The following is a 57,671-nucleotide window of genomic DNA, read 5'->3' on the forward strand; positions in this document are numbered from 1 at the left end:
TGCAAAGTCTTGTTGTCCACATCAGGAACAACAGGATCACCAAAATTTGTAAAGCTATCCGAGAGCAATCTTTTGGAGAATGCCAAATCCATTTGCGCATATCTACCGATCACCAGAGAGGACATAACCCCCCTTAATCTCCCTTTGTTCTATTCGTATGGGCTCTCCGTACTGCACACCAATGCTATTTCGGGTGGGACCATGGTCTGTGGCCTTCCTGATATCTTGCAAAAGGATTTTTGGAATCTAATGGACAAACATGGATTCACTTCCATTGCCGGGGTTCCGTTTATCTATGAAATGCTCAATAGAATAGGATTCTTAAAAAAGCAATATCCTTCACTTCGATATATTTCCCAGGCAGGAGGCAATCTAAGCCACAATATTAAGGAGAAATTCAACCACTACTGTCTACAAAACAAAATGGACTTTTATGTGATGTATGGACAAACAGAAGCCTCCGCCAGAATTTCGTATGTGCCGCCGGAATCTTTGGAAAGCAAAATCACATCCATTGGAATCCCCATTAAAAATGGCAAGCTTAGCTTAGACCCTGAAACAGGCGAATTACTTTATAGTGGGCCCAATGTTTTTGGTGGCTATAGCGAAAAGAAACAAGACCTCTCAAATTGGGAGGACATTGAAGTATTAAGGACCGGCGATTTGGCCAAAATGGATGAAGATGGCTTCTATTTTATCATAGGTAGGTTGAAAAGGTTTGTGAAGATTTTTGGAAATCGTGTTAATTTGGACGAGATTGAGCGATTCTTAAAAACCACCTTGGATATAGGCCTAGTAGCTTGTATTGGCATTGAAGATCAGTTCATACTGGTTTCGCACTGTGAAAACCAAGTGGATGATACAGAAATCAAGAAAGCCCTTTTCGAGAAGTTCAAAATCCACCAAACATCGGTTAAAGTACAGCTACTCAATGAAATGCCCCTCACAAGCAATGGCAAAGTCGATTACAAAAAAATAACTGCTGACAAAGACTGATTTAACGGACAATTTGTCCCAATACAACTATAAATAAATGGGCCCGATCTAAATAGATCGGGCCCATTTATTATAGAGCTGTTTTATCTTCTAAAATTTCGTGATCAAAAACTCCGATCTTCTATTCTTGGAGTGTTTATCCTCGGTACAGTAAACGCCATCCCCGCACTCGTTCACCAATTGGGTCTCTCCAAAAGCTTCATGCCTTATCCTTTCTGTAGCGATACCCTTGGATACCACATATTCCACCGTCCGTTCTGCCCTACGCTCCGATAGCCATTGGTTATATTGGTTCGTTCCTCGAGAGTCCGTGTGTGCTGTTATCTTGATGGCAATACTGGGTTCGCTTTCCATAATGGCCACCAGTTGGTCCAACAGTTCCTTGTCCTTGGTGGTAAGATATGAGGAGTTCAACTTGAAATAGACATTGCCCAAGTTGTTGATCTTGTTCTGAAGTGCAGCACGCCTAGCGTCTTCTGCATCTTTTTTGGCTTTTTCAGCAGCGGCCAGCTCAGCAGCTTCTTTTTCTTTTTGCAAGCGTTCAGCCAGTAAACGGGCTTCTTCGTCTGCCTTGGCTATGGAATCCTGCACCCTTTGTTGCTCTTTCTCCATTTCTTCCAAAAGCGCCAATTTCTCCTCCCCTTTTCTGGAAAGCCCTTTTTCCACCTCGAACCTATAGGCCACTCCCAATGCATGCTGGATATGGTTGGTGGCGTTTTCGGTACTCATGGCCCACTTTCCAGTAGAGTTGAAATCCAATCCCCAATGATCGGAAAACCAAGTCCTGAAACCGACCACGGCATTGTAAGTTCCCCTTCCTTGGTTATTGGCATCCGTATAACCTGCTCCAATACCAATATAGGGATCAAAGAAGCCAGTCTCCCCCAAAATCATGTTCAAATCGTAGCTCACCCTAAAATCCAGACCAAAATAGTCCACATCTTCAGGGTTCACCACCTTATCAATAATCTTTCCTTCCTTATATTTATTATAGGTTCCGATAGCTTCCAAGCCCAAACCATTCTTAAAATAACGTCCGACACTGATTCTGGAAGGGTAAGGAACCATGTTCCAAGCATCATCCACATCAAATAGTCTACTGAACTCGTGGCCGGAATCGTCCACAATGTTGGTTCCTAAAGATACCAACCAAAAACTCTGGACAATACTGTCCTTTTTGGTAAGTTGAAGGTCTTGCGCAAAGGCAGATAGGGCAAAACAAAATGCCACGGCCACTAGGGCAGGTCTAGAAATATTCATACTGCTCGATTTGAGGGTTTATCGACTACAAATCTACTTTGACTCTGTACTAAGCTAAATTTTGCACTTTTAAGTGCGCTTATATTCGATAAGAAGTAAAAAAGGTCTTTTCTGGACCATTAATCGCTTGTTTGAAAAATGACCGTTTTGTCGACAAGAGGCATTTTATATAGGTAAAAGGGTGTTTGGGTGGCCAATGGCCCCTGTGGCTTGGCTTCCAATACCACTCCTATGAAGATTTCGGTGTCGGTTTCTTTAATTTTGGACAGCCGTACCGATGGCTTTCCTTGCTGTGCACCCAAGCATACCAAGAGGACCATTTCTTTAGAAAAATCGATCATAGGCACGGGAAGTCCCGGCTTTCGGGTCTTGTTGATCTGGGAATAAAATCTATGGAGTGATTTGGTCTCCCGTATTTCCCTGGCCTCAAAGACCTCTACCCCTGAATAGCCATCCTGTTCCACCAAGACCAAGCCTTGAATCTCCTCACCCATATTTTTCTGGGCATTGCAGGAGAGCAGACATATGCAGGCAAGGAACAGAAAACGTTTCATGGTCAAAAGGTATTCTTGAAACGTGACTTGTATGCTTTTTCGTAGATTTCTTCGTAGAGGGGCAAAATATGGACAATGTCAAACTTGGAGGCCACTTTGTAAGCATTTTGCTTGAACTTTTCCAGGACTGCATCGTCTCTTAATATCTGCAAGGCCTTTGCCGCCATGTCCTCCACATCGCCCACATTGGAAAGGAATCCGGATACTCCATCCACATTCACTTCGGGAATACCCCCGGTGTTGCTGGAAACTACGGCCACCTTGTTGATCATGGCCTCCAAAGCGGCCAACCCGAAACTCTCCGTCTCCGAAGGCAAAAGGAAGAGATCGGAAAAACAAAGAATACGGTCGATTTCGGTACTATTTCCCAAAAACAGCACCTTGTCCTTGAGTCCAAGCTTATCGCACAACTGCTCTGCTTTTTCCTTTTCAGGTCCTTCGCCCACCATGATCAGCTTTGCTGGAATTTCTTTCTGGATGCGATGGAATACATGGATCACATCGGGAATACGCTTTACCTTCCTAAAATTACTGATATGGGTTATGATGCGCTCATTTTCCTTGGCCATCAAAGTGCGTTGGCAATCGGAATAGTTGGGACTGTATTTGGAAGCCTCGATAAAATTCGGCACCACTTCTATTTCCCTTTCAATATCGAACAGTTCCAAGGTACTTTTTTTAAGGGCCTCTGAAACCGAGGTCACCACATCGGACTTATTGATGCTGAACGTTACCGCTGGCTTATAGAATGGGTGCTTGCCCACCAAAGTGATGTCGGTACCGTGCAAGGTGGTGATCATCGGGATAAAAATGCCATATTCCTGGAGCATCTTTTTGGCCATATACCCTGCATAGGCATGTGGAATGGCATAATGCACATGCAACAGCTCTATATCATATTGTTTGATGGTATCCACCAACTTACTGGACAGTGCCAGTTCATAGGGTTGGTAATGGAACAATGGATATTCCGGTACGTGCACTTCATGAAAATGGATATTGTTGTCCAAAAGCCCCAAACGGACCGGTTGTTTATAGGTCACAAAGTGTACTTCGTGCCCCCTTTCCGCCAAGGCGATGCCCAATTCCGTGGCAACCACTCCACTACCTCCGAAGGTAGGGTAACAAACAATCGCAATTTTCATTTGTCAGTATCTATTTTTGGTTTGGCCATTGCCGTGTCATTGTCCATTATGAACAGGCCATTCCATCAGGAAGGCTTATATCGAAACAAATCTAAGGCAATATTTATTGTCTAATTGATAATGGAATCATAAATAGCCTTCTGTACTCGTGTGCGCAACGCAGAACTTATCAGTAATGTATTGGTCGCGGACGGATAGGTCCTGTTCGATAAAAACACATAGACCAGTTCCGCATCGGGGTCTGCCCACGTGAACGTACCCGTAAAGCCACTATGCCCAAAACTTTTTCTGGATACACAGCCACAGGTTGGGCCACTACTACCCAATTGGGGCTTATCAAAGCCCACTCCCCTTCTCACATCATTGTTGCAGAAGTAGCAGGTGTTGAATTTTTTGATGGTCCGCTCGTTCAAAAAGCGTTCCCCTCCATAATAACCACCCTGCAGGTACATCTGCATGATCTTCGCTACTTCATTGGCCGTGCTGAAAAGTCCTGCATGTCCGCCTACCCCGCCCTGCATGGCAGCTCCCATATCATGGACATAGCCCTGCACGGTCTGATATCTGTAATAGTCGTCCTCTTCGGAGGGAACTATCTCATCTTTTGGAATTTTTTTTAGGGGGTTGAAAGTGGTCCGCTGTAGACCCATGGGCTTGTAGAAAAATTCATCCGCCAATTCGTTTATCGGCCTTTGATAGGTATCCTCAATATATTCCTTAAAGACATAATAGGCTAGATCACTGTATCGATAACGATTGGACTTCAAACTTTGCCTGCCTATGCGGTTATGGATGGAGTCCTTGTAGGACCTAGTGAGGTACAAATGTTCCGCAACCTTGTATGGGAAGGCCTCCGAAGGATTGTTGCTGTAAAACTCCGGGGAAGGTTTTCTGTCCTTGGTCAAGGTGTCGATATAAAAAGCGATCCATGCCGGAAGTCGACCGTAATGCGACAGTGCTTTCAAAACAGTGACATCCTTCAGCTCGGTGTCCGCATATCCGGGAATCAAATCTTTAAAGGTATCGTTGAGCGCAATTTTCCCTTCTTCCTCCATCTTCATGATGATGGGCAGCGTAGACAAGATCTTGGTCAATGAGGCCAGGTCATAAACGGATTTTTCCGTAATATCCAAATCTGAATTGTACGCAGGCTTGCCAAAGCTCTTGTTGTAGATGACCTTTCCCTTTCTGGCCACCAATACCTGTGCCCCGGGATACATCAGTGAGTCCAGGCCTTGTTGTAGCAAGGTATCCACTTGGGCCAGTTTCTCCGAGCTCATGCCCACCCGCTCGGGAATACTATATCCCAACCGTTGGATGGCCTCCAACTTGGTCCCTGTGCCCACTGGAAATTCGGCATGGGCGGAAACGGGCAGCTTACCTGTGGAACCTATGGCACCAAAAATAACCTCGGCGGCCTTTTCCTGTGCAATTTTACTGTTCTGATAAGCGACCACAACTCCATCCATGGCATCAAAGTTGACCACATCCAAAAGTGCGTAGGGCTTTGCGAACAAAGCCAATATGGTATTGCTGGTACGGAGTCTGGATATTTCCTCCATCCAGAAAAGTTCGTTTTTGGAGAACTTATAGCCCTTCCATGGGCTTTCATTGTTTTTGTGCAGACCGATGATGACCAAATTGTAATCGGCCAGTTCATTTTTGTAGGCCGCAATATCCTTTGCCTTGATTTGGGTGACCTTGTAATACTTGTTCATGGTTTCCAAAAAAGTGGAACCGGAGTCGTCCCCAAACTGGACATAGGCAATCTTTTTATTGTCCAATTTTCTAATGGGCATCAGGGAAAAATTGTTCTTGGCCACGGTCATGGCCCCCTCGATGGCCTCTTCGTAGATCACATCGTTTTCAAGGGTATTCAGGTCTTCATACAGGTTTTCCAAGGGCACGGGCTGGTAATTGTTTAAGCCTACCTTGTACTTGGCCATCAATATTTTCTTCACGGTCAGGGCCAATCTTTCTTCGGTGATGACACCTTCATTGTACGCCAAAATGAGTCTATTCTTTGCCTTGGAGACATTTTCGGGCATCAACAACATATCGTTCCCCGCCAAAAAGGCTTCCAGTTCCACCTCACCTTCATCCGCAAATTGGGAAACCGCTTTCATGTTCAAGGCATCGGTGAATATCAAACCCCGGAAACCCATTTCTTCTTGCAGCAATCCCGTAATGATTTCCTTGGAGAGTGAGGAAGGATGGCCTTCCCTGCTTTCCAGACTGGGTACGTCCAAATGGGCGATCATCACAGAACTCAATCCATGCTGCAGCACTTTTTGGAATGGGCGAAGCTCGATGGAATCCAGTACTTCCCTAGATGAATTGATGATCGGGAGTGCCTTGTGCGAATCCGTGGCGGTGTCCCCATGACCCGGAAAATGCTTGCCGCAGGAAAGTACCCCGGCCGCTTCCATTCCCTTCACAAAGGCAGCACCCTTTTTTGCCACATTCACAGGGTCTTCACCAAAGGAACGATTGCCAATGATCGGGTTCTGCGGATTGTTGTTCACATCCAGGTCGGGCGCAAAATTGATGTGTACCCCAAGACGTTTGGCATGTTTACCAATCTGATGCCCCACTTTTTCCACCAAAGTACTGTCTTGAACGGCTCCCAAGGTCATGTTCCAAGGAAAAGCATAAGTAGAATCCAGCCGCATGGCCAAGCCCCACTCCGCATCCATGCCGATCAACAATGGAATCTTGGATTTTGATTGGTATGCATTGGTCAATTTGGCCTGACGTACGGGTGTTCCGGTCAAAAAAATAACCCCGCCAATACCCTCTTCGGCCACAAGTTTCTGTATGTTGTCCGTAGAGGCCTTGTCCTGGTTGGACGCCACACTCACCATGAACAACTGGCCAATACGCTCTTGAAGGGACATGCTATTGTACCTGTTCTCCACCCATGCCATTTGGGCAATGGAATCTTGCGTCACAAGAGGATTCTCTTGACCAAAGACTTGGAAACTAAGTAATATGAAAAGGGGGAAATATAGGTTTGACCGCATAAATATCTTGTCTAGGACATGAACTTATAGCTGATAAAAATATTGCATTTGGTCGAGAAATGCACAGAAATTAAGATACTTTAAGATTGTCCTAAACAAACCTGGAATGCCAACTTTCACTGGCGGGCACTTCCCAATGTTCCAAATATTCCTGTTTGGTGGCCACCAAATTGTTGAACACTATCGTATTGGGGGAAACGGACTTGTCCTTGGCCATCTTCTTGAAATCCGTCAGCGGCTTGTACGCGATGTACTCACCCTGTTTGAAGGAAACGTTCATCCGGTCCATGAGTTCCACGTTGTATCTTTTTTCCAAAGTCTGTATAAAATGGACCGAGGCATCAATGGAACACCCGGATGCACTGGCACTGGTCTGGTCCAACCCTATCACGATAAATCGTTTGTACTTCATCTCAAACCCGGCATGGAGTTCACTGCCATGGGCCGTCCATTCCTTTAGGAAGCTGTCCAACTCTTCCTTGATTTCCTCTTGCTCAGCATCCGTGAAACTACGATTGGATTGATAGATCCAAATCCTTGAGTGCTCCGGTAATTCATTAAAATCTACCAACATATCAAATAGAGTTTGCTAAAAGTTCGGCTACGTCCAAGACCGTAACCCTTTCTTCTTTTTCATGGGCCTTGATACCATCTGTCATCATCGTGTTGCAGTACGGGCAACCCGTTGCAATAATATCGGGATTGGTTTCCAAGGCATCCTTGGTGCGTAAAACATTGATGTCCATATCCCCTTTTTCGGGTTCCTTGAACATTTGGGCCCCTCCTGCCCCACAACACAATGCAGTTTTCTTGTGGCGTTTCATTTCCACCAATGCGGCATTGGTCTTGGTAAGCACCTCCCTGGGGGCCTCGTAAACGGAATTGGCCCTGCCCAGATAACATGGATCGTGGAAGGTAATGCGTTTTCCTTTATAGGTTTCCCCTTTCAGGGTCAAACGGCCCTGATCCAAAAGTTCTTTCAGGTATTGAGTATGGTGGACGACCTCGTAGGTACCCCCCAAGCCAGGATATTCGTTTTTAAGGGTATTGAAGGAATGTGGATCGCAGGTCACAATGCGTTTGATCTCATAACCGTTCAACAGTTCGATGTTCATCATGGCCTGCATTTGGAACAAGAACTCATTGCCTGCCCGTTTGGCCACATCTCCGGTTGAACTCTCCTCCTGTCCCAACACGGCAAAATCGACATTGGCCCGGTTCAACAACTTCACAAAGGCCCTGGATATTTTTTTTGCCCTATCGTCATAACTTCCGGCCGAACCTACCCAAAACAATATCTCGGGCTGTTTGCCTTCCGCCATAAACTCCTGCATGGTCTTCACCTTCAATTGTTCGTCCATAGTGCTCGTTTTATTCGTTTACCCAGTTCAAACGGTCCATCTGGTTGTATGGCCAAGGTGCCCCGTTGTTTTCGATATTGGACATCATGTTGTTCAGTTCCATGGGCGCAGCGGATTGCTCCATCACCAAATACCTACGCATTTCCACAATGATGGACAGGGGATCTATGCTCACAGGGCATGCCTGTACGCAGGCGTTGCAAGTGGTGCACGCCCAAAGTTCTTCCCGACTGATGTAATCGTCGAGCAATTGTTTTCCGTCGGACACAAATTCTCCCTTGTTGGCCTCCATATTCTTGCCCACTTCCTCCAAACGGTCGCGGGTGTCCATCATAATCTTTCTGGGGGACAATTTTTTCCCTGTCTGGTTGGCAGGGCACTCGGAGGTACAGCGGCCACACTCGGTACAGGTATATGCATTGAGCAATTGCACCCAATTCAGGTCCATCACATCGGAAGCCCCAAACTTTTCCGGTGCAGCGGCGTTTGGATCGGCAGGTGCCGCAAAGGGGTCTGCATTGGGATCCATCATCAATTTCACCTCATTGGTCACCGATTCCAGATTGTTGAACTGCCCTTGGGGCCTCAGTTTTCCATAATAGGTGTTCGGAAAGGCCAATAGGATATGGAGATGCTTGGAATAGTAGAGGTAGTTCAAAAAGGTCAATATCCCCAAGATGTGTAACCACCAAGCCGTCCTTTCGATAAATATCAGCGTAGGGACCGAGAGACCCTCAAATAAAGGGGTTATGAATTGACTGATGGGGAAAGCCCCTGCCTGTACGTAATGATCGGCACCCATCTGCTGCAATTGGAAATCTGCGGCATTCATGGTCAGGAAAAGGACCATCAATACAAATTCTATGTAAAGGATCATGTTGCCATCTTTTTTGGGCCAACCCTTCATCTCTGGTTTGATGAACCGTTGGAGCTTGATGATGTTCCTTCGTACCCAAAAAACGGTCACGGCGACTATGACGAGAAAGGCCAATATTTCAAAAGAACCTATCAAAACATCATACAATTGCCCGATTGGGGAAAACAACCTGTGGGTACCCAAAATACCGTCCAAAATAATCTCCAACACTTCTATGTTGATGATGATAAAGCCCACATAAACAATGATGTGCATAAGACCCGCAATGGGACGCACCACCATTTTGGTCTGTCCCAAGGCAATCTTTGCCATGTTCTTCCATCGCTGGGGCTTGTTGTCCCCCACATCGACCTTTTTGCCCAACTTGATGTTTCTGATGAGCTTCTTCACATTGCGCACAAAGAACCCAATGCCCAGAGCAAGGGCTATGGCGAACACTATGTTTGGGAGGTATTCCATTTAATTCTCTTGATTTTCTTCTGCCGGATCGTCCTCGGGGAGTGTATATTCCTTTTGCTTTTTCCCGAATACGGACACGTTCACGTATCGCTTGGGATTAAGCCTGAAATCCTGCAACAAAAGGTCCAATTCCCTGGATGCTGCGGCCAAATTATTGTAGAGTGCATCATCCTTGTGCAATTTGCCCAACGAGCCTTCCCCCTGCTCTATCTTCGCCAAGATGCCGTTCAGCTTGTCCACTGTGGTCTGGAAGTTGGTCAGGGTGCCGGCAAGGTCCACATTGGCCAAGGAATCGGAAAGTTTTGAAAAGTTGGAGGTGATGTTGTCCACATTCTTCAATGAATTGTCCAACTGCTCCTTGTTGTTTTCCAAAAGCACGTTCAGCTTGTCCGCACTGCCTTTGAAGGCCCCTATCAATTGGTTGAGGGATACTATGGTTTCCTTGAGCTCCCTTTTGGTGGGGTCGTCCAATATATCGTTGACGTTCATCAAGAGTGAATCGGCGTGCGATACCGCTCCTTCCACTTTTTGCTGCAAGGGGGTCAGTTTTTGCTGCACCAGATCGGTGAGTCCCGGTTTGATCTTGGATTGTAGAGTATCCCCAGACTTGGCATTGGGTGCTTGGTCAAAAACAGGAATGATCTGTATGCCCTTGCCCCCGATGATGCCCGTATCAAATAGTTCGGCGACACTGTTCTGGGAAAAATCGAACTCATTGCTCACGGTAAAAGTGACCAATAATTTTCCTGAACTGTCCTTAAAATTGATTCCGGTGACGTTACCAACGCCATAGCCATTGATGGAAACCTGTGTTCCAGCTTGCAGCCCGCCCACGTTCTCATAAACAGCGTAAAATGTTTTGTTATTTTCGAAAAGTGGGGAGGATTTTAGATAGCTCAGCCCAAAAATAAAGGCCACAATCCCAGCAATCACGATAATCCCAGTTTTAATTTCCCTGGATAGCTTCAAAAGATTCGGTTTATGGTTTAAAACAAAATTAGGAATATTTTTTACAAGGTACCCACAGATATTTTTTCTCTTACTCCTGGACTTGGGCCAAGGGCACCCGCTCACCGTTCTTGTAGGCCACAATGTAGGAGGTGGTATAGCCTTTGGCATCAGCCTTGGCCTTCAAGCGCTTGGCCTCTTCCAAGGTGCTGGCATTGCCATAAAGATAACGGTACAGGTTCTTATACGGTTCCTTGGACAATTGGTCCAATCCATTGAAATTTTCTCCATTTAGCGGTATGTTCTTCGCGCTGGCCATAAGTTGCACCTTGAACACCACGCCAGATTTGGCGGCAGGTGCCACATCCTCCTTCTCTTTGACCGGCACGGTGGCCACTTCCGGTTCCTTCTCTTTCTGTACTTCCTTAGTCGTGGTCTCTTTCTTCTCTTCAACCTCCTCGGGAACATTTACAGGGACTTTGGTATCTTCCACCACGGGGGTATCAATGGTCAAACCACCTCCTGTTCCCCCTTCATTTTTATAAGCCAATATGGCATCGGCAATGGCAGCGCCCATTTCATCCTGTCCTTTTTTGGAATTGAGATACCCTCCTTCACTCTTATTGGTCAAGAACCCTGCTTCGACCAGAACACTGGGCATAAAGGTCTGGTGCAGTACAATAAAGCCTGCCTGTTTTACCTTTCGGTCCTTTCTGCTGAGTTTTTTGGTGAAATTGTCCTGAAGTTTTTTTCCCAACTGTATGCTCTGGTCCAAAAATTCCTCTTGCATGATGGTCAACCCGATAACGGATTCCGGGGAATTGATGTCATATTCCGCATAGCGCTGCGCGTAGTCGTCCTCCAAATAGATTACGGAGTTCTCCTTTTTGGCCACCTCAAAATTCTGTCGGTTGGCATGCAGACCCAGCACATAGGTTTCCGCACCAAAGGCGTCAGAACTGTGTGCATTGCAATGTACCGATACAAAAAGGTCGGCTCCTGCCTCATTGGCAATCTTTCCCCGAACAAAAAGGTCAATGAAGGTGTCATCATCCCTGGTATAGACCACTTTAATGCCCGGATGCTTTTTGAGTTCCTCCCCGATTTTGAGCACAATGGCGAGAGAAATATCCTTTTCGAGGTAACCATTTCCTATGTTTCCTGGATCATGTCCACCATGGCCAGCGTCCAATACCACCACAAATTCATCCTGCGGGGGCTCATCGTTTTCATTTTTGGAAAAAGAGGCCAACGGAAGGACCATAAGGATGAAAACTAGAAATGCTGACCGACTTTTATTCATAAGAACTGAGTAATTATAGTGTCCCGATAAGGTTAAAAATATTCTAATCCGCCGTAAGTAGACCAAAAAATATATGTAAGTTTGAGGCCAAAAACTGGGCCAAACTAGCACAAAAATAGGATTTATCACGTTGCAAGCAAATAAACATCTTTTAGTTTTCCTATTTGTTCTTCTATGTGGCAAGGCAACGCTAATAGCTCAGGAGAACCCCATTGTCCCTTTGCCCATCAAGGCCGTGGGCGACACCCTGACCGCTCCCCTCATCCCTGCAGATTTCCTCAAAAAGACGGTTGCCACCGATTCTGTTGAAACCGATACCGTCCCCGAAAAACAGCCGTTGTTGCTGGACAAGATTAAGTACAAGGCGAAGGATTATGTAAAGCTCAGCCAAAAGGACAACAAAATTTACCTTTACGATGAAGCTGAGATCTATTACCAAGACACTGAACTAAAGGCCGGGGTCATTGTGATGGATTATGTGAAAAATGAGGTCTATGCCGGACGGATGAAGGACTCTTTGGGAAATTATTCCCAGCTACCCTATTTCAAACAAGGGGAAAACGAGGTGAGACCAGATTCCATTCGTTTTAATTTTGATACCCAAAAGGCACTCATCTGGAACTCCAGGACCGAGCAGGAAGCGGGCTTGGGGCAACTGGGAAGTGATGCCATGAAGGTCTATGCGGAGATCACCAAAAAGGAGAACGATTCCGTGTACTTTTTATACGAAGGAAAACTCACCACCTCCAAGGACACTGTGGACCCCGATTATTACATCAGGGTGCGGAAGGCCAAGTTTGTGCCCAAAAAGAAGATCATTGCCGGATACAGCAACATGTACATCGTGGACGTGCCCACGCCCATTGCGTTGCCATTCGCCTATTTTCCCCTGACCACGGGACGTGCGCCGGGTCTGATATTCCCTACTTTCGGAAACGATCCCCAAAGGGGATATTTCATCCAGAACGGGGGGTACTACCTACCCATCAGTGATTATGTGGACCTCAGTGTGACCGGGGATTTCTACACCAATGGAAGTTATGGTTTCAGGGGGCAGTCCATCTACTCCAAACGCTACAAGTTCAGGGGCAATGTCAATGTGAGCTACGAAAACCTGATCCAGAGTCAACTTGGTTTCAGCGACTACAGCCGGACGAGCAACTATAACATCCGAATATCGCACACCCAAGACCCAAAGGCCAGTCCAAATTCGAGGTTTTCAGCCTCTGTGAACCTTGGGAGTAGCCAATTTTACACAAACTCGCTCAACCAGATCAACCGAAACAATACGCAGACGAACACCTTTGCCTCGTCCATCAGTTATTCCAAGACTTTTCCAGCCTATCCTTCGGTCAATACCAGTTTGACGTTGAGCCATACCCAAAACTCCAGGACGCAACAAATCAATATGTCATTGCCTACCTTCCAGGCGAGCATGGAACGTATTTTTCCATTTGCCAAACGGGACGGTATCAAAAAGGGAATCATCCAAAACGTGAACTTTCAATACGATGTGAACGCCCAGAACAGCATCACCACTACGGAAGAGGACTTTTTTACCAGTAAGATGTTCGATGACGCAAGGGTCGGTGCCCGGCACAGGATTCCCATCGGTACCAACTTCAAAGTGGCCAAATATTTCAGTGTGAGCTTGAACGGAAGCTATGAGGACGTTTGGACCTTGGAGACCATCCGCAGGCAATATAATATGGAAGAGGAACGGGTGGTAACGGATACCATCCCAGGATTTGACCGTTTCAACAGGTATAACCTTGGAGCCAGTATAGGTACCACTATGTATGGTACCTGGAATTTTGGGGAGGGAAAAAAAATACAGGCCCTTCGCCACGTTATGAGGCCTTCTGTGAGCTATAGCTATGCACCCTCCTTTGAGCAATTCTATGACACCTATGTGGATGAGGATGGCGACCATGTACAGTATACGCCCTTTGAGACAAGTATCTATGGAAGACCTTCCTTGAGCAGGGGAAGTTCCCTTAGCTTCTCTTTGCAGAACTCTTTGGAGGCCAAGGTCCGGGATAAGGATTCAACCGCAACGGAACCCAAAAAGGTCAGCATCTTGAGCAACCTCACGTTTTCCGCAAGTTATAACCTTGAAGCTGATTCCTTGAAATTAAGTCCCATCAGCATGAGCGGTGCAACAGAGATCATCAAAAATGTCCCCATCAACTTTGCAGCCACTTTTGACCCCTATGCCATTGACAATAGTGGACGAAGGATAAACACCCTGAACATCAAAAATGGTGGTGGTCTAGCCCGATTGACCTCGGCCCGGTTCAACACCGGTTTTTCCCTGGACAGCGAGATGTTCCAAAAGGGAGGAGCAAAGAAAAAAGACCCCAATGAGCAAGAGGAACCCGATTATGGGGCCAACCCTTTTGAACTGGACGGGTCACGCACAGGTGAACCCCATTTCAACAAAGGGGAAGGTGAAAATACGGAAAATCCCATATACAACACCAGACTACCTTGGGATGCACGGTTTACTTATGTGGCCACTTACAACAACAATAACAGACAAGGGGAAATCACCAACCACTCCCTTATGTTTTCAGGGAATATCCAATTGTCCCCTAAATGGGAGATGGGCTTCAATTCAGGGTACGATCTTAAAAATCAAGGTTTTGCCGATACCCGATTCAATTTCAAGCGAGATTTGGGAAGTTTTAGGCTAAGCTTTGACTGGACCCCTTTCGGACGGTATGAAAGATGGTATTTCTTTGTAGGTATAAAAAGCTCCATACTCCAAGACCTCAAATGGGAAAACAGGAGTCAACCCTTCAGGAACAACAGATAGTTTTTTTGTATAATTTTCAGCACCTAAATTCAGTACAGACCATGAAAAAAATCATCAACACCTCCAAGGCTCCGGCCCCAATAGGCCCGTACAACCAAGCCATACTCGTAAACGGTATCCTATATGTCTCCGGTCAGGTTCCGATGGATCCCACATCAGGAAAGTTAGTGGAAGGTGACATCAAGAAAGAGACCCAACAGTGCATGGAAAACCTGAAAGCGATTCTGGAAGAGGCCGAAATGGGTTTTGAGGATGTGGTAAAGGCATCCATCTTCATCAAGGACATGCATCAATTTTCCCAGATAAACGAGGTGTATGGCAGCTATTTTGATGCCGATACGGCACCTGCCAGGGAAACTGTCGAAGTAGCCAATCTCCCAAGATTTGTCAATGTCGAAATATCAATGATAGCGATCAAATAGTCTTTCGGTGGAACTCCACCAAACCTTCTATGGGTCTTCTGCGGATAACCCCCAAGATCAAATCATTTCGTTCCATACAGGCTGTCAATTCATCTTGTAAAAAGTGTGCTATGCTCCCAACGAAGCTCACAGGCACTTTCGTGGCCAGCTCAAACTGCATGATGTAGTTGTTCACAAACTGCTGTAGCCCTTTTTCGATGACCCCTTTGCAATAGGGATGCTCTTTGTTCTCTATGATGAAACGGGCAAAAGTGGCCAAATAGGTGTTGGGGTTGGGTTGCTTGTATAGGTTTTCTTTGATCACATCCGCGTCAAGGTCGTACTCCTTGGCAAATTTCATCCCAAGATCTTGTGGCATTTTATGGAAGTAGTAATCCCGTAGCAGTTTTCTTCCGAAAAAGTTGCCGCTGCCATCGTCCATCAAAATATAGCCCAAAGAAGTCACTTTTTGGATCAATTGGTGGCCGTCGTAATAACTGCAGTTGGAACCTGTACCCAAAATACAAACGATTCCTTGTCGACCGATCTGTGTAGTGGCATATATGGCTGCATAGGTGTCTTCCCTGACCTCGGCCTTGGCATTGGGGAAAAAGTCCTTAAAAATATCCTTTAGAAACCTTTTCATCCGATCGGTACCGCAACCTGCTCCGTAGAAATACAATTGGGTTACTGCATTTTTATTTTTGGAAAGCTCAAAGTTATTGGCCAATCGGTCTTCGATGACCTGTCTGGTCAATACTTCTGGGCTAAGCCCCAAGGTTTGGGTAAGGAACAATTGTTCCCCCTTTTCGTCCAAGGCAATCCAATCGGACTTGGTGGCGCCACTATCCACGATCAAGATCATAGGTTGATATTTTTATGGAATCCCAAAGGAGCATTCACTCCTTTGGGATTATAAATATGTATAAAAAGCTACTTAATTAAAGGCTTGCTGCATGCAAGGCAAGGTCAACCAATTTGTTGGAATACCCTGTTTCATTGTCATACCAAGAAACCACCTTGAAGAACGTAGAGTTCAACTCGATACCTGCATCGGCATCAAAAATGGAGGTCCTTACATCACCAACGAAATCTTGGGAAACCACCAACTCGTCGGTGTAGCCCAAAATACCGGCCAATTCGCCATCAGCGGCTTTTTTCATGGCTTTTTTGATTCCTTCATAAGAAGTTTCCTTCTCCAATTTCACGGTAAGGTCCACTACAGAAACATCGGCAGTGGGTACCCTGAACGCCATACCGGTAAGTTTTCCTTCCAAGGATGGGATTACTTTGGTCACTGCCTTGGCAGCACCTGTGGCGGCTGGAATAATGTTCAAAAGGGCACTTCTACCACCCCTGAAATCTTTTCGCGAAGGTCCGTCCACGGTCAACTGGGTAGCAGTGGTCGCGTGTACCGTGGTCATCAAGGCCTCTGCAATACCGAACTCATCGTTGAGCACCTTTGCGATAGGGGCCAAACAGTTGGTGGTACAGGAAGCGTTGGAGATGATCGTATCGGTAGGCTTCACTTCTTTGTGGTTCACACCCATAACGAACATGGGAGCATCTTTTGAAGGAGCGGAGATGACCACTTTTTTGGCACCACCATCAATATGGTACTGCGCGGTTTCCAAAGTGGTGAAGATACCGGTACATTCCGCAACGATCTCAGCACCTACGGCATCCCATTTCAAATTTTTCGGGTCACGCTCGGCGGTAATCCTGATGGTTTTCCCGTTTACGACCAAATGGCCGTCCTTTACTTCCACGGTACCATCGAACACACCGTGTACCGAATCGTACTTCAACAAGTAGGCAAGATGGTCCACATCCAACAAGTCGTTGATGGCCACAACATCTACATCGCCTCTTTTTACGGTTGCCCTAAATACCAACCTTCCAATTCTACCGAATCCGTTGATCCCTATTTTCAAATTTGACATTTCTACTTTATTTATGTTTACGTTTTATGTTGTCATGATATCGGATACCCTCAAGAGTTCCGCGTCAATTTCCGTATGTGCCTTGATGGCATCGGCAATCGGGGTAAGTACCAATTTGGTGTCCCTGATGCCCACCATATAGTTGGATTTGCCTTCCAAAAGGCTTTCTACGGCCTTTACGCCCATTCTACTGGCCAATACCCTATCGTAGCAGGTGGGGTTACCTCCACGCTGCATGTGTCCCAATACGGATACCCGGACATCATAGATGGGCAAATGCTGCTCCACATATTCCTTGAGTTCGAACACATTTTTTCCGGTCCTGTCCCCTTCGGCCACAATGACTATACTGGAAGATTTTCCAGACGCCTTGCTGCGTTTGAGGGATTCCAAAAGACGTTCCAGGCCCAAATTCTGTTCTGGAATCAATATCTCCTCTGCACCTGCACCAACTCCTGCATTAAGGGCGATATGGCCCACATCCCTTCCCATCACTTCCACAAAGAAGAGACGGTTGTGCGAACTTGCCGTGTCCCTGATCTTGTCCACCGCTTCCACCACAGTGTTGATGGCGGTGTCATAACCCAAGGTATAGGAAGTTCCCAAAATATCGTTATCTATGGTCCCGGGAATTCCCATTACCGGAAAATTGAATTCTTCGTTGAACAGCATGGCACCATGAAAGCTTCCATTACCACCAATCACCACAAAGGCCTCGATGCCTTCTTTTATCAATTGGTCGTAAGCTTTCTGTCTTCCTTGCTTTGTCCTAAACTCTTCACAGCGGGCGGACTTAAGAATGGTCCCTCCTTTGTTGATGATATTGTTCACACTACGCGCATCGAGGGTCTTGAAGTCCCCTTCTATCATACCTTGGTATCCTCTGTAGATACCCACGCACTCTATCTTCAAATACGCACAGGTACGGACCACGGAACGAATGGCAGCATTCATTCCCGGTGAGTCCCCACCTGAGGTAAAAACTCCTATTTTCTTAATTTCTGAAGCCATTAAAAATTTTAAGAGGTCAAAACTAGGAAACTTTATCCAATTAATGAATGCCTTGATAATTTATTTGTTTTCGGGGAATTTCTCAAACGTTTTCGTAAAAAAACAATCAAAAAATGTCAAAAAAACAAACTTAATCCATGGATTTTGAAGAATCTACCGTCTTGGGCAAAAAGCGTATCAGGCTATCCTTGCCCATGACCTCCCCAGAGGCTTGTTTTTGGGTTGCCGGGCCTACTCTTTCCTCCTTCTTTTTGAACACTTTCTGCATCAATTCCCTGAAACTGTCAAAATCCACTTGATAGGAAAGTCCGACCCCTTGGGTGTAGCCTTGGCGTTCGGCCAAAAACTGCTGGATTTGGTTCTCCCTGTTGAATATCTTGGCACTGAGGGTGCCTTCCTCGTTCAGGAGCACCTGGACCTCGACATCACCTGCCACTACGGTCTCGGAAACCCCACCCACGGGCACCCCTACCCTTCCGTTCACCAAGATGCGGTCGGAGATCTGGGTGGATACGGTGACCCCTATCCTGTTTTCGGTGCGGATATCGGCATTGGGGTCCAAAAGTCCCTGCTCATAGGATACCCCAAGATTGAACTTGTCGTTGTTGCTCCCCAAAATCTGGTTGAGCAGCCCGGAAGCCGTCTGAATCAGGTTCCCGGTGACCGCTTGCTGGTTGATCCCGCTCTGGGCGTTCACAAAGGTTCCCTGGGCGAGCAGGAAAAAGGCGTTCCGCTCCTTGACCGTGGGATCCTGAAGCCTGTATTGGAGTTCGGACTGCACCACGGAATTGGTTCCCGGGAAATCAATGTCAAAATTGATGTTGGGGCTTTCCAGTTCCCCATCCAATCGGACGACCACCTCGGTGGGAATCCTACCCGTAAAACCAGCATTGTCCAAAAGGGGTCCGGGATTGGCATTGAGGGAATAGACCGCTTCAAGGTTCAACTGGGCCGCCAATGGATCTCGCTCCCAAAGTATGGTACCCCCGGGACGTACCTTGAATTTCTTATCGATGACCCCTCCGTATTTAAAATTGTACTCCCCGGTCACCGCCACAAATTCCCCATACATATTGAACTTTCCGTTGGTATTGATCTCTATCAACAGAATTCCTTCCCCAGTTCCTTTCAAAGAGCTTCCAGAACTCCTGTCCACCACGATCTCCACTTCTGCCTCAGGGGTCACTGCAAGGTCGAAGGCCATTTCCAGGCCTTGGTAATCCTCCAGCACTCTTTCCTCTTCGAAAGAATTGGACTCGCCCTTTTCTATAAAATTGATGAAGGAATAATCGCCCACGCTGGTGACATCGCTCAGCGGTATCTTTAATGAAGTTCCCCGTGCCGTGGTGGCATCCACCGAAATGGTGAGGGCATCCGTGGGCCCATAGATGCTCCCTGTTCCATTGATGAAGCCTGTTCCGTAGTACAACGACTCCTCATTGTAATCCGTGTTGAGGATCAGGAACCGATTGTTCCTGGTGTCCACATCCAACCCTAAGTGCCAATCATCAAAATTGGTATGGCTTATCGTTCCGTCCAAAATGGCCGTTGTTCCCTCGTCCACATCGGAAAGACCTACATTTTCAAAATAAAAAGTCTGGTCAAAAAGGCGAACCCGCGAATAGGGCGCAAAATCATAATCCACATTGAGGTAAGGAATGCCAATACCTGCCTCGTTCAGGGTAAGATCTCCATTTATGGAGGGATTTTCCACGCCCCCACTGATCTTTACATTCCCGCTCACCTTACCCCTAATGTTGGAAACCACGCCCTCTCCCAAGGGACTGAAGGGTTCCATGTCAAAATCCGTCAGATTGGCCATGAGATCGAGGTTCTGTTTGTTGTTGAAGTTGGTCACCTTCCCATTGACGCTCAATTTTTCCTTCCCGTTGTCGTTCAGCCAAGTGCTCACTCCAAACTCGGTAAGGTCATTGTTGCCAAAAATCCCTACTTCCAAATCACCCAAGCGGATGTTGTTCACACTGAAATCTTGGATATTGAGACTGGAGGTTGGCAGGTATTTTCCATCTTTTTGAAGGATATTGAGAAAACCGTCCACCGATCCATTCAGTTTAAGGCTATCGATGGCCGGTGTGATCTTGTTCAGGGAAACGATCTTGAACTGTAGGTCCAGGTCTTTATAGGTGGAATCCGCAAATTCCCCCCGCAACCGGATCTGCTCTTCATTGTTGTTGTCCATCACCACATCCTCGATCAGGATACTGTCCAGGGCGCTGTTGAAAATAACCTTGTTCTTGCTGTTCCCGTCCTTGTTCAGTACCCAAGTACTCCCTTTAAAACTGACCTCTGATTTTTTGAGACCTATGACAGACTTGTTGTTCTCATTGAAGGTGTGGTAAAAATTGAGGTTATAGCTATCGTTGTACTCGCTTCCCCCCTTGAATTCTGTTCTAAAGAACAGGGTGTCCTTGAGCGTGGTGTTGATCAGGCTGAAGTCCTTGATGTCATAATACACTGTGGACATGTCCTCCACGGAGATGAAGGTGTTGAACAGGGGGTTTTTGTTGTCTATCTTCAGCTCGATGTTGTCGAACTTATTGTCAAAAGCCTCTATACTCGGGGATTTGAAAGTCAGTTTGAAGTCGCCCTCATCGGCCACAATATTCCCCCTGATGAAGGTGTTGGGATCAAAGGCCACATCGGGAAAGAAGACATCCACGATCTTGTTATAGATCTTGAAATTGAAGTCCAGGTATTGGCCCTTGGAAATTTTAAAGGGTTTGTAGTTGGTATAGATGCTTCCCACGGAATTCTGTACCAACCGTCCTATTTCATTCACTTTGAATTTTCCGCGCATGTATCCGGTAATGATATCGGGCGAATTGATCTCCACTGTCCGTACCGTATCTTGATCAAAGGAGGCGTTCACGGTAAAATCTTCAAAGAAATAGGTATCGTTCTTGTTTTGATAAGTGGTGTTGGTGAAATTCATCTGACCAACGATATCGTCCAGATTACCGCCCTCAATATCCATGTTGACATATCCTTTGAAAATGGAGATACTATCGTCTATGAAATTGAGTTTCTTCAGATCGGCATAGTCCACTGCGGCAATAAAGTTGAACTTGTTCTCCCTGCCCCCAAAATCGGCCAACCCCTTAAAATCGAAACGAAAATTGTCATCATTGCACAACAGGGTTCCGTCAAACAGTTGTTCCTTCAAAATTCCGGAGACCTTGATCTTGTTGTATTCATAACCGTTGTACTCCAACTTATAGATTTCCCCGATAACTTCGGTGTTCAGACTTTCGGCCACAAAACCTTTCCCCTCCACGTTCATATCCAGGGAGGTGAGCCCCAACTGGTCATCATTGGTGAAAGCGCCAAGATCAAAATCTATCAACGATATGAACCCGATATAAGAGGCATCGTCTATGGTCTGGATATTGGTCATTTGAAGGTCCACGTAGCTGCTCCCGATGGCGGTATTCAGGTTGACCTTCGCATCCAAGGAGGTTTCGGTCACCTCGGCATCTCCCCGAACGGTGAATTGCCCCAATTTCTGGACCGATTCAGGGATATTCTTACCCAAGATATTGGGCAAAATGCTCCGCAATTGGTAATAGCTCGAGGTCAGGTTGTCAATATCGCCCCGCAACACAAAGGGGGCCTGTTCGCTGAACAGGTTATCGAACTCAAAATCCCCTCGGATTCCCGTATTGTCCGTAAATAGAAAAAGGTCGCTGACCTGAAGTTTATTGAGCACTCCAGTGAAATTCCCCGTAAAAGTGACTTCCTTATCCTGACCGAATTCATCGTAAAAGGCATTCACCTCGTTGAGCGAAACGGTGGATTCCGTAAAATCGGCCTCCACATTCACCCTGTCCAAAAACTCGGCAAAGTCCTCTCGGTTGTACTTGAACACCAAATTGCCCTTGAGCTCCGATTGTTCGGTATCGATCAAGAGTGAATCAAAGCGCATCTCCTCTTTGGTATATTTGAACTTGGCGGCCAACTTCTCCAGTACTATCCCCCGCTTGGCCTCCATGGTAAGGTCCAAAATGTCCAAGGTCACCTCTGGCCCCAAAACCTGGAAATCCTCGGCGAGGATCTTGATATCGTTGAAATCGAGTATTTTTTCGGATTCGAGGTTTTCATCGATCAACCTGAACTTTCCGCCATTGATCTGGATTTGGTCCGAGGCCATAAAAAAAGGCGGTGTTCCCGGGTCTCTGGGCTTTCCATCATCCAACTTGTCCACGAACACATCGAGATTGGTATCGTCCTCCCCTTCATAAGTCTTTAGGTTAAAGATCAACCCATCAGCCTCGATATCCCCAAACTCCATCTTTCCATTGGCCATGTTCCTTAGGTTAAGGATGGAAGTGCTGAGTTTGTGGATGTAAAAAAGTGTATCCTTTTTGTAGTCTTCCACATAGATGCCCTTGATGCCCGCATTCAGCGTGAAAAGCGAAAGACTCACCCTGTCAATATGCATGTTCGTTCCGAACTCCTTGTTCACCGAATCCATGGCGTATTTGGCCAATTTGGTCTGTACCACGGGCATGGACAGCACCAACGAGACCAATACCAATAGCACTAGGATGGCCAAGAGGGAGCGCAACAGTATTTTGCGAAGTTTTTTGATAGGGCTTTATGTTTTACCTTTGATGACCAATTTTTGTTCCAAAACCTGTGACAGACATAAAAAAATATATCCTTGCCATTGAATCATCCTGCGATGACACTTCCGCTGCCGTACTCTGTAATGCAAAAGTACTGAGCAATGTGGTAGCTACACAAGAAATCCACAAGCAATATGGAGGTGTTGTCCCCGAGTTGGCATCGAGGGCACATCAACAAAATATCGTTCCCGTGGTACACCAAGCCTTGGCCAAGGCAAATATCGATAAAAAAGAGCTATCCGCCATAGCTTTTACCCGAGGACCGGGATTGATGGGCTCATTGCTCGTGGGCACCTCCTTTGCAAAGTCTTTGGCCTTGGGGCTGGACATTCCCTTGATCGAGGTGAACCACATGGAAGCCCATATCCTGGCGCATTTTATTGCCGATGAAAATGGGACATCCCCTTCGTTTCCTTTCTTGGGGATGACCATCAGTGGAGGCCATACCCAGATCGTGAAGGTTTCCAATCATTTTACCATGGAAGTGCTGGGAGAGACCTTGGACGATGCCGTAGGCGAGGCTTTTGACAAGAGTGCCAAACTGATGGGGCTTCCCTATCCCGGGGGACCATTGGTGGACAAAAATGCGCGATTGGGCAATCCCTTGGCCTTCGATTTTCCCAAACCCAAGGTGGATGGTCTTAATTTTAGTTTCAGCGGACTGAAGACCAGTATTTTATATTTCCTGCAGAAGGAAACGCAAAAGAACCCCAATTTCGTTGCCGAGAACATCAACGATATCTGCGCCTCCGTACAGCATACCATTCTGGAGATCCTGATGGAAAAACTGCACATGGCCGTAGAGCAGACCGGCATTAAAGAAGTGGCCATTGGAGGTGGCGTTGCCGCAAATTCGGGCATACGCGCCAGGCTCAAGGAGGCAGAGGAAACTTTGGGATGGAAAACCTATATTCCAAAATTTGAATATTGTACGGACAATGCCGCCATGATCGGTATCGTCGGTTATCTTAAATTTGAAAAAGGACAGTTCACGGACCAGCGTGTTGCGGCAAAAGCCCGATATGCCATAGGGAGCTAAGTCCTTCAACCTTATAAATACAGAAACCATGCAACTTTTTTACGACCCTTCCTTGGACAACAGCGTCAAGCAGTTCACCTTTTCTCCTGAGGAGAGCAAACACATTGTCCGGGTATTGCGAAAAACCGAAGGCGATCTGCTCCAGATCACCAACGGCAAAGGGTATCTGTTCGAGGCCGAAATAGTACTTCCCGACCCCAAAAAGTGCATGGCCCAGATCATCTCACGGACCAAGGCCATCCCGAAAAGGTATAGCCTTCACATGGCCGTGGCCCCCACAAAAATGAACGATCGGTACGAGTGGCTTCTGGAAAAGGCGACGGAGATAGGTGTGGATGAGATCACCCCCATCATCTGCGAACACTCCGAACGCAAAACCATAAAACCGGAACGCATGGAGCGCGTGATCCAATCCGCCATGAAACAATCCCTCCAGACCGTTCTGCCCAAATTCAACCCGCCCATAACTTATGCTGAGTTCATGGAAAAGGAGTTTTTGGGGCTCAAGTTCATCGCGCATTGCCACAATGATGAAAAAATGGAACTGAAGCGAAGGGTCATCGCGGATATGGACCTTGTCATCCTTATTGGGCCGGAAGGCGATTTTTCCAAAGGGGAGGTGGATCTGGCCAGGAAAAAGGGCTTTGTGCCCATCTCACTGGGCAACAACCGCCTCCGCACCGAAACGGCTGCTATCGTGGCCTGTGCCACAGTTTCCACCATCAACAGCTGACCAAAAAAAGTATTTTTTCCCTTTTTGTGGCCCGAATGACTTACTTTTGAGTCAATCGGTACATTTCACCATGAAAAGGACATTCCTGCTGACCATTGCTTTCATTTTTGTCATGGCCTCTTCCGACGCCCAGCAGATTGCCGTGTTGAAATATGGCGGCGGAGGCGATTGGTATTCCAACCCTACGGCACTTCCCAATCTGATACAGTTTTGCAACGCCAATCTTGGCACCAAGATAGATCCGCAACCCGAGACCGCAGAGGCCGGCAGTGTCACCTTGTTCAAATACCCCTTTCTGCACATGACGGGGCATGGCAATGTATTTTTTACGGATGACGAGGTCCAGAATTTGAAGACCTACCTCCTTTCCGGCGGTTTTTTGCACATCGATGACAACTATGGCATGGAGCCTTACCTAAAAAGGGAGCTCTTAAAACTTTTCCCGGACAAACAATTGGAGGAACTGGGTGCGGACCATCCCATTTTTGACCAAAAGTTCAAATTCCCCCAAGGACTCCCAAAAATCCATGAGCATGATGGAAAAAGACCCCAGGCGTTTGGTATTTTTGACCAAGGCAGGTTGGTATTGCTATACACCTTCGAATGTGATCTTGGCGATGGATGGGAAGACCCTGCTGTGCACAACGACCCCGAAGAAGTCCGGTCAAAAGCGCTCCAAATGGGTGCCAACATAGTTGAATATGCCTTTAAAAGCTGATTTTTCATGAACTCAAAGACAATTGCCAACGGAATATTGCGTGCAGTGGCCATCATGGTCGGAGTGGCCCTTATGGCCATTTTCATCTATAAGATCCGCTCCGTATTGGCCTATTTGGCCATAGCAGCGGTCATTGCCTTACTGGGAAGGCCCATCGTTCTTTTTTTACGTAGAAAACTAAAATTTCCCAACACGCTTGCCGTAGTAGCGGCCATGATCTTCATGCTCTCCATTTTTCTGGGCATCTTGGCCCTTTTCATCCCTTTGATCTCAGAGCAGAGCAAAAACCTCTCCCTCTTGGACATAGATACCCTCAAAACGGACATCAATAGCCTGTACTATCAAATCTTGGATTACTTTGGTGCTTCCACCAGGAATGTGGATGACCTGATCGAGGAGGCCAAAATTGAGGAAAATGTGCTCAAGGGCCTGGACCTGAAGTTCATCCCCAACTTTATCAATTCCTTTATCAACACCCTAAGCAATTTTAGTGTGGGTCTATTTTCTGTGCTCTTTATTTCCTTCTTTTTTCTGAAGGACAGCAAATTGTTCCAAAACGGCATGTTGACCTTTGTACCCGATGACAAGGAAAGTAACTTGGTAAAAACCATAGACAAGATCAATGGTTTGCTCTCCCGATACTTTGCCGGGATCCTGTTGCAGCTTTTCATCCTTTTTGTCATCTACACCATTGCATTGTTGATCGTGGGGGTTGAAAACGCCATCGTGATTGCGTTCCTTTGTGCCTTGTTCAACATCATCCCTTACGTTGGTCCGCTCATTGGCGGGGCCATCATGGTCACCCTCACCATGACCAGTTTTTTGGGCGAGGATTTCAGTGCTGTCATATTACCCAAAACGCTCTATGTTTTGATTGGTTTGGCGGTGGGTCAATTGGTGGATAATTTCTTTTCGCAGCCCTTCATTTTTTCCACCAGCGTGAAATCGCACCCGCTCGAAATCTTCCTGATCATCATCATCGCAGGATTACTTTTCGGGGTCGTAGGCATGGTCGTTGCAGTGCCCGGATATACCGCCATCAAGGTGATTTTGAAGGAATTTTTGGCCGAAAATACCTTTGTGAAAAAATTGACCAAAGGTTTATAGTATCAGTTTGAATAAATCACTATTACATACTGGTCCACAATCCTTTATATCAGAAAATTTATATACTGACACGATGTCAGTTTTGCTGCAAAAACCACCATTTGAAGGAGTGTCCCAAAAAGAATTGGTAACGCAGCTCGAAGCCAAAAAAAAGAGTCGGGACAAGCTCCCTACTTGGTTCCATTCAGCCAACATCTACTACCCCAACAAGCTCCATATTGAACAGACCAGCTCCGAGGCTACGGCACGGTACAAAGCCCAAATGGTAAGCGGTAAATCCTTAGCCGACCTTACTGGTGGATTTGGGGTGGACTGCTATTTTTTTTCGGAAAGAATGGACGCTGTAACGCACTGTGAAATCAACCCGGAGCTGAGTGAAATTGCCACCCATAATTTCAACATATTGGGCAAGGAAAACATCACTTGCCTGGTTGGGGATGGAATGGATTTTCTGAAGACCACCACGCAAAAATTCGATTGGATCTACCTCGATCCCTCAAGACGGAACGACACGAAAGGAAAGGTCTTTTTGCTTGCGGACTGCCTGCCCAATTTGCCGGAAAACATGGACCTGGTTTTTCAAAAGACCCAAAATGTGTTACTGAAAACTTCTCCATTGCTCGACATCAAACATGGCATCAGTGAACTGGACCATGTAAAAGAAGTGCATGTTGTCGCCCTGAACAACGAGGTCAAGGAGCTTCTGTTCGTGCTTGAAAAGAATTTTGTGGGAAACAGTACTGTCCGGACGGTGAACATCATCAACGGCAAGGAGGACAAGTTCGATTTCGTGCTGGAAGAAGAACAGCACAGTATTGTTGCTTTGGGTGGTCCCCATACCTACTTATATGAACCAAATGCCGCTATCTTGAAATCCGGGGGGTTCAAATCCATTGGTGCTGCCTACCAACTACATAAACTGCACCCCCACTCGCACTTATATTCTTCTTCCGGTCTTATGGATTTCCCCGGAAGGTCTTTTGTTATCGAAAAGGTCCTTCCTTACTCCAAAGGCTCAATGAAAGCCCTTGGCATGGCAAAGGCCAACATCACCACTCGCAACTTTCCATTGTCCGTGGCCGATATCCGAAAAAAACACAACATCAAGGACGGTGGTGAAACCTACCTCTTTTTCACCAAGAACCTGGATGAATCACTATTGGTGTTGCAATGCTCAAAAACCGAGGCTTAATCCAAGGTGGCAAGCCAATCGTAAAGTAGGCCCATCCAGTTCTTCAATCGTTCGTCGTTCAAAGCCAAAGAGAAACCATGCCCTCCTGTTGGGTATACGTGCATGGTGGCAGGGACCTGATGCTCCCTCAGCGCCCCAAGGAACAAGATGGAATTCTCCACAGGAACAGCTTTGTCATCCATGGCATGCAACAGAAATGTTGGCGGGGTTTCCCCATCAACATGCTTTTCATTGGAGAGGTAGTCCACTTCCTCCTGCGTAGGATTCTCGCCCAATAGCGAAGCTCTGGACCCTGTATGGGTACTTGGATGCCCCAGTGTGATGACCGGGTAGATCAATGCCATAAAATCAGGTCTTGCGGACAGATCATCGGCCTCATCTTGTCGCTCATATACCTTATCCCTATAATGGGTCCCCAACGAAGAGGCCAAATGTCCTCCGGCCGAAAACCCCATAATCCCAATTTTTTCCGGGGCGATGCCCCATGCCGCCGCTTTTGACCGTACCAACCGAATCGCTCGCTGGGCATCCTGCAAGGGGACAACATTTTTACCCTCTGTGATCGATTTGGACCAAGGCAAACGATATTTGACCACGATACCGGCCACTCCTTTCAATGTAAGGGCCTTCGCGATATCCGTTCCCTCCCAATCGTAGGCAAGACCGCCGTAACCTCCTCCGGGAAAGATAAGCACAGCCTGCCCTGTGGCATTCTTTCGGGAAGGCAAATAGACTTCCAATGTAGGTTTTTGGACATTGGTCACCCAAGTTATCCCATCCTCCCTCCTGTCGACCACTTCCTTCTCATTCGACTCCATCTGATTGGGGACCATTTTGGGCCACAAAGGCATTATGGTATCCTGTGCTGACATTCCTAGGGACATTATTGCAAATAACAGCGTTGCTTTTCTGTATATCTTCATCTTTCTGAATTTAGATCAATCATTGCATTCCCATTTAAAATTGGCCACCTTGTCGTTGGAGGCGGCAGATAGGTTATAGTGCCACCATTCGGTCCGGATGGACCAAAACCCGTGTGATTCCATAATTTCCTTCAACAATGTTCTGTTGGCCAGTATTTCTTTCGGCAGATCGGTATTGTCGTGGTAGGCCCTTTTTCCGAAAAAATCAAAATCGGTTCCCATGTCCAGTTCGTTCCCATCCATATCCACCAAAGTGATGTCCACCGCACCACCTTTGTTATGAATGGACCCTTTAACGGGATTGGCCACATATTGCGGATTGGGCACAATTTCCCACATCTTGTACTGCACGGAATTGGGTCTATAACAATCGTAGAATTTGATCTTCACTCCCTTTTTCAAAAAATCCTTATTGGCGGCAATGAGCGCTTTGGCCGTTTTGACCCGGGTATAGCACTCGGCACAGTCATAGACCTTGGCCTTTAAAAAATTGTTTTCGGTGGCATAGCGCAGGTCATAGGCAAAATCGTCACTGAAATCAGCCAAACGAACAAAAGTGGTGTCGGCCAGTCCCTCAAAGGTTTTCAGTTTGGGTTCTTGGGAAATTGTGTCCATGACCGGCAAGGCAGTCTCCTTTTTTACTTCAACGATTTCCTTTTCAATGCTTTTCTCTTCTTCTTGTTTCCCACGACAGGCCAAAAGGGCTACAAGCCCCAAAAAGGGTATCACATATTTCGTCATCAATCTAAACGTTTTTGTTTCGCAAACCAAGTATATAGGGAATCGGTGGTATAGGCTCTGTCCCATGCATTATGGCCCACACCTTTATATCGGGTATAGCGGACATCATATCCCATTTCCTTCAATTTATTCACCATTTGGTCCGATTCATCCACCGAAATGACATCATCCTTGTCCCCATGAAAGACCCATATGGGCATTTTCTTATCTATCCAATGGGCGTAGGGCAAAGGTGCCATGCCACAGACCACGGCCATGGCCGCAAACCTATCGGGGTATTGCGTGGCCAGTTCCCAAGCACCACTTCCTCCCCTACTGAGACCCGTGAGATAGATGCGCTTGGGGTCCACATTACTGGTGTTGACGACAGAGTCCAGCAATTGCATCACCGCTTGGGCGTTCCACCATTTTTTTTCGTGTGGATTTTGTGGGGCCAAGATCAAAAAAGGAAATTGTTTGCCCTCTGCCAAAAGCCTCGGGGGACCATTTCGCTTTATCCACCCCAATTCCCCTCCAGATTCCCCACCACCGTGCAAAAAGAGCAGGATTCCGAATTCCTTGTCCCCTTCCGAAGCATATCCCTCAGGGTAATACAGGTAATATTTAAGGTTTTCCCTGGTCACCGTTTCCAGTTCGTCGTGCACCAATTGGGATTGGGCAGCACAAGCCTGAAGCAATAAAACAATGGCCAAGAACGATATCCGCGTCAGCATCAATTTAATTTTGAAGCCTACAAGTTACAAAAGTTTGTCGGCTATGTCCTTCCAAGTGTCGGCCCGCTCAAAGAGGGTGACATTGGTGTTGTGTGGTGAAGTGAACATGATGGATCTGCCCTCAAACGGCCCTAGGTTCTTGCTTCTGTCATCGATCAGGACATCCCCCTTCAAGACGTGCTTGTTGCCGCACAAAATCCGGTTCTGCCAAGGAATGAATGGAAAAAACTCGTCCAACCAATCCGATTTTTCCCGTAAGGACTGTGGAAATTCCATAGCAGCCGAAGCGATATAGACTTCATGTTTTTTGCTCAGTTCGAAGAGCACTTCCTGGCTATCTGGAATCACCAGCAGGTTTTTGAAAAAGCCATCCCTCCAAGTATGGTCTTTTATGGATTGTTGGTGCTCCTCGGGCACACATTGCCACGCTTCCCTACCATAACAATCTTCCCTTTTGAGTTGGGCTCTGAATTCTTCATTGTACAGGTCGAGGTGTGCCCCAAATGCATCGGCGATCACCTCGTCCATATCCACAAAAATGGTCATGCTGTTGTTTTTTGGTGAAGTACGTCAAAACTTGCGAGTTATTCAAAAAAATCCGTTTTCGTAATCCTCCGCCTACATAGTATTGCGATAATATGACGGCTATTTCCGATGATTGTTTTTTTTACAATTCGAAAGAGGAATAAGAGTATAAAATTAAGCTGTTCATCGACGATAATGACCACTTCATATAAAGTATAAAGAGGACTTTTTTTAAAGGGAAATGTCAGGGTACTTTTGCACCCGAATTTAAAATAACAATACTTGAAAACGCTTAAAATTTCCCCCATTATTCTACTGTCTTTTGTATTATTTCTAACTTCTTGTAGCACCTCTTCATTGGAGGACGAACTGGTACTTTCACCTGAAAATCTATCATCAAACATTGAACTGGAAATCCTAGACCTGGTCAATGCATATAGATCATCCAAAGGATTGAATACATTGGAGTTTGATGATATTGCCTATGATTATGCGGAACAGCATACGGAAGAAATGATTTCCGCAGGCCACATCAGCCATGACAATTTCAATATCAGATCTTCCAACTTGGCGCAAGAGGCCCGTGCCAACTATGTCTCGGAAAACGTAGGAAAGAGTTATACCTCTGCTGCAGCCATTGTCCAAGCATGGATCAAAAGTGACACGCATCGAAAAGTCATGGAGGGAGATTTTCTATACACAGCCGTAAGTGTAAAAGCCGATGGATCAGGGACCTTATATTTCACCCAACTTTTCTATAAATAATCTTTTTCTTACAAATAAATTTACAATAAAAATTTAATGTAAATTTCAAACTACTCATAAACAATATATTAAATACAGAACAAAGTATTTATTAGGCATTCATTAATCAAAAACATATCATTTATTAATTCTTTATTCCTTCATTTTATAAAGAAATAGACTACAAAATAAAATAATTGAAAAATAACTGAGTTATATATAAAAAATTATGACTTTAGTTATGGATCAATCATTACTTTATTCAAAAAGATCATTATTCCTTATTTTTCTTGTGTTGTCTATATATTCTATTAATGGACAAACCTTTGCCACAACTATTATAAGTGAAGATGAAGTGGACAATGCTGCCAATGCTATTGATGGTAATCTGTCCACATCTGCAACAGTAAGAGCCAACTCTGGTGTTGCATTAGGGCTCGGAGCCTATGCCGGGCATTTGGAAATGGAATTTCCATCCACACTTCCAACAAACACAACATCTTATGTAAAGTTGGAAACCGAAGATGACCTGCTCCCTCTTTTATTGGGGGGAAGCCTCGGAGGGTTATTATCTGATATTGTAGGTGTATTGCTCATTGGAAACCAAGAATTCACGGTCGCCGTCAAGAACAATGCAGCTACGGTAATGGAAGAATCTTCAGGTGATGTCAGTCCCTTTAGCTCGGACATGCTACGGGTAGTGACCAACGTGGACAATGATTACTTTTTGGCCATGGCCCCCAACTCAGATTATAACCGGGTAAGGCTCACCAACCGTATCGGTTCATTGATCGGTTTGAACAACACCAGGGAATTAAGTGTTTTTGGGGCCTACCACGGGCCAGATCTCGCTTTGTGTGGAACACCCACTTATACCTCATTTGATGGAAGTGGGTTAACGCTGGATCTTTTGAATCTTGGGGCAGGGGTAACCGATCCCCATCTGGCCATAGATGGGGACTTGGGCACCTCTTCCGAATTGGGGTTGGGTATCCTAGGAGTGGCCGCCAGTATTGAACAGACCGTCTATTTTGACACACTTTCCGAAGCCGGGGAAAACTTTTATATCCGATTGGGGGTCGACCCCGAACTGGTACAGGTCGGGCTTCTCAACAACATACAGGCGATTGTCCAGAACGGTGCACAGTCGCCGCTGTTTTCAGGTTCCATCTCCAGTCTTTTGGCCCTTGATCTATTGGGTCTTTTGGAAGGCGGGCAGGCCGTGACCATTCCTTTGGATCCTGGAGGGCCAGCCGATAGGGTAACCATTCGTTTGACCTCACTGCTGAACATTTCGCTGGACCAAAACCTGAACCTATTTGAAATATACCGTGCACCTGCCATGCCGGAATTGGACCCGGATTCACAAGATGTAAGCATTTGTGATGGCTCATCGGTTGACCTGACGGCCACAACTTCCGTGGGCAATCAACTCCGATGGTACGATGCTGAAACAGGTGGAAACCTATTGGCCACACTAAACTCTGGTGAAGCCTATACAACTCCTGTCTTGAACACGGATACGACCTATTATGTAGCAGCGGTAGAAGTGGGTTGCCCAGAAGAATCCCCCAGAGTTCCTGTAACGGTGAGCGTGGTTGACATCCCAACGGCCAGTGACATAACCATCATTGGTGATGAAAACCCCATTTGTTCCTCCAATGATGTGGCATTGATCCCCTCGAGTGATGTCGATGGCACCTACAGTTGGTATTTTGATGCCAACGCCACAAATCAGATCACAGATGGTCAGGTCGTGGGATCAGTGACTTATAATATTGACCCAGATGACGGAACGCTCACCATTACTGGATTAAACCAAGCAGGCAGCCCATATTCCTATTATGTGAGGGTCACTGAAGCTACGGCGGGATGTGAAAATGCCCCGGGAGACCTTCAGGTGGCCAATGTCGAAATCGTGGATTCCGGTGCCAGCGTCTCCATAATTTCTGCGCCCATCATTACTTTGGACAACTTGATCGACTTCTTTTTGGGAACACCCACCTATGCGGTTTCGGGCAACGTTACCGGGGATGCAAATGTTGGGGACGACATAACCCTGACCATCAATGGACAAACGTATGTCGGTGTGCTTGATGCCAATTTGGATTTTGAGATAGATGTCGATGGATCAGATCTGGCCCTAGATCCTGATGCGGCCGTTGAAGTATTCATCAATGGAGGGCTCTGTACACTGACCGGGGACATCGATATTGACATTCCCGTGTTGATTGTGGACGACCTGCTCCAGATATTCTGTGCCTCGGACAACCCTACCTTGCTCGATTTGGAAGTGGGTGCCAATATTTCACTATTTGATAGCTTGGATACCCTTGTGGAACTGGACCTTGACACTCCCTTGGTGGACGGAGAGGTCTATTTTGCAGGAATTTTAGGTGTACCCATATCCGTATTGACCAGAGTGGGCATTACGGTGAACATCATCAACCCACCAACACCTACCACCACATCCAGTACGCAGACGTTCTGCGCTAGTGATGACCCCACTGTGGGTGACCTGCAGGTGAACGAACCCAATGTGGTCTTTTATGACAGTCCATCCGGAGGTCAGGAACTGGCACCATCCACGGCTTTGATCAACGGAACCAACTATTATGGAGCCATCAGGGATTCCGATGGTTGTGAAAGTACCAATAGATTACAAATAGCTGTGGTCGTGGAGGGAGAAACACCCACCACCCTATCTTCCACCCAAGCCTTCTGTGCCGATGCCGCTCCTACCATTGCCGATATCCAGGTGAACGAAGCAAACATCGTTTTCTACGACAGTCCATCCGGAGGTCAAGAACTGGATGCCTCCTCACCTTTGGTGAATGCTAGCAATTACTACGCGGCCATAAGGGAAACCAGTGGATGTGAAAGCACCATCCGATTGCAGATTGCGGTAACGGTTGATGATGGTGGCCCCATCACGCTGACCGGACAGACCGAAGAGGCGTGCCGTAATGGGGAAGAATACACCTATACCACCGACACGGACAAACAGCAATACGCTTGGACTGTTACCGGAGGAAGCATAGTGGCTGGAGGAACGGCTACGGACGATTTTGTGACCGTTACTTGGGACAGTCTTCAAGGTACATCCATCACCGTGGGGTATGACGATCCTGCCAATTGCAACCCCGTTGACACTTTCCAACTGGATGTCGCCGTTGTGGAGTGCGTTTTGGGAGAGGAATTCTGCCTCAGGGTCTACAACGAGTTCTCCCCGAACAATGATGGTTTCAACGACTTTTTTGAAATAGAGTGCATTCAGGACTATGCCAACAGCATACAAGTGTTCAACAGGAACGGGAACAAGGTCTTTGAGGCCTCGGATTACCAAAATAACTGGGATGGGATAGCCAACGTGAACGGTGTCCTAAACAAAGGTGAACACCTGCCCTCCGGCACCTATTACTACGTCATCAATATCCCAGAACTGAACAGGAACCTCGTAGGTTGGTTACAACTGGCCCGATAACGCACTTTCAAAATCAAACAATACCATTTAGCTATGATACAGATCATAAAAAACAGAATAGGAGTCATATTATGCCTCACGTTGGCGCTGCAATGGACCGGGGTCAAAGGACAGCAAGCCCCGCAGTACACACAATACATGTACAACACAACGGTCCTAAACTCTGGTTACACAGGGACCAGCGCCAATTTTGAGGCCAATGTCCTCTACCGCACACAATGGGTGGGCCTCGATGGGGCACCCGAGACCCAATCGTTCACCATTCAGGGCCGGACCGGCAAAAGGATCGGGCTTGGGCTGACCGCAGTGAACGACAACATTGGTGCCTCCAACAACGTGAAAGTGAACGGACATTTTGCCTACGAACTTCCAACGGGCCAAAAGACCCGGCTGTCGCTAGGGTTGAATGCAGGATTGGACATCCTCAATATAGATTGGTCCAAAGGGGTCTTCGCGGACGATTTGGATCCTGTTTTCAGTGAAAACCTGAATGAGACCAGGCCCATGTTCGGGGTGGGTGCCTACTTCTATAGTGATCGTTGGTACCTCGGCCTTTCCACGGACAATTTCCTGAATTCGGAAATCTACAGTGATGATGACAGGGCAGTAACGGACAGGAAAAGCCAGTATTACTTCATGGCAGGCTATGTGATGGACCTTTCCAGCAGTGTCAAGTTCAAGCCGGCCATGCTCACCAAGCATGTTTCAGGCAGTCCCCTTACATTGGACGTTTCCGCAAACTTCCTTTTGCAGGAAAAGGTAAGCCTTGGTGTGGCCTATAGATATGACGATGCCGTGAGCCTGTTGGCCGGTCTCCATTTTGCCAAGAGGTTTTTTGTGGGCTATGCCTATGACTATTCCTTGGCAGGTCTGGACAACTATAACGATGGTTCCCATGAGATCATCCTCAAATACAATGTATTCGATATAAGCAAAAGGGCATTGTCCCCAAGGTTCTTCTAAAGGACCGCTGAACGTCAAAAAAATCAATACCCATGAAAAAAGCGATACTTCTTATAGCGTTCTGTTCCTGTATCAGTGCAATGGCACAGAGCAAGCTTGAAAGGGCCGACGAACTTTTCAATGAATTTAAGTTTGACAAGGCCATTGTCCTCTACAAGGATCTGGCGTCAGAAAAATCAAAACCTTCCCTCCATGTGGTCCAACGCTTGGCAGACAGCTATTTCAACATGAGCGAGTACCAAAAGGCCAAGGAATGGTACGCCAGGCTCTATGCCACCGAAGGAAAAAACACAGGGGAGGGCAACATCATCAAACTGGTGCAATGCCTAAAGGCCAGCATGCAGGCCGAGGAAGCGGACAAACTCCTCCGCGATTTCTATTCCGACCAAAAAAGGCTGGACATGATGATGGCCCAAAAAACATATTTGGACAGCCTTTTGATGAAAGATCCTGCTTTTGAGGTCCAGAACCTGGCCTTCAACAGCAAAAAATCGGATTTTGCACCATCGTTTTATGAAGATCTATTGGTCTTTGCCTCGGCGAGGGACACTTTAAAATCCAGCGGAAAACTCTATCCATGGAACAACCAGCCCTATCTGGACCTCTATGTCACCAATCCCAATGTGTCCCGATTTGTGCCTGAAAAGTTTTTGGACAACCTAGCATCTTCCTACCACGATGCCAACGTGGCCGTCGTTCCGGGTGCTCAGACCATCTATTTTACCCGAAACTATCTGAAAAAGGATAAACTGAACGCCAATAGCGAAGGGCTGTCCAACATGCAGATCCTCAAAGGGAGCATCCTGAACAATGAATTGGTGAACGTGAGCTCGCTCTCCTTCAACAGTAAAGATTATTCCTGCGGACACCCAACCCTCAGCGCAGACGGGAAATACCTCTACTTCACCTCCAATATGCCCGGCGGTTATGGGGAAAGCGATCTGTATGTCGTGGAACTCGGTGTGGACGGGGATGCACTGACCCCTCCCAAGAACTTGGGTCCCAATGTGAATACCAAAGGGAGGGAGATGTTCCCCTATGTGGATGGGAACACCCTTTACTTCTCTTCCGATGGACATTATGGCCTTGGCGGATTGGATATTTTTTCCACTACCATACAATCAAAGGACAGTTATACCCTGCCCAAGAACATTGGCCCGCCCATCAATAGCAATATGGATGACTTTTCAATGATCCTTCGTGGCGAAACCGGAAATGGGTACTATGCCTCCAATCGTTTTGGTGGTGTTGGGGACGATGACATCTATCGCATTACAAAAGCCAAACCCGTTAATTGCTTGGTCTATTCGGGCTATGTGCTGAATGAAAAAACTGGAGAACCCCTACCCTTGGCCAATGTGGAACTCTATGACACTACCACCGGATTTGTCACCGGCATGAAAACGGATGACAATGGGGCCTTCAGTGTAATATTGCCCTGCAACAAGGAAAGCAAACTGGTGTTTTCCAAACCCAGGTTCACCAAGAAAGAAATCTTGATCAATACCGGTGAAGATCCCCAAAGTCCGTCCGAGGAAAACATGGTCTACCTCACCCCGTTCGAAAGTTTAGTGGTGAAAGAGGGCGATGTGGAAAAAATCAAGGTCGATCCCATTTACTTTGAATATGACAAATCGGAGATCACCCCTAGGGCCGAAATCGAGCTGGAAAAAGTCCTGTTTGCCATGAAGGAATTCCCCAGTATCAAAATAAAGATTGAGTCACACACCGATTCCAGGGGCTCGGACCAATACAACTTCAAATTATCGGACGACAGGGCAAAATCCACCATGTGGTACCTCATCTCCAAAGGGATAGACCATGATCGTATCGTGAGTGCGAACGGGTATGGGGAATACCGGTTGAAGAACAAATGTTCCAATGGGGTAAAGTGTAGCGAACAGGAACATTTGGTGAACAGACGTTCCGATTTTGTGATCGTGGAAAAAGGGGAAACCTTGGAAAATGTGCAACGATAAGTATGGAAAGGTAAAGCCTTAGTTTAGTTTTAGTTTAGGAAAATAACCGTTACCTTCACAGGGATAACGGACACAAAAGCGCATGTATTTGCGCTTTTGTGCTTCAAATTGGCCAATCCATCAAGCCAAACTGAACCTAAAACACAAGAACACGATCATGAAACCAATCACACTGGGTCTGCTGATGACCTTCGGGCTCCTATCCTTTTCGACAATGGCCCAAGAAAAAATCGAAACCAAATACACCAAGGAAGTGGAGCGTTTGGCCAAGTCCAAAAAGGTAAAGACCGCTTTCGATTTCATTCGGCAGCAAAAGGACAGCACCACTGAGGACCTAATCACGCTCACCGAAGTGCTGGCCGCACCTTTTATGGAAGACGAACGTGGAAAGGTTTTCTCCCAAATGCTCCAGGAAGCCGGCGTGGACAGTATTTGGACCGACAAAGTCGGCAATGTGATCGGCCTACGAAAGGGAACTTCGCGGGAACCGGGCTATGTGGGTGTCGATGCCCATTTGGACGTGGTGTTTCCTGAAGGCACCGACGTCACCGTAACGAAGGTCGGGGACACCTTGAAGGCTCCCGGCATTGGGGACGACACCCGTGGACTGGCCATGCTCATCAGCATGCTGAAAGCCATGAACAAGGCAGAAATCAAGACCGAAAAAGACATTCTTATCGTGGGAACAGTCGGCGAAGAAGGTCTGGGCGACCTCAGGGGAATGAAATACATCTTCAACGAATCGGGGCTGGACATCGATTCTTGGATTGCCATAGACGGGGGCAGCATCGGGCGGATAAGCAATGCCGGGTTGGGCTCCAAACGGTATAAACTGACCGTAAATGGACCTGGTGGTCATTCTTGGGGTGCTTTCGGGCTTGCCAATCCCCACCATGCCTTGGGAAAAGTTATTGCTGTTTTTTCCGAGGACGCTTGGGCATATACCTCAGGGGACATTCCTAGGACCAGTTTCAATGTGGGCCGCATCGGTGGGGGAACCTCGGTGAACTCCATTCCCTTTGAATCGTGGATGGAAGTGGACATGCGGGCCGTGGACCCAATGAACTTGGACGAGATCGAGGCCATTTTCAAAACATCGGTGGAAAAGGCCATTGCGGAGTACAATCATAGTGGTGTGCGGGATGAAGTGACCTACGAACTCACCAAGATTGGTGATAGGCCCTCCGGGGAGCTTTCCCCTTCCCTGCCCCTTATCCAACGGAGTATGGCCGCATCACAGTATTTCGGAGCAACGCCAAGTCTGGGACGCGGCTCCACAAACATCAACATCCCCATTTCCAAAGGAATTCCTTCCGTGTGCATTGGTCGTGGCGGCAAAGGAGGTGGGGCACACTCGCTGCACGAATGGTATCTCAATGACGAACCCGGTGACGAATCCATCCAATTGGCACTTCTGATCACCTTGGCCCAAGCTGGGTTGGGAAAATAAATGGTTACCCCATCAAAGAACAAACCCCCTTTAGCCAACAAAGGGGGTTTTGTTTTGCGGCACCATTTGCATGATGCCACCAACTTAGAAATAGTGATCTTCAGAGGGGCTTGATCGGTTTATTTACCGGCTCTCTCTTTCTTTTGTTTGTCTACCATGGCTTCCACGTCTTTCAACAATTGCTTGGCATCATAAATGATACCGTCCTTGATGGTATATTCGATTCCTCCTACCCTTTCAGGTTTTCCGGTTTCATCGTTCAGTCTTATGGCTCCAGTACCGTAGAGCACCTTAAAGTTTTGAAGTGGGTTTTCGTCCACAAGGATCATATCGGCCAACAGACCTGGACGTACCACCCCAAACTCAATAGGCTTGCCAAGGGGCTTGAAAACTTCCTCCGCTCCGTGCATGGTAGCGGCACGCACCACTTCAAGGGGATGGAAACCAGCTTCTTGTAACATCTCCAATTCCAAGATGGTCCCAAAACCGTACAATTGGTAGATGAAACCGGAGTCGGAGCCTACGGTCACTTTTCCGCCCATGTTCTTGTACTCGTTCAAGAACTGCATCCATACCTGATAGTATTTTTTCCAGGCCACTTCATCCTCAGTGGTCCAGTCGAACCAATACGCACCATGGTTTTTACGACTTGGCTCGAAGAAATCCATTTGGGAGGGCAGCGTATATTTTTCGTGCCAGTCGGCGTTGCGTGCACGCATAACATCCCTTCCTGCGGAATAAATGGTCATGGTCGGGTTGATGTAAAAATCCAATTTTAGGAACTCGTCCAAAAGGGCATTCCATTTTTCACCACCCGGTTTCACCAAGTTCCATTGACGGGCCACTTGGCCGAAGCGGTGCTGTTCATCCCCATAATTGATGTCTATGGGAAAAGGTTGTACATCGTGGTTCTCGTACATGGACTCGAACAGTCCATAGAAATGTGTCATACTGGTCAATCCAAGTCGGGCGGCATCGATGGCGTTCATCTGTGCCACACCACTTTGCGCCAAGTGGGCAGTACTTCCCATTCCCAAAGAATTGGCTTCATCCAATACCGCTTTCATGATGGATGGCTCATGTGCACCCAGTTTCAATCCGTCAACACCTTTTTTCTTGGCATATTGCACCCATTCCCTGGCTACTTCCGGGGTCAGGATCTTGCGGCCTTGCCACTCTTTTCCATTGCCGATACGGTGGAATGAAACCATCCGTGGGGCAACGATCTCGTTCTTGGCACTCCTTTCACGTTCCTTGAGGGACCACTCCAAGTCTCCAAAAGGGACTCCCCTAACGGTGGTGACCCCATTGGCCAACCACAATTTATATACGTATTCTGCTTCGGGGGCTTTTGGCACCCCACCGGTATGCACGTGAAGGTCCACGATACCCGGCATCAAGTATTTTCCCGAGGCGTCAATTTCTTTGGTATTTCCGGTGCCCAGTTTAGGCCGTTTGGATTCATCAATAGGCACATGGGGAGCTCCTACGCCCACCACATCGACTATCTTGTTTTTCTCCACTACAATATCCACTGGTCCTCTTGGTGGTCCTCCGGTCCCATCGATCAAGGTTACGCCACGGATGATGAGCCTGTCAAAAGGTCCTTCCCCCTCACCGGGCTTCCGGTCAGGTCCTCCCATCATTTGGGCACCCAACAACATGGGCACAATCAGGAAGGTTGTCAATAAAAAATGTTTCATAAAAAAGAATTAAAGGTTGGTTAATTGAGTTTTGGTCCCCGTGACTCAAGTGATCAAAAATGGCGTTGCTCAAACTTGTTTTCCGATCCAAATAAATCAGGTTCTCAATTTTAAGTTGTGAAAATCTTTGTCAGGGGTGACAAAAGTTTGCTTTTTTTGAGCAAACCCTAATTTTCACCAAAAACTATTGAAGATTCACAAAACCAAGAACTCGTTAGATAGCCCCATGATTTGGGCAGTGTGCCACTGGTAAAGTTGAGATCAGCTTCTCTTTCCCCCAGCACTGAAAATATGATGTTGCGTAGCGGTAAAATAATCCCTGAATATCTGGTTCATAGGATTTTGCATACTGGATGCCCTAATTCCCAAAAAAGGGTGAGTACCAATCATTGCCCCTGAAAGCAAACGCACCGATTCTGAAGCTTCTTGATGGATTTCTAGCTCCATTTCTTCTGGTACTTTTTCCCCAGAATGGACCAGTTTTTCCACACGCTGTGCAAGTTCATTGGCCAACTGTTCTGCATTCGCCGTGATGGACAGGAGTCTGTTCAGGGTTGGCCCAGGCCCTATTATGTTTTGTGCCTCTTCCATAAAATGCTGGGCCATCCCAATATAATTTACCCATAGGGTAAGGTCTGCAAATGCCGAAAAGGGAACTTTAAAAATTGGATGTGGCTGATGCAACTCATCATACAAAAATGTATAGCGGCTGTCCACCCATTTGGATTCCACGGTAAAAGAATCCGTGGTCGTGGCCCTCAGTCCCATGGTATCCCAATCCCTACAGACTTCAACATCGTCCCGTTTAAGGACAAAAGAACGCACCAAGGGAATCCCATCCGCTGTAAGCACCTCCCTGCCCCCTTCCAGTATTTTGGCATTGAGCGTAAAATGGGTCAGGTAGCGGGCACCAGTAGCGTATTTCCATTTCCCTGAAATGACATAACCATTGCCTTGCCGATCTGCAGTTCCGAACACACCCCCGCTTCCTCCAAAAATCGGTTTTTCAGCGTTCATGAAGATTTCTGCCGCCACTTCTTTTTGTAGGTTTCCGATAAAGAAATTGGCCCCGCTACAAAGGGTCACCGTCCATCCAAGACTTCCATCGATACGGGCAAGTTCCTTCAATTTTTCCAACCCCTCGGTCAGTGACAGTTCCAAACCACCATAACTTCTGGGCACCCAAAGATTCCAAAGGTTTTGTTGGGCTATCCAGTCCAGTACTTCCTGTGGCAACTCCTCTTTGCCAAAACAAAGCTCCTTAAGCCTCTGCATATTTTCCTTCATCTTCGCGCTTCAGTATTTTCTTCCATTTGATATATCCGGAAACGGCGACTGCGAATAGAAATGCAGTAAGTCCGGCATAGATATAGAGTTCCTTGTAGATCAAAAGGGGTATGGATATCAGATTGCTGATGTTCAGGTAGATCCAGTTCTCTATTTTCCGTTTGGCCATCAACCACATACCTGCCCAAGCAAATGCACAGACAACAGCATCCCAATAAGGAACATCGGTGTCCGTATGTCCCGAAAGCCAGTAGGCCATCAAAACAAAGCATCCGAGAACAATCCCCAACGCAATGCCCTGCTCTTTTTTTGTTGCATATGATATTGGGGCCTCTTTTCGCTGTTTGCCTATTTTCCAATAGAACCAACCATAGATACTCATGACCAGATAATAGAGATTGAGCAAAATATCGGCATAGAGACGGGACTGGTACATTACCCAGATACTGATCAAAATAGCGACAATACCAAAAAGATAATTGTGGACATTATTTTGTCTGGCCAAAAGCACTTGGACCACACCAAAGGCCGTGCCCAGCCATTGCAAAAAAGTCAATTGTAAAAAGATTTCCATTTCAATTGGGTATCCGTGGTTACAAAAATACATGGGGTACCCAAAATGGAATTCTGGCCAAACGGCCATGCCAAATCCCTACGCCAGTATTACCTGGATCAGGTGCGAAGTGGTCGACTTCCGGGTATGATCTCAGCCCTGCAAACACAGGACACCCCATAATTTGTGAACAAAAGTATGAAATACTTATGATATCGATAAGGCATTGGCCCTCCAATCCCAAATCGCTCAGACCTTCTTTTCCAATGCAGAAAGATTGGGAAAGACATTTTTATGATTGTTTGGTCATGCCAAGGTTTAATTTCAATGCTTCAGGGATTTCCAATGCTGTTTCAATTTCCTTTGCCAGCTCCTCCATTATTTTTATGCCTTCCAGCTTTCCTGAAGGAAATGAAAACAATCCATTGTCATTTTGTACCGCCAAATACAGCTGCCTATCTTGAAATGATAAAAATAAAGGGCGGTCAAATCTTTCCTTCAGGGCCACAATACATTCCATAAGCGCAGAGGACAGGACATAGCGGGCTTCCACTTGGTCCGTCCCATACACCACAAAGCTCTCGATAAACCTGGGGTCCTCCAAATGTATCTTATGCTCTTCCCTGAAGTTAAAACTCGCCATCCTGTCCCATTTGGTCAATGGATCATTGGTCAAAACCACGGTATGTCCGTCCAGTTTCTTTGTAAACTGTAGCCAACAGAACATCCCTCGGTATGTGAAATAGTGATTATCCGCCGATGCATCCGAAACCATGTTCCCGAGTACATATTCATACAGCAGAACCAATAGGTTCAGGATGGGAATGTGCATTATTCCCCCGGTCACTCTTTTGGCCATATTCCGTTCCATAATCCCGATATCCACCAGGTTGATGAATGTGTTGTTGACCTTGCCCCTTATCTGACCAAAACTATATGTTGGTGTATCTTTTTTTACCCATGGAAAGAATTTGCTATGCATGATCTCTTTTATGGGAGATGCGGCGCCTTGGGTAAATTCTACCTGAGGGAACAAGGTCTTCACCATTTTTGCCATGGTCTCCTTTTCCCTTTGTTTAAACTTTTGAAAGGCTTTGGCAAAAAGAAAGGTCGCCGGATACAGCAAAACCAACAATCCCACTATTGGATAAACATTTGCATAAGGGTTGTCCTGAGTGGACAGATGGGGTTCTAAAACCGACCAAAAGTCAAGCTTAAAGAATGACAAATGATTGCCCAGCAGTAGCAATGTCATCAACAAAATGTACAAACCTGCAACGCCCCACATCATCTTTTGGAAAAATAGGGTGCGCTTCCTCTTTTTATAGATGCCGCCGAGTGCCTCGCTGGTTTCGCTATATGCTTTCTGTATCTGATGCTGCATGGTCTAGCGTGGCCAATCTAAAGTGTTCCAAGGACTATCGGGATGCTCCATCACCTGTTTGTAGACATGGTAAATTTGTTCTTTATGGGGATTGTAATCCGATTTCATATCCAAGAAAAAACCAATGGCAAAGCTTTTTCCGAATTCTTCCCAAGATGAAAAATGCTGCAATGCCAATGCTTTTGCAAAATGGATGACCTTCCATGCGTCCTTTTCAGAAATCAAGCCAGCGGTATACGCTTTTCGGGCTTGTCCCACCAATATCGCTGCATCATAACCGGCCACACCCAGTTCCAATTCGGAGTCGAATAGTAAGATGCCTTTTTGCTTTAACGTATCCGAAACCTCACCGGTACGTAAAAACTCCAAAAAGCGGTGTGCCCGCTCATTATCCCCAAATTTTTCGTCCATGAGCCTACCCCACTGCTCTTCCGGTTCTTTTTGAACCATAGGATAAATAAAATCAAAATACCAGCGGCGGCCATCTTTCATAAAATACTCGGTCAACCCCCAATAACCCTCAGGGGTGTCTATCCACCACCCTTCCAAATAGGGCTTGATTTCCTTCGCATTAAGAAATGTGAGTGTATTGGTATCTGCGCCCCACCATTCAGAAATTGGGGTGTAGAGTGCAATGGCAAAGCGTTGTTCCTCGCTCAGGTCACTGTTGGAGGCCTTTTTGAATCTTGCATCTGTTAGATCTGGGGCATCATATTCCTTTTTTCCTATTTTGAAATAGCGATACGCATAGGAGGCAATCGCCAGTACCAGTAGTATGTAGCTGTACCAAGGCAGGTTTTCGAACATTTGCATGATTTATCGGTTTACTAATTGGTTGATGTCTATTTCTTTCTGTTCCGCTTTGGATATATCCAACAATTCCGCAGCTTTGTCTTTTCGCAATTGCGCCACCACATTGGCCGGAAACATTTGGATTTTATTGTTATATAGGGTAACCGCTGCATTATAGGCCCTTCGCGCCGCGGAGATATGGTCCTCGATATCGGTAAGTTTATGCTGAAGGTCAAGAAACTGTGTATCCGCCTTTAGAGTTGGATAATTTTCCACGTTCAGGGTAAGACCTCCCATGATCTTTGTCAGTTCATTGGATGCCTGGATCTTTTCCTTTGGATCCGAGGCCGCATGTATTTGGCTGCGAAGCTGGGTCACTTTCACCAGTATTTCCTTTTCGTGCGCCAAATACTTGTTGAGCATGGCCACAAGGTTCGGGATAAGGTCGAATCGCTTTTTCAGATAGATTTCAATACTGCCAAAGGCTTGCGCCACTTGGTTCTTCCTTGCGATGATCTGGTTGTTGGCGATGATGGCAATCATACCGATAAGCACCACAAGGGAAATGGTAATGACGAGGATTATTTTCATCTGTTCAAATTTTATGTGTTTTGTATTCTTTACCGTTGAATTTCAACACCGTGGTTTCGGTTGAAGTCGTTTCCTTGGAAATGCATTTCCCATTCCCATCTTCTTCGTTTATGGTTTTGACAATCTTGCTTTTCACCAAAACATCAAACCAGCCATTGGTCTGTTCATTAGATAAAATGAGCACCTTTTCGGTGCGGTAAAATTCCCCTTGGCAACTGGTATCCCATTCGCCACCGTAGTCCATCACGCTGAAATTGTTCAGGATTTTATGTAGCTCCTGACCAGATTTTATAAAAAGTGATAGGGTTTCATTCTCATAGGGATTTGCGCTGGACATTCCATGATAGCGTACCCGTATGCCAAAAGCGCTGCTCCCTTCGGATAGATTGTATGGGGATGTGTCGATTTGTATTTCTGTAAGCACTACCGCATCGGAAATCCAATGATTGGTTTTGGCACTTTCAAAGAAGCTGTGTGTGATGTCCCCAGTCTGATGATCCACAATGACGATATGGCTGTTGAGTTCAAAATAATGTTCTCCCTCATCAACAATTTCGGGGATGACCACAATTTCGCCACTTGGGTAGTGGTCCAAGGTCTTTGAAGCGATCAAATCCGCCTTTACCTCCAGAGGTTGAAGCCCTAGTGCATTCATTACGGATAAAATCAGGGGATATTCCGGAAGGGTTTCACTGAGGATCTTGGAATCCATTGCTTCTATTTTCCCATCACTTTGGATACTGTATTCCTCTTGCCCGATCTCTTTTTTATCTGTCCAAAAAATACGGTTCGTTGTAATTTTGTTCTCGCTTATCCTCGATACCACTCTCGTCATGCCCTCTGCAATTTCATCGTAGGCAATCAATTGATGGTCGACAATATTTCCCTCGAGATCATAGTTGATCAATGTGGATTCCATTTCAAGACCTCCTTTTTTGAAGGTCACCACGACCGTATGATAGTTTGGGGACAATTCCAATCTGTATGAGGTCATTGATTGATATTTGGAACCTTCAGCATAGAAATCAGGATATATTTTTTCGATACGTAGAGACTCGCTTTCAATATTGCCCAGGTTATCTTCATCGATAAAAAGATCAAAATTTGTGGTATCGATGTGGGGCAATTGTTTTGTTTTGGTCATGGTGATCACCGCATCGAAATCAATGTTTTTTTGGGTATCATTGCCCTTGGACACCAACTGTTCCGCTGGTGCGCCCTGTTCAGTGACTTCCAGTTTCCTCTCCGTTTTTGGATTTTGGTCACAGGAAACCAGCAAAATCAATAAGGTTGCATATACTAATTTCATCCCTTCAAATGGTTTGCTTTATATAATATCAATGGTTTTTTCCAACAGGTAATGCACAGTGGCCACCACAGCCAGTACAATGCATAAGGCCAGCATACGAGCCCATACTTTATTCGTTCCAGAAATCTTCTTCTTGTCTATGAGGAAGACATCTAACATGATGAAGAGGATTGTCACAATACTGCCAATGATCAGTCCCATGCGAAGGAGCCCAAAGACATATAGCTTACCAAAGAAAAAATTCCAAAGGTTGGTTGCTTCGGGCAACGGGCCCAATACCAGATACATGTAGCCGATACCCAAAAGAAGGGCGGCCATGGTCCACAGGGCATATCCCAAAACCATTTTGGACCAATTTCGACGTGATATGGTTGCTACCTTGTTCATTTTTCTACTGAATAACCAACACCTCAGTGTTTGTGATTTCTCCTTTGTTGAAAAAGATCAGTTCGCCACAATAAAGCTCCTGGGCATTTTCACAAAGACCCATTTGGAACGTTGCCAACCGTAAATCCGAATACATGGATAGTTCTTCTACCACAAAACCACTAGGGTCTTCCTCATTTTCCAAAAAATAGGCCGTTCCCGCATCTGCAAACACATTAATGCCCCAACTCTTGCTGTACTCATAAAACCGCAATGGTTGGTATGCTGTAGCTGTCTTGGTCGGTCCTTCGAGATTTCCCGATTCTTGGTTCACGGTTTCCATAACAAATTCCCTGATGGCGGTTTCCAGTTCATTTTTGTCCTTCATTGGATTTTTGATCAAGTACAGGTCGGGATATATTTTGGATGGGATGAATTGCATTTTTTTAAAAAAAATGTGGTTGACACCTACAATCAAAACAACTATCCCACACAGGGAAAGGGTTATCACGGTATGTCCCTTACTTTTGAACAGGAACCTGAGCAGTTTGTAGCCAAGGAAAACCACAACGATCAACAACAAAATCAGAAAGGCAATGACAACAATCTCCATTTTGGATGCTTACGGTTGTATGCTGCTATTTTTTATTGTAATGGTTTTTGATCTCGGTCAAGATGACATACAAGACCTTATCGTTTTTTTCCATCTCCCTTCTTTTCCAAAAGGTATATGTCCAATATTGGCCATGTAAATTCTGTGTATCCGCTTTAAAGTAAATGTCCTCAAAGAAGGCCTCCCTGTTAGCTTGACCAGTAATCTCTTCGTAGGCCGATAGGCACTCAAGGACTTTTCTTTCAAATACTTTTTGATACAGACTTTTGGGGACACTATTGAATAGATCCGTCTTATACCGATCAAATGCCTGTTGCATTTTTTTTGGGCTTCGATACCTGTTCAAAAAACCAAGACTGAGGGCATTTGCCAACGAAGTCTGCTCGGAAAAGAGATTGTCCAAAAAAGTAGGGTCCAACGCAAGATTTTCATAGTCGATACTGGAGCCGATCACTGCATTTATAAAACCCTCTTCCCTCAAATCACCGACCACAGCCTCCAATACCTCATTCAAACACAGGGCATCCAATTTTCCAGTGGTGTGAAAGTTTTGTATACAAGGGCCAATGACTTCATATTCGGGTTTGGTGAAATCAATGGATTGATAGATGATGCTATTGCCGTAGATCAATTCTTCCCTGGCCGATTCTTCCGCAATCGACTTGTTGTCAGCCAAAACTTCATTCAGGCTCTCCTCTTCTTGTACCTGGTCCATCACTTTTAGTGATTCCAATGAAAAATAATAGGCCACTCCTACCCCTCCAAGACCTATGATTCCCAAAATGATGATTACCTTTTTCATTTCAATCTGTATAATGCTGTTGAATTTCCTTTAAAATGCCATACACTTCAGCAGCATTATCCTCTGCAAAACGACGGTCCCAAAAACTAAAGGGCCATGAATATTCAAAAGAACTGGTATACGCTGGTGATGGAAAATCCAAGAAAACGTCATCCGAAACATCGTACATCCTATAAAACGCCTCATAGTTAAAGGTTGAGGTGATAGTATCGTATATCTCGATCAAATCATCCACCACTTGTTTGCAGAGTTCGTCGTATTTGTTTTTGGAGAAAAAAGTATAGACATAGGATTTGTTGCTTTTCCAGAAATGGGCAATGTTTTGCGCAGACCGATCCATCGTCTTTGCTTTTTGACGGATGTAGAGCAATTGGCTGGAGCGTTCAAAAAAGGAATAGTTCGCAGCATCGTTCAAATCACCATAATCCGTTTCCTGATCTAGATCTTTATTAACCGAGGGCACAACGTACAGTGCTTCATAGTTTGGTCTTCGGTACGATTTTGTATCCTCATTGTATCCAAATGCGATGGTAAAGATGGTATTCCAATAGGTCTGACTGTATGCTTCGTTTTCCATGTTGCGCATAATCTCATCCCGAAGGATATTTTGATACGAAAAATGGTCCTTATCATCCAATCCCATTTCCAACAAAAAAACTTCGTAGCCGCTCAAAGAATTTCGATAGTCTTGAAAATATTTGAACCCTGCATATTCATTTTCGGTCGAAAGATCTTCATCAACTATCTCCACAGCACCGAGCTGATGTAGGCCATACCTATCCACTTTTTTTTGAAAGGCAGCATATTCGATGTATGCATAAAAGGATGCACCTACTGCGAAAATCCCGCTCAACATAAGCGAGACAACCAAAATGGATTTTCTTTTGGATCGGGCCAAAAGCACTACGATCATAGCGCAAAACAGAACCAATACCCATATTATTTTTAAACCAAATGTCATTTCAACATCGTTTTCATTTGTCCCAGTCCATTACAATCGGCATTTGCTTTTCGTTCACAAACGACACAATCCCACAAAACTGGTTTTGTGGACGATTCCATAGAACAAACACCTCCGACAACTGCTGCCGGAGGTGTTTGAAATACATCATTAATTCCCTAGGTCAAACTCCCTCACGACCCGAACCTGGTAAAATGTGGATACACCTTTGTTAAACCCGCCATTGTTCCCATTGTCGAAAAATACAGCCCATGCCGTATTACTATTGGCCTCAGTAGAGCTCCAATAAAACACAGATGGAGGAAAGGCCGTACCTCCATTGGCGATGGCTGTAGCATCTATAATGGCTTTTTGGGCATACATTTGATTTAACTCTGATCTACTCGGTAAAAACCAATCGGAATAGCCATCAATGGTTGTATTGGAAGCAATATCAGCAGCTATTCCAGGAGTTGCACATCCAGCAATTATAGCGGCAGTATTTGTGTCCCCACTGCCAATACCTGTTCCAGTCCCTGAGATCAATGTTCCTTGACATCCCCAAGTTGCACTTGTGCTTTGATCAGTAATGGCACTGACCAATCCGTGTCCGTTATCCGCTGGATCTATCCAAAAAATAACACCGCCATATTTGAACTCCCCAATTTCATTGAGATTGTTGAGGGCAACAAATACGTTCGCCGATACGGAATAGGTGCCATTATCCACAGAAATGGTCGCAAACATGTTGGGATTGGCCTCAAAATCGAACAAAGTTTCATCCGCAACAAACAGTTCTCCGGTGTTTTGGTCTATGCTGAAAGCGCCTACCGGGTTCTGAAATGTAATGGTATAGGTGAGACTTGAACCGGCCGTGGCCTGAAGGGTTCCAATGCTATCGCCATTGGACGGGTTTTCATCAATGGTAAAGTTGCCTGGCTGTACAGTTATTTCGTCCACATCGTTCAGGTTGATGGTCACCGTAGCAGGATTCTCGGCATCATCCACAATAACGGTCGCCGTGATAGTGGGATTGGTCTCAAAGTCGAACAGGTTTGGATCGACTACACTCAGTTCTCCCGTTGCGGCATCGATATTCAATGCTCCGTTTGGAGTTTGTGAAACGATATTGAAGTTTGTTGCGGTAGCCCCGGATGTTTGAACAATACCAATAACTTGACCATCGGTTGGGTTCTCATCTACGGACAGTGTAATATCTTGAACAGTTACTTCAAATACATTGTCAAGGTTCACCGTAACAGTCACAGGGTTCTGGGCATCTTCCAGGGTAACGGTCGCCGTAAGGGTCGGATTCGTTTCATAATCGAACAATGTGGCATCGGCCACGGTAAGTTCGCCCGTAGCGGAATCAATGGTCAAGGCACCTGCTGGTGTCTGGGATGTAATGGTAAAACCTGAAGCCGTGCCTGTGGCCTGCAAGGAACCGACAACATCGCCATTGGTCGGGTTTTCGTCCATCGTTACCTCCAAAGCCTGTGCACTTACCTCATTGACATTGTTCAGGGTCACGGTGATGGTTGCCGTATTTTCTGCATTTTCTGCATCTATGGTTGCCGTGATGGTCGCATTGGTTTCATAATCGAACAATGACGCATTGGCCACGGTAAGTTCACCCGAACTGGAATCTATATCCATGGCCCCAGCAGGACTTTGGGACACAATACTGAAGTTCATCGCTGTTCCGCCAACTGTTTCCACCATACCGACCGTCTGGCCATTGGAAGGGTTTTCGTCCATGCTCACTGCAAGGTCTTCAAGACTGATCGGTGAGCCCGCATCGTCATCATTGCTGCATCCAAAGCCGATCAGCAAGATGGTCAAAATAAAGAGATGGGTCAATTTGCTTGTTTTGTTCATGATCTAAGGTTTGATGATTTCCATTAAAATTTTAAGTTACTGCCATTTCAGGCTCAGGACCGCCCAAGGAAAAGTATAATTGCTGTAGGTAATCATAAGTAAGAAATGGTTTTCGCAGGTTAAAACTGCAACAAAAGAATTGTGGAAAAAATAGCCAATGTATATTCGCCGACCTTCAACACATATGTGCGAGGTTCAAAGGATTATGCGTTTTTTAAAAGTGGCAACTATTTTAAAATCAGAACCCTTCCTACTTAAACCTAAAGACCGTTGTATTTGAGAAAGGTGGTTAGGAATGCTTCTTTTTTTCGTGAGGAAACCGGTATCTTTTTTCCGTCCTTCAAATGGATAGTGCCTGATCTATCATATTTGTCTATGAATTTCAGGTTCACCATAAAAGACTGATGCGGCCGGGTAAAATTTACCTTTTCAAGATGTTCTTCATATTCCTTCAAAGGTTTGGAAGCGATGTATTTTTTACCATTGGCCAAGTGGAAAGAGGTATAGCCCTTATCGGATTCGCAGTACAGTAACTCTTGCAGGTCTATCACCTGAAAACTATCACTAAGTGATAGCACCAATGTGGAGTCGTTTTGGTACCAGATCTGTTTGGCCGTTTTCAACTGTTGCTTCTGTTCCTTGACTGGCAATGTCCTGACCTTGGCAAGGGCCAATTTCAGTTCTTCAATATCCACGGGCTTCAATAAATAATCAACGGCTCCTATCTTGAGGGCCTTGATCGCATATTCTTCGTATGCAGTGATGAAGATGACCTTGAAATCCAAGTGCTCGGTCTGGTCCAAAAAATCAAAACCCGTGCCGTCAGAAAGGTTGATGTCCAAGAAAACAAGTTGGGGCTTGCAGGTATTGGCGACCACGACCGCATCTTTCACAGATCCGCATTCACCTATGACCTCCACATCGGTTTCTATGGATTGCAATAAATGGAGCAGCCCCTTTCTAATGTACTCTTTATCTTCTACCAATAATGCTCTCATGCCACTTTCAGTTTTTCATGGGGCAAGACCAGGGTTACCACGGTTCCCTTTTCGTTGTACTTTATTCTGTCCTCAATGGCGACGGACCCTTTCATTTTGAAATAGGTGGATAAAATTTTCAATCGCTCGGAGGTGATTTGCGTAGCCAAAGACTTTTTGCCGTTTCCGTTCTTTTCCTTTTGTGAATTGATGCCAATACCATTGTCCGTTATGATGCAGATCAACTCTTGGTTCGCATATTTTAAGTGCATGTCTATCTTCCGGTCCTTGGTTTGTTTGGCAAAAGCGTGCTCTATGGCATTTTCAATGAATGGTTGGATGAGCATTGGCGGTATTTTGAACAATGAACCATCTATGCCCTCATCTATGGTGATCGAGAATTCATAAGTGTCATTCTCTAAATTCTGGAGGGCCATATAATTTTCCACAGCGGTCAACTCCTGCGAGAGCAAGACCATTTTGTCCCTGGAATTTTCCAAGGTTATCCGAAGTAATCTTGAGAATTTGGCCAAATAATTGACTGATTTTTTCTCTTCCTTGTTCAATATCATACCCTGAAGGACGGATAGTGAATTAAAGACAAAATGCGGGTTCATTTGCGAGCGCAATAATTTTTGCTCCGTGATGATACTCTGGTTCTTGACCTTGATGGTATTGAATTTCTGATAAAAGATCATCGAACCCAATAAAATCGAAACCAACAAAATTCCAATGATGGCCCACAGTAGGTTTTGGTTGGAGCGGGCCAGATCTTGAGATGTGGCCAGAACGGTTTTTGTAAGTTTCAATTCCCGGATATTCGCGGAGTCAAGGGCCTGTTTGTATTTATATTCATATTCGATTTGGGTGATTTTCTCAACATTCTCTTTATTGAACAGGCTATCGTTCAAGGCTTTGAACTGTTGATGACTTTCCAAAGCCTTTTTATAGAGATGGGTGTTTTCGTAAATTATGGAAAGAAGTCCCGCCGCCTTTTTTTGGTTTTCCAGCAGTTCCAGTTCCTCGGCAATCTGTTTGCCCTCATTGACAAACCCTAGTGCTTCTTGATACTTCTTTTCAAAGACGTAAGTTTCAGCAATACCCAAGAGGCTGGTCGGCAAAATATCCCTGTTGTTCGTTTTCACACAAATGTCCCTTGCTTCCAAAAAGTACGTGCGGGCCTGTGCAGGTTCGTCCAACAATAGATTGACTTCGGCAATATTGTTATAACAAATTGCGGTATGTCTCACATTCTCGATTTGACGACTGGTTTCCAACGATCTCTGGTAATTTTCAAGAGCCTTGGAATACGCTTTTTCGTCTTTGAAGATATTGCCTATGCTGGCCTCGTTTATGGCGATGAGACGCTTGTTCCCGATTTTAGTGGAATAGTCCAAAGATTGCTCATGATACCTTAAGGACTTTTCATTGTCGTGCAAGGAGTTGTACACTTCACCCAATTCATGGAGTTTTAGAGCCCTACCCAGCAAGTCGTTCGTTTTCTTGTCAAACTCTAGCGCCTTGTTCAAATAATCAATGGCCAAAGGGTAGTTCCCTTGTTTTTTATAGACAACGCCCAGATTGGTCTGCACATAAGAAATACCATCTTTATCGCGACTATCCTCACTCAATTTTAGGGCGCGCATGTAATTGGAAATGGCGTCATTAAGATTCCCGCTTTCGGAATAGGTGTTTCCACTATTGATCAAACACGTGATAAGCTCAGTGGTATCCTTTAATGCTTCATAGATTTCGGTAGCCTTTGAATAGGCCTCTATCGCTTCATCATATTGGGACAGATCTGAGTGGGTTATCCCAAATGCGGTATAAATGGATGCGATCCCGGCTTTGTGATTTATGGATCTGTAGTAATCCAATGATTGTTGAAAATAGTCCAAACTTTTCCCATACTCGGATTTTGTATTCTCTAGAATGCCCTTCAGATATAAGACCCTGGCCTTACCTCCTCTGAAATTCAGACTATCACTTAAATCTTCCGCTTTTTTCAGGTAATCGTCGGAAATTGCCATGTCGGTCCGGAAATGTTCAAATGCCAGGGAGTAGTACAGTATTACTCGGGTGGAATCACTTTCCACGTGATTTTTCAATACCGTTTCAAGGCTATCTATTTTATTGGTTTGAGCTTGTACGGCACCCTGAAAAAACAACATAAAGAGCAGTAAGAACCAATGGAAGTGTCTAAGGGACTGTATCAACCCCCTGCTTAAGAAGACTTTTTTTCTGGGACTGGATGAGCAAACCGTAGCAAGCAATGCTGTATGCCGTGACAAGGTTTGTTCCTTTAAAATCATTGGTCGTATTGAGGTCAATTTAGGGCAAAATACGGCTTTTATGTTTCCTTGGAACGAGAAAAGAGGAGTTTTCTTTAAGATGCCCCCTTTCCAATGTATATCCGTAATGCTCGAATGGATATTAGCTATGGTTGGGTCCTTATTTGATGTCGTAAAATCCAAAAATCTTACTTTAAAAAATCACTACCATGGCATACTATGATAGATTGCTTGTTTCAGTCCCGCAAAACCAAACATTTATCCAATGACAAGCACATGTATCTGATTGAACTTACAACCGAAGAATATACCTCAACACTCCCAAGGCTGGGTAATAATTGTAGTAGGTCATCTTTTCGTTGAACTTCCCTATTGCATTCCTCTTCAAAAGCTACGCCCAGTTTAATATGGGTGACAGTTCTATATTCCTCATCTAAGATCAACCAAAATCCATTGCGGCTCCTAATGCAATGAAAAGGGGTTTATAATTAACTTCCCATAAGGTGATATAAAGACAAATGAAAACAGTCCAGCAATACTTGCGACAATGAGGTTTGTACGGGTCAAGTTTCTGATTTAATTCTTCATAGCATAAAATTAACCATAGAATACGGTTTGATGATGGATAAATCCATTTAAACAGACAAAAAAGCATTTGAAAAAGACAATCCACTACCTGTTGGGAGCTGTTTAGCGTGGAGGAAGAATTGTTGTTAAGGGCAGAAATTACCTGTTCTTTGATTAAAAAATCAGTCAATCTCTTCCAGTATCAACCAACCGATCTGGACAGTATTTCTATCTCCCTGCTCTTTGGTTTGAATCGTCAAGGACCTTACATCCTCCGTAATCGCCAGCTCCCCCATATGTTCAAATGTTATATCTTCCGGCTCTTCGGAATGGGCATCAATCCAAGACGTAAGCTGTTGCTGTCTCCTCCACAAAGAGAACATGCCAGATTCCCTGTCCTTTTTATAGGATAGAAAAACGTTGTATCTACCTGGACGCATTTCATCCAGATCAATTCTAATTTTACCTTGGACCGTAGAATCGGCGGAGAAAAAGACGCCCAATGGGTTTTGGGAATCGACTTTGATCACAATATGATTCCCGGGGGAATGAACTGAAGTTCCCGGACCTAAATTAATTTTATAATCCCTTACACCGTAGACGTGTTTTTTGGGAGGTTTGGCATCAAATTTAAAACTGGTGGGGTCCAATAGGTTTTTTGGGGGGGTATCACCGTAATAGAACACCATGGAGGTATAATCAACAGGTGCTTTATTGCCTTCAGGGCCATGTTCCATGGTAAATTGATAGCTTTTGTCAAAAGATACTTTGTCGGACATTAAAAACCGATATCCCCCAGTTCTGACATTGGGCATGCTATATCCCAGACACCCGTGCAAAGGATTGCTGACTCCTGCATCCCATCTGTCCAAAACCCAGTACCAACCTCCATTGAAGTAATCTTCAGATCCGGTACCATGTAAACGTAGTTCGCCATCCGTGATCGCCATATCGTCACCCTCAAAAAATATGGAGGTTCCTTCAACCAAGCCTTGGGCTTGCAAAATCGTTCCCACATGATGTCCCTTACCTTTCTGATCGATCAGTAGGTATGGTTCCCCAATCTTGGGTTCTTCCCTGCTCCAAAGCGCATAAAACTTACCTTCTTCCTTTTTATTTCTTTCACCCTCTACATACGTGACCTTAATTTTTCCTGATATGGAGTTTTTGGCACCTTCACTTGAAATTAGCGTAACGGATAAATTAGAATCGAATGGCATGGGGTAGTAGGAATAATCTGTTCCGTTTACAGAACCCAGCAGCAGGCCTCTAGCAGATGGGTTACCGAAAAAATATCCGAAATAATCATTGATAGGGCAATAAACGGATGGCAATCCCTCTCCATCCTGGTTGATTTTGAACAATATGGAACGGTCCCAATTTTCCTGATTTCTTTGAATTTCAATGCCAACAATTCTGCCCGGGGATTGTAAATCGATAAGTTGTTTGCTTTCTCCAGGTTTGATCTCAAAATTCTTTTCCAAACTTTTTTGCTGCGGAAAGTTCAACACACGAATTCCCATTTCCGCACTGTCAAAAATTTCCTTGATCTTGTCCATTTCTGCACGTGCATCCTTTGATAGGTTTAAGTCGAACGTCTTTGTAACATGTTCTTTTTGATAGGTCCTATATTGTATTTGATGAAAACGGATGTCATCACCTTCATAAACAATTTTCAACGACTTGTTATAGGTAATGGGAAAGTAGTTATAATACCCCCCGATCTCGTTGCCCACTATTGGTCTTTCAAAAGGAAAAACTGTGCCCGAGAACAGGTCAATAAAAGGGAGGCGTAACCGTGGTTCCTTTTCACCATCAAAATAAAATGAAACCATTTTTGTTGTTGGTGTTGGGGTAAAAATACGGGTCACCACTCCCGGGCCTTTCAAATCGGTCAATACCGAGTGTCCATTCTCTTTGCGGATAAAAGAATAGGTTCCATTGAATCCATCGTCATTCCCTCCCGTTGGGTCATACGAGGATTGCATACCAGATTTTGAATCATATTCGTATTTGGGAAGCAAAGAAATGTCGTGCAACTTTCTAAGTTCATCAGCTACAGTGTTTACAACGTCCTTTTGGGCATTTAAAAAGTTAACCGATATGATCAGGACAAATAAAGAATTAAAATCCTTTTTAGTAAGCATTTTGGTTATTTCCATTTAAAAAGTCATTTTGTCGAGTTGACACATATTCCAATAATTCAAACAAAGGTTTTGTTTGTTTAATTTAAATAAAAATATATTAAATGAAAGAATAATTCTTTCATTTAATTAAAAAAATCATCTTATAGTTAAAGTTCTTTTAGAATAGAAAAGGTTTGGGCTTGATAAAGAACTTTGGTTTGTCATTTTGTGCTGATTGAGAATTTGACCCAGACTCAACTTTTTAGATTAAGTAACCTGAAAAACAATAGATTAATTTTTCCATTAAATCTATATATCTACTTTACATCAAGTGCAATTTGTAATCAAAATTCAAAAATTGCAGTTAATTGATAATCAGAATCATAAAAATAAAAGCCAATGCTCAATAGTTGGCTAGGGAGTAAAACAAAAAAAG

45 protein-coding genes (1 of these 45 cut by a window edge) are annotated in these 57,671 nt (G+C 45.5%); 13 read left to right on the forward strand and 32 right to left on the reverse strand.

Going from position 1 to position 57,671, the window contains the following annotated elements; all coding sequences use genetic code 11:
- Window positions 1-996 carry the 3' portion of an AMP-binding protein gene (locus DB398_RS12595; RefSeq protein ID WP_108424747.1) on the forward strand. 390 nt of this gene lie to the left of the window's left edge, so the window shows 996 of its 1,386 coding nt (coding positions 391-1,386); its start codon lies beyond the left edge, outside the window; the stop codon is at window positions 994-996.
- A gap of 90 nt (window positions 997-1,086) precedes the next feature.
- On the opposite strand, the gene DB398_RS12600 is transcribed toward DB398_RS12595, so the two are convergent.
- From DB398_RS12600 to DB398_RS12640, 9 genes are all read right to left on the reverse strand, one after another.
- The gene (locus DB398_RS12600) at window positions 1,087-2,256 is read right to left on the reverse strand and encodes an OmpA family protein (protein WP_108424749.1); all 1,170 of its coding nucleotides are present in this window, start codon (window positions 2,254-2,256) and stop codon (window positions 1,087-1,089) included.
- A gap of 119 nt (window positions 2,257-2,375) precedes the next feature.
- Window positions 2,376-2,810, reverse strand: coding sequence for a hypothetical protein (locus tag DB398_RS12605; protein WP_108424751.1), 435 nt, complete (start codon window positions 2,808-2,810; stop codon window positions 2,376-2,378).
- A gap of 2 nt (window positions 2,811-2,812) precedes the next feature.
- Entirely contained in the window at window positions 2,813-3,955 is a 1,143-nt protein-coding gene (gene bshA / locus DB398_RS12610; protein WP_108424753.1) for an N-acetyl-alpha-D-glucosaminyl L-malate synthase BshA, read from the reverse strand.
- A gap of 110 nt (window positions 3,956-4,065) precedes the next feature.
- Window positions 4,066-6,978 (reverse strand): glycoside hydrolase family 3 N-terminal domain-containing protein, encoded by a 2,913-nt coding sequence (locus DB398_RS12615; protein ID WP_108424754.1) that lies wholly within the window; start codon window positions 6,976-6,978, stop codon window positions 4,066-4,068.
- A gap of 91 nt (window positions 6,979-7,069) precedes the next feature.
- Window positions 7,070-7,552 carry an ABC transporter ATPase gene (locus tag DB398_RS12620; RefSeq protein WP_108424755.1) on the reverse strand — a complete coding sequence of 161 codons (483 nt, stop codon included), beginning with the start codon at window positions 7,550-7,552 and terminating at the stop codon, window positions 7,070-7,072.
- A 1-nt stretch (window position 7,553) separates the two neighbouring features.
- Window positions 7,554-8,339 (reverse strand): (Fe-S)-binding protein, encoded by a 786-nt coding sequence (locus DB398_RS12625; RefSeq protein ID WP_199913393.1) that lies wholly within the window; start codon window positions 8,337-8,339, stop codon window positions 7,554-7,556.
- A gap of 10 nt (window positions 8,340-8,349) precedes the next feature.
- A complete protein-coding gene (locus DB398_RS12630; protein WP_108424756.1) occupies window positions 8,350-9,675 on the reverse strand; it encodes a (Fe-S)-binding protein in 1,326 nt (441 codons plus the stop codon).
- Window positions 9,676-10,644, reverse strand: a complete 969-nt coding sequence (locus tag DB398_RS12635; protein WP_108424757.1) for an MlaD family protein — start codon at window positions 10,642-10,644, stop codon at window positions 9,676-9,678. It abuts the gene before it with no gap.
- 70 nt (window positions 10,645-10,714) lie between these two features.
- Window positions 10,715-11,926 carry an N-acetylmuramoyl-L-alanine amidase family protein gene (locus DB398_RS12640; RefSeq protein WP_108424758.1) on the reverse strand — a complete coding sequence of 404 codons (1,212 nt, stop codon included), beginning with the start codon at window positions 11,924-11,926 and terminating at the stop codon, window positions 10,715-10,717.
- A 130-nt stretch (window positions 11,927-12,056) separates the two neighbouring features.
- Between DB398_RS12640 and DB398_RS12645 the strand changes: the two genes are divergently transcribed.
- Both DB398_RS12645 and DB398_RS12650 read left to right on the forward strand, forming a co-directional pair.
- The gene (locus DB398_RS12645; protein ID WP_108424759.1) at window positions 12,057-14,744 is read left to right on the forward strand and encodes a putative LPS assembly protein LptD; all 2,688 of its coding nucleotides are present in this window, start codon (window positions 12,057-12,059) and stop codon (window positions 14,742-14,744) included.
- Window positions 14,745-14,785: 41 nt separating this feature from the next.
- A complete protein-coding gene (locus tag DB398_RS12650) occupies window positions 14,786-15,166 on the forward strand; it encodes a RidA family protein (RefSeq protein WP_108424860.1) in 381 nt (126 codons plus the stop codon).
- On the opposite strand, the gene DB398_RS12655 is transcribed toward DB398_RS12650, so the two are convergent.
- The 4 genes from DB398_RS12655 to DB398_RS12670 form a co-directional block, all read right to left on the reverse strand.
- Window positions 15,159-16,010, reverse strand: coding sequence for an N-acetylglucosamine kinase (locus DB398_RS12655; protein WP_108424761.1), 852 nt, complete (start codon window positions 16,008-16,010; stop codon window positions 15,159-15,161). The two genes, DB398_RS12650 and DB398_RS12655, sit on opposite strands and share 8 nt — an antisense overlap.
- Before the next feature lie 76 nt (window positions 16,011-16,086).
- Window positions 16,087-17,088: a type I glyceraldehyde-3-phosphate dehydrogenase gene (gene gap, locus DB398_RS12660; RefSeq protein ID WP_108424762.1), complete on the reverse strand. Its 1,002-nt coding sequence runs from the start codon at window positions 17,086-17,088 to the stop codon at window positions 16,087-16,089.
- Window positions 17,089-17,112: 24 nt separating this feature from the next.
- Window positions 17,113-18,099 (reverse strand): 6-phosphofructokinase, encoded by a 987-nt coding sequence (gene pfkA, locus DB398_RS12665; RefSeq protein WP_108424764.1) that lies wholly within the window; start codon window positions 18,097-18,099, stop codon window positions 17,113-17,115.
- Between the two features lie 130 nt (window positions 18,100-18,229).
- Window positions 18,230-22,627: a translocation/assembly module TamB domain-containing protein gene (locus tag DB398_RS12670; RefSeq protein ID WP_199913397.1), complete on the reverse strand. Its 4,398-nt coding sequence runs from the start codon at window positions 22,625-22,627 to the stop codon at window positions 18,230-18,232.
- A gap of 128 nt (window positions 22,628-22,755) precedes the next feature.
- Between DB398_RS12670 and tsaD the strand changes: the two genes are divergently transcribed.
- The 5 genes from tsaD (at window position 22,756) to DB398_RS12695 (ending at window position 27,534) form a co-directional block, all read left to right on the forward strand.
- Entirely contained in the window at window positions 22,756-23,784 is a 1,029-nt protein-coding gene (gene tsaD / locus DB398_RS12675) for a tRNA (adenosine(37)-N6)-threonylcarbamoyltransferase complex transferase subunit TsaD (RefSeq protein ID WP_108424768.1), read from the forward strand.
- Window positions 23,785-23,812: 28 nt separating this feature from the next.
- Window positions 23,813-24,517, forward strand: a complete 705-nt coding sequence (locus DB398_RS12680; protein ID WP_108424770.1) for a 16S rRNA (uracil(1498)-N(3))-methyltransferase — start codon at window positions 23,813-23,815, stop codon at window positions 24,515-24,517.
- Between the two features lie 70 nt (window positions 24,518-24,587).
- Window positions 24,588-25,235: a DUF4159 domain-containing protein gene (locus tag DB398_RS12685; protein WP_108424772.1), complete on the forward strand. Its 648-nt coding sequence runs from the start codon at window positions 24,588-24,590 to the stop codon at window positions 25,233-25,235.
- 6 nt (window positions 25,236-25,241) lie between these two features.
- On the forward strand, window positions 25,242-26,342 hold the full coding sequence (locus DB398_RS12690) for an AI-2E family transporter (protein ID WP_108424773.1): 1,101 nt from the start codon (window positions 25,242-25,244) through the stop codon (window positions 26,340-26,342).
- Between the two features lie 7 nt (window positions 26,343-26,349).
- Window positions 26,350-27,534, forward strand: coding sequence for a THUMP-like domain-containing protein (locus DB398_RS12695; protein WP_108424775.1), 1,185 nt, complete (start codon window positions 26,350-26,352; stop codon window positions 27,532-27,534).
- Here the strand turns inward: DB398_RS12695 and DB398_RS12700 are convergent.
- From DB398_RS12700 to DB398_RS12715, 4 genes are read right to left on the reverse strand one after another with little or no spacing between them, the layout of a single operon-like run.
- Entirely contained in the window at window positions 27,531-28,457 is a 927-nt protein-coding gene (locus tag DB398_RS12700) for an alpha/beta hydrolase (RefSeq protein ID WP_108424776.1), read from the reverse strand. The two genes, DB398_RS12695 and DB398_RS12700, sit on opposite strands and share 4 nt — an antisense overlap.
- 15 nt (window positions 28,458-28,472) lie before the next feature.
- Window positions 28,473-29,198, reverse strand: a complete 726-nt coding sequence (locus DB398_RS12705; protein WP_108424778.1) for a M15 family metallopeptidase — start codon at window positions 29,196-29,198, stop codon at window positions 28,473-28,475.
- Entirely contained in the window at window positions 29,198-29,911 is a 714-nt protein-coding gene (locus DB398_RS12710; protein WP_199913394.1) for a carboxylesterase family protein, read from the reverse strand. The genes DB398_RS12705 and DB398_RS12710 overlap by 1 nt, the downstream gene beginning before the upstream one ends.
- Before the next feature lie 24 nt (window positions 29,912-29,935).
- On the reverse strand, window positions 29,936-30,457 hold the full coding sequence (locus DB398_RS12715) for a 5' nucleotidase, NT5C type (protein WP_108424781.1): 522 nt from the start codon (window positions 30,455-30,457) through the stop codon (window positions 29,936-29,938).
- A gap of 261 nt (window positions 30,458-30,718) precedes the next feature.
- On the opposite strand from DB398_RS12715, the gene DB398_RS12720 reads away from it, so the two are divergent.
- The 5 genes from DB398_RS12720 (at window position 30,719) to DB398_RS12740 (ending at window position 39,056) form a co-directional block, all read left to right on the forward strand.
- The gene (locus tag DB398_RS12720) at window positions 30,719-31,201 is read left to right on the forward strand and encodes a CAP domain-containing protein (protein WP_108424783.1); all 483 of its coding nucleotides are present in this window, start codon (window positions 30,719-30,721) and stop codon (window positions 31,199-31,201) included.
- Window positions 31,202-31,472: 271 nt separating this feature from the next.
- On the forward strand, window positions 31,473-34,664 hold the full coding sequence (locus tag DB398_RS12725) for an Ig-like domain-containing protein (RefSeq protein WP_234416251.1): 3,192 nt from the start codon (window positions 31,473-31,475) through the stop codon (window positions 34,662-34,664).
- 33 nt (window positions 34,665-34,697) lie between these two features.
- Window positions 34,698-35,627 (forward strand): PorP/SprF family type IX secretion system membrane protein, encoded by a 930-nt coding sequence (locus DB398_RS12730; RefSeq protein WP_108424786.1) that lies wholly within the window; start codon window positions 34,698-34,700, stop codon window positions 35,625-35,627.
- Between the two features lie 32 nt (window positions 35,628-35,659).
- Window positions 35,660-37,606, forward strand: a complete 1,947-nt coding sequence (locus DB398_RS18685) for an OmpA family protein (RefSeq protein ID WP_108424788.1) — start codon at window positions 35,660-35,662, stop codon at window positions 37,604-37,606.
- Window positions 37,607-37,763: 157 nt separating this feature from the next.
- Complete coding sequence (locus tag DB398_RS12740) at window positions 37,764-39,056, forward strand: M20/M25/M40 family metallo-hydrolase (protein ID WP_108424862.1); 1,293 nt, start codon at window positions 37,764-37,766, stop codon at window positions 39,054-39,056.
- Window positions 39,057-39,175: 119 nt separating this feature from the next.
- Here DB398_RS12740 and DB398_RS12745 read toward each other — a convergent pair whose 3' ends face one another.
- The 15 genes from DB398_RS12745 to DB398_RS12815 all read right to left on the reverse strand — a co-directional run bounded on the left by DB398_RS12745 (window position 39,176) and on the right by DB398_RS12815 (window position 57,271).
- On the reverse strand, window positions 39,176-40,759 hold the full coding sequence (locus DB398_RS12745; RefSeq protein ID WP_108424789.1) for an amidohydrolase family protein: 1,584 nt from the start codon (window positions 40,757-40,759) through the stop codon (window positions 39,176-39,178).
- Window positions 40,760-41,020: 261 nt separating this feature from the next.
- Window positions 41,021-42,034: an acyl-CoA dehydrogenase family protein gene (locus tag DB398_RS12750; RefSeq protein ID WP_234416254.1), complete on the reverse strand. Its 1,014-nt coding sequence runs from the start codon at window positions 42,032-42,034 to the stop codon at window positions 41,021-41,023.
- Window positions 42,021-42,620, reverse strand: a complete 600-nt coding sequence (gene pnuC / locus DB398_RS12755) for a nicotinamide riboside transporter PnuC (protein WP_199913395.1) — start codon at window positions 42,618-42,620, stop codon at window positions 42,021-42,023. Before pnuC ends, DB398_RS12750 begins: the two co-directional genes overlap by 14 nt.
- A 271-nt stretch (window positions 42,621-42,891) precedes the next feature.
- A complete protein-coding gene (locus DB398_RS12760) occupies window positions 42,892-43,983 on the reverse strand; it encodes a DUF3137 domain-containing protein (RefSeq protein ID WP_108424793.1) in 1,092 nt (363 codons plus the stop codon).
- Between the two features lie 3 nt (window positions 43,984-43,986).
- Window positions 43,987-44,796 (reverse strand): DUF1266 domain-containing protein, encoded by an 810-nt coding sequence (locus tag DB398_RS12765; RefSeq protein ID WP_108424795.1) that lies wholly within the window; start codon window positions 44,794-44,796, stop codon window positions 43,987-43,989.
- Window positions 44,797-44,799: 3 nt separating this feature from the next.
- Window positions 44,800-45,366 carry a LemA family protein gene (locus tag DB398_RS12770; protein ID WP_108424797.1) on the reverse strand — a complete coding sequence of 189 codons (567 nt, stop codon included), beginning with the start codon at window positions 45,364-45,366 and terminating at the stop codon, window positions 44,800-44,802.
- Between the two features lie 4 nt (window positions 45,367-45,370).
- Complete coding sequence (locus DB398_RS12775) at window positions 45,371-46,675, reverse strand: PA3715 family protein (RefSeq protein WP_108424799.1); 1,305 nt, start codon at window positions 46,673-46,675, stop codon at window positions 45,371-45,373.
- Between the two features lie 18 nt (window positions 46,676-46,693).
- A complete protein-coding gene (locus DB398_RS12780) occupies window positions 46,694-47,062 on the reverse strand; it encodes a hypothetical protein (protein ID WP_159076430.1) in 369 nt (122 codons plus the stop codon).
- Between the two features lie 4 nt (window positions 47,063-47,066).
- Window positions 47,067-47,654 carry a hypothetical protein gene (locus DB398_RS12785; protein ID WP_108424803.1) on the reverse strand — a complete coding sequence of 196 codons (588 nt, stop codon included), beginning with the start codon at window positions 47,652-47,654 and terminating at the stop codon, window positions 47,067-47,069.
- A gap of 25 nt (window positions 47,655-47,679) precedes the next feature.
- Window positions 47,680-48,456: a hypothetical protein gene (locus DB398_RS12790; protein WP_108424805.1), complete on the reverse strand. Its 777-nt coding sequence runs from the start codon at window positions 48,454-48,456 to the stop codon at window positions 47,680-47,682.
- A gap of 1 nt (window position 48,457) precedes the next feature.
- Window positions 48,458-49,387 carry a hypothetical protein gene (locus DB398_RS12795; RefSeq protein ID WP_159076431.1) on the reverse strand — a complete coding sequence of 310 codons (930 nt, stop codon included), beginning with the start codon at window positions 49,385-49,387 and terminating at the stop codon, window positions 48,458-48,460.
- A 180-nt stretch (window positions 49,388-49,567) separates the two neighbouring features.
- Window positions 49,568-51,274 (reverse strand): Lcl domain-containing protein, encoded by a 1,707-nt coding sequence (locus DB398_RS12800; RefSeq protein WP_108424808.1) that lies wholly within the window; start codon window positions 51,272-51,274, stop codon window positions 49,568-49,570.
- A gap of 260 nt (window positions 51,275-51,534) precedes the next feature.
- Window positions 51,535-52,272 (reverse strand): LytR/AlgR family response regulator transcription factor, encoded by a 738-nt coding sequence (locus DB398_RS12805; protein ID WP_108424810.1) that lies wholly within the window; start codon window positions 52,270-52,272, stop codon window positions 51,535-51,537.
- Complete coding sequence (locus DB398_RS12810; RefSeq protein ID WP_159076432.1) at window positions 52,269-54,422, reverse strand: tetratricopeptide repeat-containing sensor histidine kinase; 2,154 nt, start codon at window positions 54,420-54,422, stop codon at window positions 52,269-52,271. Before DB398_RS12810 ends, DB398_RS12805 begins: the two co-directional genes overlap by 4 nt.
- 869 nt (window positions 54,423-55,291) lie before the next feature.
- Window positions 55,292-57,271 carry a glycoside hydrolase family 172 protein gene (locus tag DB398_RS12815; protein ID WP_108424814.1) on the reverse strand — a complete coding sequence of 660 codons (1,980 nt, stop codon included), beginning with the start codon at window positions 57,269-57,271 and terminating at the stop codon, window positions 55,292-55,294.
- Window positions 57,272-57,671 lie beyond the last annotated feature (400 nt).

Source organism: Flagellimonas amoyensis (genome assembly GCF_003058265.1).
Taxonomy (GTDB): Bacteria; Bacteroidota; Bacteroidia; order Flavobacteriales; family Flavobacteriaceae; genus Flagellimonas; species Flagellimonas amoyensis.

Coding starts and splice junctions, on each gene's coding strand:
- DB398_RS12600 (WP_108424749.1), bottom strand. CDS start 2,256: ATGAATATTTCTAGACCTGCCCTAGTGGCCGTGGCATTTTGTTTTGCC.
- DB398_RS12605 (WP_108424751.1), bottom strand. CDS start 2,810: ATGAAACGTTTTCTGTTCCTTGCCTGCATATGTCTGCTCTCCTGCAAT.
- bshA (WP_108424753.1), bottom strand. CDS start 3,955: ATGAAAATTGCGATTGTTTGTTACCCTACCTTCGGAGGTAGTGGAGTG.
- DB398_RS12615 (WP_108424754.1), bottom strand. CDS start 6,978: ATGCGGTCAAACCTATATTTCCCCCTTTTCATATTACTTAGTTTCCAA.
- DB398_RS12620 (WP_108424755.1), bottom strand. CDS start 7,552: ATGTTGGTAGATTTTAATGAATTACCGGAGCACTCAAGGATTTGGATC.
- DB398_RS12625 (WP_199913393.1), bottom strand. CDS start 8,339: ATGGACGAACAATTGAAGGTGAAGACCATGCAGGAGTTTATGGCGGAA.
- DB398_RS12630 (WP_108424756.1), bottom strand. CDS start 9,675: ATGGAATACCTCCCAAACATAGTGTTCGCCATAGCCCTTGCTCTGGGC.
- DB398_RS12640 (WP_108424758.1), bottom strand. CDS start 11,926: ATGAATAAAAGTCGGTCAGCATTTCTAGTTTTCATCCTTATGGTCCTT.
- DB398_RS12650 (WP_108424860.1), top strand. CDS start 14,786: ATGAAAAAAATCATCAACACCTCCAAGGCTCCGGCCCCAATAGGCCCG.
- DB398_RS12655 (WP_108424761.1), bottom strand. CDS start 16,010: ATGATCTTGATCGTGGATAGTGGCGCCACCAAGTCCGATTGGATTGCC.
- gap (WP_108424762.1), bottom strand. CDS start 17,088: ATGTCAAATTTGAAAATAGGGATCAACGGATTCGGTAGAATTGGAAGG.
- pfkA (WP_108424764.1), bottom strand. CDS start 18,099: ATGGCTTCAGAAATTAAGAAAATAGGAGTTTTTACCTCAGGTGGGGAC.
- DB398_RS12670 (WP_199913397.1), bottom strand. CDS start 22,627: ATGCCCGTGGTACAGACCAAATTGGCCAAATACGCCATGGATTCGGTG.
- DB398_RS12680 (WP_108424770.1), top strand. CDS start 23,813: ATGCAACTTTTTTACGACCCTTCCTTGGACAACAGCGTCAAGCAGTTC.
- DB398_RS12685 (WP_108424772.1), top strand. CDS start 24,588: ATGAAAAGGACATTCCTGCTGACCATTGCTTTCATTTTTGTCATGGCC.
- DB398_RS12690 (WP_108424773.1), top strand. CDS start 25,242: ATGAACTCAAAGACAATTGCCAACGGAATATTGCGTGCAGTGGCCATC.
- DB398_RS12700 (WP_108424776.1), bottom strand. CDS start 28,457: ATGAAGATATACAGAAAAGCAACGCTGTTATTTGCAATAATGTCCCTA.
- DB398_RS12705 (WP_108424778.1), bottom strand. CDS start 29,198: ATGACGAAATATGTGATACCCTTTTTGGGGCTTGTAGCCCTTTTGGCC.
- DB398_RS12710 (WP_199913394.1), bottom strand. CDS start 29,911: ATGCTGACGCGGATATCGTTCTTGGCCATTGTTTTATTGCTTCAGGCT.
- DB398_RS12715 (WP_108424781.1), bottom strand. CDS start 30,457: ATGACCATTTTTGTGGATATGGACGAGGTGATCGCCGATGCATTTGGG.
- DB398_RS12730 (WP_108424786.1), top strand. CDS start 34,698: ATGATACAGATCATAAAAAACAGAATAGGAGTCATATTATGCCTCACG.
- DB398_RS18685 (WP_108424788.1), top strand. CDS start 35,660: ATGAAAAAAGCGATACTTCTTATAGCGTTCTGTTCCTGTATCAGTGCA.
- DB398_RS12740 (WP_108424862.1), top strand. CDS start 37,764: ATGAAACCAATCACACTGGGTCTGCTGATGACCTTCGGGCTCCTATCC.
- DB398_RS12745 (WP_108424789.1), bottom strand. CDS start 40,759: ATGAAACATTTTTTATTGACAACCTTCCTGATTGTGCCCATGTTGTTG.
- DB398_RS12750 (WP_234416254.1), bottom strand. CDS start 42,034: ATGCAGAGGCTTAAGGAGCTTTGTTTTGGCAAAGAGGAGTTGCCACAG.
- pnuC (WP_199913395.1), bottom strand. CDS start 42,620: ATGGAAATCTTTTTACAATTGACTTTTTTGCAATGGCTGGGCACGGCC.
- DB398_RS12760 (WP_108424793.1), bottom strand. CDS start 43,983: ATGCAGCATCAGATACAGAAAGCATATAGCGAAACCAGCGAGGCACTC.
- DB398_RS12765 (WP_108424795.1), bottom strand. CDS start 44,796: ATGCAAATGTTCGAAAACCTGCCTTGGTACAGCTACATACTACTGGTA.
- DB398_RS12770 (WP_108424797.1), bottom strand. CDS start 45,366: ATGAAAATAATCCTCGTCATTACCATTTCCCTTGTGGTGCTTATCGGT.
- DB398_RS12775 (WP_108424799.1), bottom strand. CDS start 46,675: ATGAAATTAGTATATGCAACCTTATTGATTTTGCTGGTTTCCTGTGAC.
- DB398_RS12780 (WP_159076430.1), bottom strand. CDS start 47,062: ATGAACAAGGTAGCAACCATATCACGTCGAAATTGGTCCAAAATGGTT.
- DB398_RS12785 (WP_108424803.1), bottom strand. CDS start 47,654: ATGGAGATTGTTGTCATTGCCTTTCTGATTTTGTTGTTGATCGTTGTG.
- DB398_RS12790 (WP_108424805.1), bottom strand. CDS start 48,456: ATGAAAAAGGTAATCATCATTTTGGGAATCATAGGTCTTGGAGGGGTA.
- DB398_RS12800 (WP_108424808.1), bottom strand. CDS start 51,274: ATGAACAAAACAAGCAAATTGACCCATCTCTTTATTTTGACCATCTTG.
- DB398_RS12805 (WP_108424810.1), bottom strand. CDS start 52,272: ATGAGAGCATTATTGGTAGAAGATAAAGAGTACATTAGAAAGGGGCTG.
- DB398_RS12810 (WP_159076432.1), bottom strand. CDS start 54,422: ATGTTGTTTTTTCAGGGTGCCGTACAAGCTCAAACCAATAAAATAGAT.
- DB398_RS12815 (WP_108424814.1), bottom strand. CDS start 57,271: ATGGAAATAACCAAAATGCTTACTAAAAAGGATTTTAATTCTTTATTT.